This is a genomic window from Methyloparacoccus murrellii, from assembly GCF_054657115.1.
This window is the reverse complement of record NZ_BAAHXD010000019.1, coordinates 1-56716: the sequence shown is the minus strand read 5'-3', so window position 1 is coordinate 56716 and position 56716 is coordinate 1. Positions and strand designations below refer to the sequence as shown.

Sequence of the window (56716 nt, the reverse complement as noted above, 5' to 3'; positions counted from 1 at the left end):
CCTGAATTTGAACTTTCGCAAACTTTCGCTTGCCGACCTGCAGAATGCCGGCGAAACCGGCCGGCAGCCGGAGCTTGCCGTCTTCGATTTTCTCGCCGTCAATTTTCACCCCACCCTGCTGGATCATTCGCAGTGACTCGGAAGTGCTGCCGGTCAGCCCAAGGTCCTTGAGCAGCGCCGCAATCGGGTAGCCATCCACCGGCGCGACCCGGACCTGTTCCTCGAGATCGTCGGGCAACTGCCCCTGCCGGAAACGGGCTTCGAAATTCGCCAGCGCCTGCCCGGCAGCCGCCCGATCATGGAAGCGGGCAACCATCTCCTGGGCAAACCGGACCTTGCAGTCACGCGGATTGGCGCCCGCCTCGCATTCCCGCTTCCAGCCGGCAATGATGCTCATCGGTTCAAAGCTCAGCAACTCCATGTAGCGCCACATCAGCTCATCCGATATCGACATCAACTTGCCGAACATCTCGTCCGGCGACTCGGCAATACCCACGTAGTTACCCAGGGATTTGGACATCTTCTGCACGCCATCCAGCCCCTCGAGGATCGGCATGGTCAGCACCACCTGTGGGATCTGCCCATAGGCCTCCTGCAACTGGCGGCCCACCAGCAGGTTGAATTTCTGGTCAGTGCCGCCGAGCTCGACGTCCGCACGCATGGCCACCGAATCGTAGCCCTGGATCAAGGGGTAGAGAAATTCATGGATGGAAATCGGCTGGCCACCCCGATAGCGATTGCTGAAATCTTCCCGCTCCAGCATGCGTGCCACCGTGTGCTTGGCGGCCAGACCGATCAGATCGGCAGGGCTCATGGCGTTCATCCAGCTGCTGTTGAACATCACCAGCGTTTTCTCCGGATGCAGTATCTTGAAGATCTGCTCCTCGTAGGTTTTTGCATTCTCGATCACCTCGTCACGACTCAATGGCTTGCGAGTGACATTCTTGCCGGTCGGATCACCGATCATGCCGGTGAAATCGCCGATCAGAAACAGCGTCTCATGCCCGAGATCCTGGAACTGCTTGAGCTTGTTGAGCAGGACCGTATGCCCGAGATGCAGATCGGGAGCGGTCGGATCGAACCCGGCCTTGACACGCAACGGCCGTCCCTCGGCCAGCCGCTGGCGCAGCTGGTGCTCGGGAATGAGTTCGGCGGCTCCGCGCCGAAGGATATCCAGCGCTTCATCAATGGTGGCGGCAGTGTTCATAGGGTAGATCCTGATGCTGTCGTTCCGGGCACGCCCGGGGCGGGAAGAAGAACGTTACGAAAAGGCCCGGTCGACCGGAGTCGCCGGGCCTGCCATCGGCTCGGGCGGCCAGGATCAGACCGAGAAGGACGATCCGCAGCCGCAGGTGGTGGAAGCATTGGGATTGCGGATCACGAACTGGGATCCGGACAACCCCTCGGTATAGTCGATCTCGGCGCCCCCGAGGTATTGGACGCTCATGGCATCGATCAGCACGGTCACGCCGTTCTTCTCGATGCGGGTGTCATCATCGTTGACCTCCTCATCGAAGGTGAAGCCGTACTGAAAGCCCGAGCAACCGCCGCCCGTGACATAGACACGGAGCTTGAGATCCTGATTGTCCTCCTCGGCAAGGAGTTCGCTGACCTTGCTGGCCGCGCTGTCGGTGAATCGAATGGTTTCTTCGCTCATGGGTGGCATCCGCTGGTTGACTGTGCAGACCCTCGATTATCGATATTCCGGGTATTTCGATCAAGAATTCTCGATGGGCTCAACGGCAGCCCACTCGACCTCGAACCGGGCATTCAGGGTCGCCACGAGGTTGCGGGCGTAGCCGGTAAACACCTTGGTCCTGAAGGCCCCGGCGATCTGCTGGCCGATGGGGGTGAACCGGCGGTAGGCGATGCCCGCAGGCTCGGATGGCGCGTCCGTCTCGCCAGTGCCCTGCCGGGCCTTAGCCAAGGCCCAGATCCGATCACCATAGCGAATCCTGAGCCCCTGGCCGGCGCCAGCCTGGATACTGCCGCTCTCCTGCGCCAGCAGACCGATGTGAATCCAGTGCGAGGTGAGATCGATTTCCCGCCCATAGGCCCACATTTCCCGGCGGGCAAAATCCTGGTCGAACATGAACCGCCAGCCGCTCTCGAAGGCAAAGGCAAACGCGCAATAATCACGGAACGCATCGACCTCCCAGCCTTCCATTTCCGCCAGGAACCCCAGGGTGCGGCGACCGATGCTGCCAGCCTCGGTGCATTCCGACAGCAGCAGGCCCGACCAGGCCTCGACCTCGCTGTCCGTGGTCGCGCTGCGGGCACCCTCCAGGAAACGGCTCATCCACCCGGCATCGACAGCCGGACCCGTCTGTCGCGAATCCGCGGCTGTCACCGCACGGCGCAGCACCCGCTCGAGGCTGGCCTGGCTCAACAGCTGACGCCGCTGGTCCAGCAGGATCGCCCGGGTGGCGAACCCAGCCTCATCGCTGTCCCCGGAAACCAGTGCCGAGAGCGGGAACCCGAGCTGATCCACCAGCGCCAGCTCCAGCGCATGGGCCCCGCCGCCGCCCGCGAACGATGCCGCTGGCGATTCAATCCCGTCCTGCCGGCCGGCCGTCATCCGATGAACTCCAGACCACCCATGTAGGCACGCAGAACATCCGGCACCCGAATGCGCCCATCGGCCTCCTGACAGTTCTCGACGATGGCGATCAGGGTGCGTCCCACGGCCAGCCCCGAACCATTCAGGGTATGCACCAGCTCCGGCTTGCCAGTCTCGGGATTGCGCCAGCGCGCCTGCAAGCGTCGCGCCTGGAAATCGCGGAAATTGCTGCACGAGGAAATCTCTCGGTAGGCGCCCTGCCCCGGCAGCCAGACCTCCAGATCGTAGGTCTTGGCCGAGGAAAAACCGGTATCGCCCGCGCACAGCAACACGCGCCGGAACGGCAAACCCAGCCGCTGCAACACCGCTTCCGCATGTCCGGTCAGGGCCTCGTGCGCCTCGGCGGAGGTTTCCGGCGGCACGATCTGCACCAGCTCGACCTTCTCGAACTGGTGCTGCCGGATCATGCCCCGCGTGTCCTTGCCATAGGAACCGGCCTCGCTGCGGAAGCAGGGGGTGTGACAGACATACTTGAGCGGCATGGCGCCGGCTTCGACGATGTCGCCGCGCACCAGGTTGGTCACCGGTACCTCGGCCGTCGGAATCAGGTAATAGGGCGGTTCCGTGGCCAGCCGGAAAAGGTCGGTCTCGAACTTGGGCAGCTGGCCGGTGCCGCGAAGACTGTCGGCATTGACCATGAACGGCACGTAGGTCTCCGTATAGCCATGCTCCCCCACATGCAGATCGAGCATGAACTGCACCAGCGCGCGCTGCAACCGACACAGGGGCCCGAACAGGGTCACGAAGCGCGCACCGGCTATCCTGGCCGCCAGCTCGAAATCCATCAGTCCCAGGGTGCCGCCCAACTCGACATGATCCTTGGGCTCGAAATCGAAAACACGCGGTTCGCCCCAGCGATGCACTTCCCGATTGTCCTCCTCGCTGCGCCCGTCGGGCACGTCAGCGTCAAGAAGGTTGGGAACGCCCAGCAGCAGATCCTCGAGCGACGTCTGAATCTCGTCGAGCGCTGCCTCCATGCGCTTCAGCTCATCGCCAAAGCCCTGCATCTCGGCCAGCAGCGGCTCGATGTCCTCGCCGCGCGCCTTGGCCTGACCGATCAGCTTCGACCGGCTGTTGCGTTCGCTCTGCAGGGACTGGGTCTTCTGCTGCACCTCGCGGCGACGCTCCTCGAGCTCGCGGAAAGCGGCGGTATCCAGCCGGAAGCCGCGACGCGCGAGCTGCGCCTCCACCTGCTCCAGCTCCGTGCGGATCAATTTCGAATCTAGCATCTGAGGTCCTGATCAAGTAATGAATGTGGCTGTGACGTGCGCCCCGGCAGATCGGGTCAGGCCGCCGGCGACGGACGCAAGGCCCGCATGCTCTCGATCGATGGCTGGCGGACGATGCCACGTTCGGTGACCAGGACATCGATCAGGCTGGCGGGGGTGACATCGAAAACGGGATTCCAGGCACGGATCACGCTGCCCGGCGCCAGGTAGGTGGGCGGCAACAGCTCCCGGCTGTCGCGCTCCTCGATCTCGATGGCCTCGCCAACCGCCGTGTCCCAGTCGATGGTGGACATCGGCGCCACCACCATGAAGCGGACCCCGTGCTGCCGGGCGGCGACCGCCAGGGCATAGGTTCCGATTTTGTTGGCGGTATCGCCGTTGGCGGCAATCCGGTCGGCTCCGACGATGACCCACTGCACCTTGCCCGAACGCATCAGCAGCGCAGCGGCCAAATCCGCGATCAGCGTGGCGGGAATGCCATCCTGGTTGAGCTCCCAGGCGGTCAGCCGCGCGCCTTGGTTCCAGGGGCGGGTCTCGGTGGCGAAGATGGCCTTGCCGCCTTGTGCCCAAGCGCTGCGGATGACGCCCAATGCCGTGCCGTAGCCGCCCGTCGCCAGCGAGCCGGTATTGCAGTGCGTCAGCAAGCCGGTGGCATCCTGCACTTGCGCCGCGCCCCATGCACCCATGACGCGATTGGCCTCGATATCCGCCTCGTGAATCGCACTCGCCGCATCAAGCAGGGCCTGCAGGGGATCTTGCGTGGGTCGGGACAGGATCTCGCGCATGCGATCCAGCGCCCAGAAAAGATTCACTGCCGTGGGGCGCGACCTTGCCAGCGTGGCCAGATCCGCCTCGATGGCGACGCGCCAGGTCTCGGGGTTCTGCCGCCATCGCGCCCGGGCCGCCAGCACCACGCCATAGGCAGCGGCAATGCCGATGGCGGGGGCGCCGCGCACGGCCATATCCCGGATGGCATCGGCCACCTCGTTTGCCGACCGGCAGATGAGATACGTCAGCGTCTCGGGCAACCGACGCTGATCCAGCACCTGCAGGCTGTCATCGTTCCACCGCAGGGGGCGTACCGTATCGTTGAGAGGCTTGGTCATGGTCTCGGCGTCAAAAACTGTCTGCGGTTGCGGGGGAACCCTGGAGCATGCGCGCCTTCCAAGGGCTCACCTTTGTCAAGGGAAAGGTCATGAACGGGTCAAGGACATAACATCATGCTGCTGGAAATCTATATCTGGAGCTGGATCAATCTGCACCCCCGGCATCTCGCGCGGCGACTCACCCAGCTTGCGGTGATGTCGGCGCTGATATTGCTGCCGCTGCTGGCTCTCAACGTCGTCATGGTCAAGCGGGGCTTCGTGCCGGACAGGCCCGGGCCCGGGCTCGAGATCGATCTCAGCCAGGCCGGACCTGCCGGTGGCTGATGATCCGCCGCCGTCTGGCGAAACCTATTGCCGCCGTTGCCGGACCGCCTCGAACAGCAGGATGCCGGTTGCGACCGAGACATTCAGGCTCTCGACCGTGCCCGACATCGGTATCCGCACCAGCCAATCGCACCGTTCGCGGGTCAGGCGCCGCAGGCCCTTGCCTTCCGCTCCCATGACCAGCACCAGCGGCAGGGCAAGATCCACCTCGTAGACCGTCCGTTCCGCCTCCCCGGCGGCCCCCACCAGCCACAGCCCGGCCTCCCTGAACCAGCCCAGGGTTCTCGCCAGATTCGTCACCCGATAGATCGGCATGGTCTCGGCGGCACCACTGGCGACCTTGGCCACCACTGGCGTGATGCCGGCCGCCTGGTCCCGGGTCAGCACCACACCCTGCACACCGGCCGCATCGGCGGTCCTGAGGCAGGCCCCCAGGTTGTGCGGATCCTGGACATGATCCAGCACCAGGAACAGGGGCGCAGGCCCCGGCGCCTCCAGCGCCGTTTGCAACGCATGCTCGTCCAGTTCCGCGGGCAGGGTCATCTCGATCACCACGCCTTGGTGCGCCTGCCCCTCGGCCAAGGCATCCAGCCGGCCCCTGTGCGCCGCCTGTGGCCGGATGCCCAGCCGCCCCAGTGCATCGGTGACGGCGCTCAGGCGGCGGTCGACCCGGTCGGCGTCGACCCAGGCGGCGAGGATACGCTCGGGATGGCGCAGCAGGGCCGCCTCGACCGCATGCAGCCCGGCGACCCGCCGGCGCGCCTTCATGAACGGGACCGCTTCCGCTTCTTGCGGGGCCCTGCGGCAGACGGCTTCGGCTCGGGCGCCTTGACGATCTCGAGATCGATCTTGCGGTCGTCCAGATTGACGCGCGCCACCACGACCTTGACCACGTCGCCCATGCGATAGGTGATGCCGGTCCGCTCGCCCTTGAGGCTGAGGCCGGCGGGATCATAGTGGAAGAAATCCTTGTCCAGGCTGGCGACATGCACCAGCCCCTCGATGAAGATGTCCTTCAGTTCCACGAACAGCCCGAACGCCGTCACCGACGAGATGACCCCGTCGAATGCCTCGCCCAGCTTGTCGAGCATGTACTCACACTTGAGCCAGGCGACGACGTTGCGCGTCGCCTCGTCGGCCCGCCGCTCGGTGAAGGAGCAGTGCTCGCCCAGCTGGGCCATGTCATTGGTGCCGTAGGGGAACGCGCCGCGCTTCTTGCCCTCGATGGCATGACGGATGGCGCGGTGCACCAGCAGATCCGGATAGCGGCGGATCGGCGAGGTGAAATGGGTGTACATGTCCAGGGCCAGGCCGAAGTGGCCCTTCTGCTCCGGGCTGTAGACGGCCTGCGCCATGGAGCGCAGCAGCACGGTCTGGATCAGGTGCTCGTCCGGGCGTCCGGCGATCTCCTCGATCAGGCGGCAATAATCCCGTGGCTCCGGTTTTTCGGCGCCACCCAGATTCAGGCCCAGCCGCCCCAGCAGCGTGCGCAGATCGGCCAGCCGCTCGGCGCCGGGCCCTTCGTGAATGCGCACCAGATGGGGCAGCTTGTGCCGCTCCAGGAAGCGGGCCGCCGCCGTGTTGGCGGCCAGCATGCATTCCTCGATCAGCTTGTGGGCGTCGTTGCGCACGACCGGAATGATCTTCTCGATCTTCTTGCCCTCGCCGAAGACGATGCGCGACTCCTGGGTCTCGAAGTCGATGGCGGCACGGTCCTCGCGGGCCCGCCGCAGGGCACGGTAGAGCGCGTGCAGCTCCTCGATGTGCGGAATCAGGGTACGGTAGCGGCGGCGCGGCGCTTTCTCGCCGGCCAGGATCGCCGCCACCTCGGTGTAGGTCAGCCGGGCATGGGAATTCATCAGCCCCTGGAAGAAGCGCGAACGCAGCAGGGTGCCGTCGCGGCCGATGCTCATCTCGCAGACCATGCACAACCGGTCGACCTGTGGATTCAGGGAGCACAGGCCATTGGACAGCACCTCCGGCAACATGGGTATCACCCGGTTGGGGAAGTAGACCGATGTGCCCCGCCGCTGGGCTTCCTGATCCAGGGCGGTATCCGGCCTGACGTAATAGGAAACGTCGGCGATCGCCACCAGCAGCTTCCAGCCCTTGGCCGCAGGCTCGCAGTAAACCGCATCGTCGAAATCCCGCGCGTCCTCGCCGTCGATGGTCATCAGCGGCAGGTGCCGGATATCCTCGCGGTCCGCGCGGGCCGCCTCGGGAATTTCCTCGCCCAGGTGCCGAATCTCGGCCTGCACCGGCTCCGGCCACTCGCTGGGCAGATCGTAGCTGTGGATGGCGACCTCGATCTCCATGCCCGGCGCCATATGCTCGCCCAGCACATGGGTGATGCACCCGATGGGGTCGCGCTTGCGACTGGGCTGCTCGATGACCTCGACCACCACGATCTGGCCGGGTACGGCATTCGCCAGCGATTCGGCGGGAATCAGGAAATCGTGGGTAATGTACTTGCTGTCGGGCACCACGAAATAGATGCCACGCTCCTCGTGCAGGCGGCCAACAATGCGGTGGGTCTTGCGCTCCAGCACCTGCAGCACGCTGCCCTCGCGGCGTCCGCGACGATCGACCCCGCGCACGCAGACCAGCGCCCGGTCGTCGTGCATCAGGGCGCGCATTTCCTTGGAGGAAAGGTAGAGGTCCTCGCCGCCATCGTCCGGGCGCAGGAAACCGAAGCCATCGGGGTGGGCGATGACCCGGCCGGCGATGAGATCGGTCTGGTTGACGACGCAGTAGCGGTCGCGCCGGTTGCGGAGCAGCTGACCATCGCGCTCCATCGCATTCAGGCGGCGACGCAGCGATTCCAGATCATCGGGTTCCGTGATCTCCAGGAAACCCGCCACCTCCTCGCCCGCCAGGGGCACGCCCTGCTGTTTCATCACCTCCAGGATCAGCTCCCGACTGGGAATGGGGCGTTCGTACTTGCTGGCCTCGCGTTCGGCGAACGGATCCTTGAGCTTGGCTTTTCCGGGTGTCTTGGCAGTCAAGTTGCGGTTCTCGATGAGGTGGGCGTCAGGCAGGCGGAGCGATCAAGCAGACCGCAGGGCCGGATCGGCCATGGCAAGGGCGGATGAGTCGGCAAAGTGCATCTCGTCCGGGACAGTGGTTGTCGCATCAGGATAAAAACTTGAAGAGTATAACGATTGCCCGCCTTCAACTCTAACCCCAGCCGGCTCAAGCCCTGCAACCGCTGGCCGAACGATGGTCATGCGCCAGGCAGCCCGCTTTTGTTTTATAGTCCCGGGTCTAGCCTACACCGGGCCGAACGCCGCCCGCCCACCGCGCCGGAGGATTCCCTTATGTCGTCCCCCACCGTCGATATCGCCAAACCCATCCGCCTGTCCATCGCCGGCATGCGCTGCGCCGGCTGCGTCGAGGCGGTGGAAACCGCCCTGCGCAACACGCCCGGCGTGGACGCGGCGGATGTCAGTTTCGCCGATCATACCGCGCTGGTGCGTGGCCAGGTCGCGCCGGAAACCCTGAAAAAGGCCCTGCAGGATGCCGGCTATGACGGCGCGGTCATGGAGGGCCTGGAAGACCCGGCGGCGCAGGAGCACCTCGAGATGGACCGTTACCGGGAACTGCTGCACAAGGCCGGCGTCGCCGCCCTGCTCGGCGTCCCGCTGATGGTGGCCGAGCATTTCCACTGGCTGCCGATGCTCGGCGAACCGCTGGCGGGGCTGTTCTGGATCGTGATCTCGGCGCTGACCTTCGCGGTCATGCGCTACTCAGGTGGGCATTTCTTCCGTGGCGCCATCAAGAGCCTGGAACATCGCCAGGCCAACATGGATACCTTGATCGCCCTCGGCACCGGTGCCGCCTGGTTCTACTCCACCGCCGCCATCATCTTCTCCGACAGCCTGCCGCCGATGAGCCGTCACGCCTACTTCGAGGCAGCCGTCACCATCCTGGCGTTCATCAACCTGGGCGGCGCGCTGGAAATGCGCGCCCGGGGTCGCACCTCCTCGGCAATCCGTGCCCTCATCGGCCTGCAGCCGCGCACCGCCCGGGTCATCCGCGACGGGCAGGAAATGGACATCGCCATCGCCGAGGTCGGTCTCGACGAGGTGCTGCGGGTCAGGCCGGGGGAAAAGATTCCCGTCGATGGCGAAGTCATCGAGGGCCATTCCAGCGTCGACGAGTCGATGCTGACCGGCGAGCCGATGCCGGTGGAAAAGAATCCCGGCGACGAGGTTGTCTGCGGCACTCTGAACCAGACCGGTTCGTTCCTCTTCAAGGCCACCCGTATCGGCCGCGACACGGTGCTGGCGCAGATCATCGCCAGTGTCCGCAACGCCCAGGCCAGCAAACCCGAGATCGCGCGGCTGGTCGACCGGATTGCCGCCGTGTTCGTGCCGGTGGTGGTGGCGATTTCCGCGCTGACCTTCCTGGTCTGGTGGAACCTCGGCCCGGCCCCGGCTTCCGGCTACGCCTTCGTGACCGCCATGACCGTCCTGGTCATCGCCTGCCCCTGCGCGCTCGGGCTGGCGACGCCGATCTCCATCATGGTGGCGGTCGGCCGGGCGGCCCAGGCCGGGATCCTGATCCGCCAGGGCGACGCGCTGCAAAGCGCGGGGGGACTGACCACCCTGGTGCTGGACAAGACCGGCACCGTCACCGAAGGCAAGCCGCGGCTGGTGCGCATCGAAGCCAGTGGGGACTGGACCGAGGCAAGCGTCCTGCAATGGGCGGCCAGCCTGGAGCAGGGGTCCGAGCATCCGCTGGCCGCCGCCATCCTGGCCGGCGCCGCAGAGCGCCAGACCACACTGCTGCCGGTGGCCGGCTTTGGCGCGCTGGCGGGACACGGCGTGCGTGGCGAGATCGAGGGCAAGGCCGTGCTGCTCGGCAACCTGCCGCTGATGACGAACGCAGGCATCGCGGGCGGCAGCCTGACAAAGCGGCTCGATGAGCTGGCCGCGGCAGGTCAGACGCCGGTGATGCTGGCAGTCGATGGCCGGGCGGTGGGCCTTTTGTCGGTCGCCGACCCGATCAAGCCGGATTCGCGCGCCGCCATCGCCGCCCTGCGCGAACTGGGCATCCGCCTGCTGATGGTGACCGGCGACAACGAGATCACGGCCAGGGCCATCGCCCGCGAGGCGGGCATCGACGAGGTCCGCGCGCAGGTGCTGCCGCAGGACAAGGCCGCCGTCGTCAAGGCCCTGCAGACGCAGGGCGAGGCCGTGGGCATGGTCGGCGACGGCATCAACGATGCGCCGGCCCTGGCGCAGGCGAACGTCGGTTTCGCCATCGGCACGGGCACCGACATCGCCATCGAAAGCGGCGACGTGGTGCTGATGAGCGGCTCGCTGACCAAAGTGCCGGAAGCCATCCGGCTGTCGCGCGCCACTGTCCGCAACATCAAGCAGAATCTCCTGGGCGCTTTCATCTACAACGTGCTGGCCATTCCGGTCGCCGCCGGGCTGCTGTACCCGCTGTTCGGCCTGCTGCTGAACCCGATGATCGCCGGCGCGGCAATGGCGATGTCATCCGTGACCGTCGTCACCAACGCCAACCGGCTGCGCTTCATCAAGTAGGCGACGCCGCGCCTCCCCGGGCCACCGGCTCAGGCCGGCTTGGTGGCCCGGAACAGGCAATAGCGCACCAAGCCGCCATGGAAAACCTTCCATTGCGCCAGCGCGACCTTGAAGTTGGCGGTCTGCGCCTTCTTGCGCAGGCCCAGCACCTGCATCAGCGTCTGCATCGGGTAGGTCCAGAGCGCCGTCAGATACATGCGGCGGGCCGAGGGCAGGGTTTCCTGGGTTGCCTCGGTAACCTGCACGTCCCGGAATCCGCATTCCTCCAGACCCGCCTGGAATTCCTCGACGCTGGCGAGGTTCGGCACGGCCCAGCCGTTGAGGCAGTCCATGACGGCCTGCCACTCCTCCTCGTCGAAATCCCGCCGCGTGGCGTAGCCATCGCAGGCGATCAGCGTGCCACCCTTCTTCAGCAGCCGGTAGGCCTCGCGAAAGAAGTCGCGCTTGTCCACGGCATAGCAGCTGCTTTCGACGGCCCAGACCACGTCGAATGACTCGTCCGGAAATGGCGTCTTGAGAAAGTCGGCAACCTCGAAGTGCACCCTGTCGGCCACACCATGGCGTTCGGCATTGCGACGCGCGTGGCGCACCTGCTCGGCACTGACGGTGATGCCAGTGGCCCGGCAGCCGATGTGCTTGGCCAGCCAGATGGAGCTGCCGCCGATGCCGCAGCCGGCATCCAGCACATGGTCGGTGGGCTGGATGCCGGCGGTGACAGCCATGATGCGGTTCTTGTTCAGCAGGGCCTGGCTGTGGGTCCTGATGCCTTCTTCCCAGTAGCCGTAATGCAGGGCCAGGTTCTCGTTGTCGAACCAGGCGGTACGGTAGTCCCAGTAGCAGTCGTCGTAATGCTTGGCGGTATCGAGGCGTATCTCCTCCTCGGAGAACGCCGCGCCCTTGCGCAGGCTATCGGTACGGTAATCCCGGTTGGGCTCCAGGAAATAGGTTTTGGCTTTCGCGGATGCAGACATGGTCGATGGCTCGTGAGGTCAAAGGCGATCGGCCGCGCGGGCCGTGCGAGTCGGCGCGAGGGCCGCTGAGGGCTGGGAATAGGCTGGAAACGAAAATTTCCCGCCCCCCTGGCGAGGGACGGGAAATCCGGTGGGCATCCTAGGGATGCCCGGACACCCGGCAAGCCGGCCGCCGGAGGCGCGCGAAGCGCCCCGACGGCCGACCGGGGCTCAGAAGCTGAACCAGCCCGAGCCGAAGGCGGATGCGAACACCAGGCTGACGATGCTCATCAGCTTGATCAGGATGTTCAGCGACGGACCGGAGGTGTCCTTGAAGGGGTCGCCAACGGTATCGCCGACCACGGCCGCCTTGTGGGCGTCGGAGCCCTTGCCGCCATACTCGCCGGTCTCGATCCACTTCTTGGCGTTGTCCCAGGCGCCACCGGCATTGGCCATCATGACCGCCAGCAGGAAGCCGGAAGCGGTGGTGCCGACCAGCAGGCCAGCCAGCGCTTCCTTGCCAAGGATCATGCCCACCGCCAGCGGCACGATGACCGCCAGGGCGCCGGGCAGCATCATCTGCTTCAGGGCGCCCTCGGTGCTGATGCCCACGCAGGCGGCATAGTCGGGCTTGCCGGTGCCTTCCATGATGCCAGGAATTTCCTTGAACTGACGGCGTACCTCGAGAACGATGTCATGCGCGGCCTTGCCCACGGCGGTCATGGTGAGCGCCGAGAAGAAGTACGGCATCATCGCGCCGATCAGGATGCCCGGCAGCATGGTCGGGCTGAGGATATTGAGCGACTCCACCTTGGCGGCGGTGACATAGGCGGCCAGCAGAGCCAGCGCGGTCAGTACCGCGGAACCGATGGCAAAGCCCTTGCCGGTGGCAGCCGTGGTGTTGCCGAGGCTGTCGAGGGCGTCGGTACGCTCGCGGACTTCCTTGGGCAGATGGCTCATCTCGGCGATGCCGCCGGCGTTGTCGGCCACGGGACCATAGGCGTCTGTCGCGAGGGTCACGCCCAGGGTGCTGAGCATGCCGACACCGGCCAGAGCGACGGCATAGAGGCCGGCAGTGATGCTGCCATCGGCCTTCATGCCCAGCCAGATGCTCAGCAGGATGGCGACGGCGGTGATCAAGACCGGAATGGCGGTACTCATCATACCGACGGCGGTGCCCTGGATGATGGTGGTGGCGGCGCCGGTCTGGCAGGCGTTGGAAATCGACTTGACCGGTTTCTCGGTGTAGGAGGTGTAGTACTCGGTCACGTAGGCGATACCGTTGCCCGCCACCAGACCGACCAGGATCACCAGCCAGTAGTTGAAGCTCACGCCGGTCAGCAGCACCGCGGCCAGCGACAGGCCCAGGATCACCACGGATGCACCCCAGACCGAGCGGCGCAGGGCGTGCAGCAGGTCTTCCAGGCTAGCGTTCTCGTCGATCTTGTGGACGTACTTGTCGATGTGCTTGGTCAAGCAGGCCGGCAGCTTGATGGCTTCGTCGCCGCCGATGACCATGTAGATGCCGAACAGCGAAGCGACGACGCCGACCGCGGCAACCAGGAACGGCAGACCGATGAAGGCCATGGCATTGGCGCCCAGGCTCGCGCCTAGGGCGGCGGCGGCGATGATGGAGCCGCTGTAGCTCTCGAACAGGTCGGCGCCCATGCCGGCGACATCGCCAACGTTGTCGCCGACGTTGTCGGCAATGACCGCCGGATTGCGGGGATCATCCTCGGGGATGCCCTGCTCGACCTTGCCCACCAGGTCGGCGCCGACATCGGCGGCCTTGGTGTAGATGCCGCCACCGACACGGGCGAACAGCGCGATGCTGCTGGCGCCGAAGCCGAAGCCGGTGATGTAGGTCATCTGGTTGGGATCGCCGTTAAAGTACAGGAACAGCAGGGTCATGCCCAAGAGGCTGAAGCTGACCACCGACATGCCCATGATGGCGCCGCTGCCGAAAGCCACCCGCAGACCTTCGTGCAGGCCCTTGCTGGCCGCCGCCGCGGTGCGCACGTTGGCGCGTACCGCCACGTACATGCCGAGGTAGCCGGCGCCGGCCGAGGCGATGGCGCCGATGATGAACGACAGCGCGGTCTGCCATTGCAGGAAGACGGTGATGACGATGGCGACGACGGCGACGAACATGCCGAGCACCCGGTATTCCCGGTTCAGGAATGCGGATGCACCCTCCTGGATGGCTAGGGCGATGTTGCGCATGGTGTCGTTGCCTTGGTCGCAACTGAGCACGCGCTTGAATTGCCAGAGCACGTACCATACCCCGGCCAGTCCCATCAGCAATGCGATGGTCACTGATGCATTAGCTTGCAACACGATGTCTACCTCTCTGTAGTTATTTTGAATTTGTCTTGCCGGACGCAGCCCGGTGCTTTGCGGCATGCCAACGGGCGCGCGTCCACCCCCTGCGCGACCCCGCTCAGCGCGCTTGCCAGATGTGTTGAACCTGAGTTAACAGACCGTGCACGACCGCAAAAAACCTCGGCAGGGTACTCAAAAATGACCGGGAGCTCAATAAAAAACCACGCTCGCGTATCCGTTCGACCTGGAAAAGTTCCCACCGGCCGACCCGATCCGCACCTGCCGGGTTGACGCGACCCCCATCGCCTGCCCGAGCCGGTTCAGTCGATCACGCCGTTAGCTCTTGGCGGTGGAGGAATCCTGCAGGCGGATGATCCAGGGCTCGGGCGTGCGCGGGTCGATGTGGAAGGACAGGGAGGCATGCTTGTGCAGCAGGCCCTCCTCCCCGGAGGCGTTCGGGTTGAGTTGCCCCTTCTCGAGAAAATCCACCATGCGGCGAACGTTGTAGACCGCCAGCACGCGGTGCTCGCTCTGGTAGCTGTAGACCTGGTAGCCCACATTGGCCTCGCTCCAGGCCGGAATGCGGGCGATCAGCTCCTGCAGGCGGGCATCGTCGCCGCCGGCCAGGCTGCCGAGGATGGAACCCGGCCGCGTGCGGATCAGCCCTCGCAGGAAGTCGGCCAACCGGCCCTCGCGCTGCGCGTCCTGGAGCGAACGTACCTCCTCGCCGGAGAACGCGAAGGTCTCGGCGACCAGGTAATGGCGGTCCATCTCGCCGTCGTTGGCGAACAGCGACAGTTTGTCCAGCGCCGTGTGCTCCAGCGCATCGAGGAAGGCGCCGGGCGCCCGTATGTGCTTGTCGACCGCGACGACCCAGGGCAGGGCGCGGCCGGTCTTCTCGAAACGGTGCTTGACGCTGCCGATGGCGGCCTCGCGCGGCAGTTCGTCCTCGCGTCCGCGCGGCTTGACGATGAAGGCGTCGACGGCGGCGATCAGGGTCTTGAAGCCGGCCGCCTTGAAGTTGTCGACGATGCCCGAGTAGCGCGGGATGTAGGGAATGCTGGTGCCATCGTAGAGCAGATTGATGCGGTCCTGCCGCGCCTGGCTCGCGACCCAGTCACGCAGGCTGTTGGCAAACGGCTCCACGTAGATGTAGTCGTCGCTGTGATGGTTGGCCGCCGTCAGGACCAGGTAGAGATCGCTCTGCTTGCGAAATTCGTCCAGCGAGGCAACGACGAAATTGTCGCCGCAGCGGGAGCGGGCGATTTCCTCCACGGCCGTCTTGCCGGCACCGGCGCCGCCCATGCAGAGAAACAGGATCGGCGTTTCCGCCGGTGTCTTGCCACTGAAGATGGACGCCTTGACGCGGTCCAGCTTGCTGGCGATGTTGCTGAGCCGCTCGAAGGCGATCTCGACCGTGCGGCGCAGTCGCTCGTCGCCGTCGGCGGCCTCGATCAGGCGGTCGCGCAATCCCGGGTTGTTGGCCAGCGTGAACACCGGGGTCTTCTCGCCAGTGCATTCATGGAGCAGTTCCACGAACTCGGTATGGCTGGGCGAGCGCAGTCCCGTCAGGATGTTGACGTCCAGACAGAACAGCGGCGCCTCGCCGTTGGGCCCGATGGGGATGCCGTCGATCTCGCGCCGGTCGCGCAGGCTTTCGGTGCCCGGCAGATAGCCGATGACCTGCTCGGAGAGGGACAGGGGGTAATCGGCGAAGTGGATGCCGAGAGGGATCAGTTCCTCGCGCAGGCTGGAAAGGGGGACCAGACCACCATTGACCGTGACCAGGCAATCGATGCCATCCGGCGTCCGGTGACGCAGGAAGGGCATGCCGAACACGAAGGCCTTCTGTTCCGGCCACTTGCCATAGCCGTTCGGCGCGTTTTCCAGCGACCGCGCGCGGGTCGGGTCCATGGCATGACGGATGGCCCGGGTCACATCCTCCAGCGGAGTGTTGTAATCGTGCAGGACCGCCGCATCGCGGGCGTCGATGCGGCGAAAATCCAGGCCCTGCTCATAGACGCTGCTGAAGGCCGGCAGGTTGCTGAGCGCGATCATGAAGAAATCCAGCGTCAGCTTGTTGCCATAGCCGAACGGCTTGATGGTGCGCATGGTGTGGTAGAACCGCGCCAGCCGCTCGGCGATGTTGGAGGTGCGGATGACGAAGCCATTGTTGTCGAACAGGGCCGTATCCTTGTTCTCATCCTCGTTCAGCACCAGGCTCTCGATGGCCTCGCGGAAGCGCTTGCGCTTTTCCGCATCGGCCATGGTGCCGGGCCGGTCGCCGGTGATCGCCTGATCCTTCCAGTCCTGGAAGATCTCGCGATGGATGCGCGAAAACAGCTCGGTCAGGTAGGTGACCCGCTTGGCCTGGTCATGGGAAATCGTGCCTTCGGCTTCCTTCTGGAAGGTGGACAGCAGGCGCCGGCAATGCATGATGGCCAGGGCATTGCGCAGCCTCTTGAGCTGGGCGTGTCCGGCGATGGTCGGGTAGGCAGGATTGTTCATGGAATGACATGGCGTTGGCAGGCGGACGCGGGCGTGTCGCTGTACGATTCCCGCAAGAGCAAGTCTGGAAAAATACCATTCAAACCGGTTGCTGAGAACTGCGGCAGTGCCGTCGGCAGCCGGGCCGGCGGGGACTGCCGCCATCGGGCCCGACCGCCACGCCACCCACGCCACCCACGCCACCCAGGATCGCGCAAGCGTCAGCCGGGGATGCCCTCGTCGCCCAGCCGCGCGAGGATATGCGCCACGCAGCAGGTCAGCCGCTTGGCATAGGGAATGTGCAGGCATTCGTTGGGCCCGTGCGCATTGCTGAGCGGGCCGAGAACGCCGGTGATCAGGAACTGCGCCTCGGGAAACCGCTCGCCGAGCAGGCTCATGAAGGGAATGCTGGCGCCCAGCCCCACGTGCACGGCATCCTGCCCGTAAAACTGCCGCGACGCCTCCGCGGTCAGGCTTTCCAGCCAGGGCGCCAGCGGTGGCGCGTTCCAGCCGGTGCTGGACTGCTCGAAGCTCACGGCGACGTGGGCGCCGTAGGGTGGATCGGCCGTCAAGGCGCGTCGCAGGGCCTGCTCGGCCGCATGTGCGTTGACGGTCGGCGGCAGGCGCAGCGACAGCTTGAACGCCGTGTGGGCACGCAAGACATTGCCGGCGGACCGCAGCGGGGGCAGCCCGTCCTGTCCGACCACGCTCAGCGTCGGTCGCCAGGTATTGTTGAGCAGTTGCTCGACCGGGGCCTCGCAGGCGGCCTGTAGCCCCGGCACGATGCTGAAGCTTTGCAGCAACCGGTCCTGCAGGATATCGGCCGCGGCCTGGGCCTGCCGTACCCGCTGCGCCGGAATCGCGGCCCTGAGCTCGGGCAGGCGGATCTCGCCGGTCTGCGGATCCTCGATGCGGTCGAGCAGCCGCCGCAGGATCCGCAGGGAGGACGGCACGATGCCGCTGGCCATGCCGGAATGCGCGCTTTCCGTCAGCACCCGGACATCGACGACAGCGTTGACCATGCCGCGCAGCGAGGTCGTCGACCACAGCCGCTCGTAATCGCCGGCGCCGGAATCGAGGGCAATCACCAGGTCCGGCCGGCCGATCAGGTGGCCATGGGCTTCGAGATAGGCCGGCAGGTCTGGCGAACCGCTTTCCTCGGAGAACTCGATCAGGATGACGACGCGCGGCAGGCGGCAGCCGGCCAGGGCCTGCAGCGCCGCCACCGCCGCGAACAGCGCATAGCCATCGTCGGCGCCGCCACGGCCATACAGCCGTCCCTCGCGAAGAACCGGCTGCCAAGGCCCCAGCCCCGGATGCCAGCCCTCCATTTCCGGCTGCTTGTCGAGATGCCCGTAGATGAGCACCGTTTCCTCGCCGGTACCCGGCACATCGACCAGGATCAGCGGCGTCCGCCCGGGCAGTTCGAGGTCGTGCACGATGGCCCCCGGCAGGGCATGCCGCCGCAGCCACTCGACCGCCAGGCGGCGCGCCGCCTGCAGATGGCCGTTCGTCGCCCAGTCGGGATCGAAATGCACCGACTTGCACGGAATTTTGATGTATTCGGTCAGCGCCGGTAGGATTCCCCGGTCCCAGAAATCCCCGATCTGCGTGGCCAAGTGGTTGAGGTTGCGGTTCATGCGGATCTCCCTGTGCGTACCATGCGAGTGTAGCGCCCGCGCCGCCATCCCGACACCGAACCTGCCACCGCCCCATGATGCGCGATGTTCCCGTTACCACCGTCGAAGCCCTGAGCGATCGCTATCAGGCCCTGCTGTTCGACGCCTATGGCGTGCTGGTCCATGCCGACGGCCCCCTGCCTGGCGCCGTGGAGCTGCTGCGCTGGCTGCGGCAGGCGGGCAAGCCGTTCTACGTGGTCACCAACTCGGCGGCGCGCCTGCCGGAAGTCGCCGCCGAGCGCTACCGGCGCTTCGGCCTCGACCTCCAACCGACCCAGATCATCACCGCCGGTTCCCTGCTGGGACCCTACCTCCGGGCGGCCGGGCTGCTCGGCTGCCGCTGCGCATCCTCGGCCCGGAGGGCACCTTTCGCTACGTCGAGCAGGCCGGCGCCGAACCGGTGCCGCCGACCGCCGATTTCGATGCGCTGGTGATCGGCGACCAGGTCGGCTTCCCCTTCCTCGAGGGCGTCGATGCTGTCCTGTCGCGGCTGATCGAGAAGTTCGACCGCGGCGAATCGCCACCGCTGATCCTTCCCAACCCGGACCTCATCTACCCGAAACCCCGGGGTTTCGGCATTACCTGCGGCGCCCTGGCCCTGATGCTGGAGGCGGCACTGCGGCAGCGCTATCCGGGGCGCCCCGACATCCGCTTCGTGCCACTGGGCAAGCCGGAAACGCCGATCTTCGCCGAGGCCGCCCGGCGGGCCGGCAGCCGCAACCTGGTGATGATCGGCGACCAGATCGAGACCGACATCCGCGGCGCGTGGCACTTCGGCATCGATTCCGCGCTGGTCGCGGGCGGTGTCGCCGAGCTGGCCTTCCACGCCGGGCAGCCCGCCTGGTGGCCGACCTGGCGGCTGGAGACACTGCAACCCGGCCACCGGCCCCGCATCGCGCTTGACCCCGAGGGCAATGCCCAATCTGTGACACTCACAGGCAGTTGTGACAAAATCGCGCACTTTTGACGCGGGAGGCGTTGTCATGCGAGTCATCCTTCTGGGCGCCCCGGGTTCGGGAAAAGGCACCCAGGCCCAGGCCATCACCGAGAAATTCGGCATCCCCCAGATTTCCACCGGCGACATGCTGCGCGCCGCGGTCCGCGCCGGCACGCCGCTGGGCCTGGAAGCCAAGAAGATCATGGACGCCGGGCTCCTGGTATCGGATGACATCATCCTCGGCCTGATCAAGGAACGCATCCAGGCCGACGACTGCCGCAACGGTTTCCTGCTCGACGGCTTCCCGCGCACCATCGCCCAGGCCGATGGTCTTGAGCGCATGGGCATCGCCATCGATCACGTGGTGGAATTCATGGTCGACGACGAAACCATCGTGGCGCGCATGAGCGGCCGGCGGGTACATCCGGCCTCGGGACGGACCTATCATGTGGTCTTCAACCCGCCGCGCGAGGCGGACAGGGACGATGTCACCGGCGAACCTCTGATCCAGCGCGACGACGACAGCGAGGCAACGGTGCGCAAGCGCCTCGCCATCTACCATGAGCAGACCCGGCCGCTGGTCGGTTACTACCAGCAGAAGGCCGCGCAGGGAGCCGTCCGGTTCGCCAGCATCGACGGCATCGGCAACGTGGAAGCCATCACCGAGCGCCTGCTTGCGGCACTGCGCTGAGCCCCCGGATTCCGGGGACAGCCACGCACCGCAATCGACGCCCCATTCACCCAAGACCTGAGACCCAACGCCTATGGCCGGTAAAACGCTATACGACAAACTGTGGGACGCCCATGTGGTCTGCACCGAACCCGATGGCTCGGCGCTCATCTACATCGATCGTCAGCTGCTGCACGAGGTAACCTCGCCGCAGGCCTTCGAATGCCTGCGCCTGAGCGGCCGCAAGCCCTGGCGGGCGGGCGCCAACCTGGCGACGGCGGACCACAACGTGCCGACCAAGGGTCGCGACCAGGGCGTGGCCGATCCGGTAGCGCGCGTGCAGATCGAGGCGCTGGACAGCAACTGCAAGGAATTCGGCATCCTCGAATTCGACATGGCCGACGAGCGCCAGGGCATCGTCCACGTCATGGGGCCGGAACAGGGCGCCACCCTGCCCGGCATGACCATCGTCTGCGGCGACTCGCATACCGCCACCCACGGCGCCTTCGGCGCGCTGGCCTTCGGCATCGGCACCTCCGAGGTCGAACACGCGCTGGCCACCCAGTGCCTGGTGCAGCGCAAGTCCAGGAGCATGCTGGTGCGCATCGACGGGCAGCTGGGTCCCGGCATCACCGCCAAGGACATCATCCTCGCCGTAATCGGCCGCATCGGCACCGCCGGCGGTACCGGCTACACCATCGAGTTTGCCGGCAGCGCCGTCCAGGGCCTGAGCATGGAAGGCCGCATGACCCTCTGCAACATGGCCATCGAGGCCGGTGCCCGCGCAGGTCTGATCGGCGTCGACAGGACCACCATCGACTACCTCAAGGGCCGCCGCTTTGCGCCCACCGGCGCGGCGTGGGACCGGGCGGTCGACCACTGGATGAACCTGCACAGCGACCCCGACGCGACCTTCGACGCGGTGATCGAAATCAACGCCGCCGAGATCCAGCCGCAGGTAACCTGGGGCACATCGCCGGAGATGGTCGTCGCCATCGGCGACAAGGTGCCCGACCCGCAGCAGGAGAAGGACGCCGTCAAGCGCGACAGCATAAGCCGCGCCCTGCACTACATGGGCCTCGAACCCGGCACGCCGATCCGCGAGATCCACATCGACAAGGTCTTCATCGGCTCGTGCACCAACGGCCGCATCGAGGACCTGCGTGCCGCGGCCGAGATTGCCCAGGGGCGCAAGGTGGCCGCGAATGTCAAGCTGGCCATGGTGGTGCCCGGCTCGGGGCCGGTCAAGCGGCAGGCCGAGGCCGAGGGGCTGGACCGCATCTTCGTCGAAGCCGGCTTCGAATGGCGCGATCCGGGCTGCTCCATGTGCCTGGCGATGAACGCGGACCGCCTGGAGGCCGGCGAACGCTGCGCCTCCACCTCCAACCGCAACTTCGAGGGCCGCCAGGGCTACGGCGGACGGACCCACCTGGTGAGTCCCGCCATGGCGGCGGCGGCGGCGGTCAGCGGCCATTTCGTCGATGTCCGCCAGCTGGCAAAGATCGCCGCCGACCGGACCGCGACGGCACACGCGGAAGCCGATCCGGCGCCCGCACCGGCGGTCCAGCCGGCCGCCCCCGCGCGCAAGCCGACCGCGCCCAAACAGACCGGTTCCAATGCCGCCGCCACGCCACGCAAGAGGACACCCAAGTCATGAGATCGTTTCGCTACATCAGCTCCCGTGTCGTACCGCTGGACCGCGCGAATATCGACACCGACGCCATCATCCCGAAACAGTTCCTGAAGTCGATCAAGCGCAGCGGCTTCGGTGTCTACCTGTTCGACGAATGGCGCTACCTGGATCGCGGCGAGCCGGACATGGATTGCAGCAACCGCCCGCTGAATCCGGACTTCATCCTCAACCAGCCCCGCGCCTACCGCGCCCGCATCCTCCTGACGCGGGAGAACTTCGGCTGCGGCTCCTCGCGCGAGCATGCGCCCTGGGCGCTGGAGGATTACGGTTTCCGCGTCATCATCGCGCCGAGCTTCGCCGACATCTTCTACAACAACTGCTTCAAGAACGGCCTCTTGCCCATCGTGCTGCCGGCCGAGACCGTCGATCATCTGTTCCAGGAGGCCAACGGCGTCGGCTATCAGCTGGAAGTCGACCTCGAGAAACAGCTGATCACGACCAAGTACGGGGAGAAGATTCACTTCGACATCGAACCGACCCGCAAGCACCGCCTGCTGAACGGCCTGGACGACATCGGCCTGACCCTGCAGCACGCCGATGCCATCCGCGCCTACGAGGAACGCCGCCGCAAGGAGGCACCGTGGCTGTTCGCCGACGTTGCCTGAACCAGATCACAAGGACTCCAACCCATGACCCACAAAATCGCAGTCTTGCCGGGTGACGGCATCGGCACCGAAATCGTCGCCGAGGCACTCAAGGTACTGGACGCGCTCCGGCAGGACTTCGGCCTGCACGTCGAAACCGAACAGGCCCTGATCGGCGGCGCCGCCTACGACGCCACCGGCACCCCGTTCCCCGAGGCCACGCTGAAGCTCTGCCAGCAGGCCGACTCGGTGCTGCTGGGCGCCGTCGGCGGCCCCAAGTGGGAACCGCTGGATTATTCCGTGCGCCCCGAGCGCGGGCTCCTGGGCCTGCGGGCCGAACTGGCGCTGTTCGCCAACCTGCGCCCGGCCATCCTCTATCCGCAGCTGGTCGCCGCCTCCACGCTGAAGCCGGACGTGGTCGCGGGACTCGATATCCTGATCATCCGCGAACTGACCGGCGGCATCTACTTCGGCCAGCCGCGCGGGCGCCGCACCAACGCGCAGGGCGAGCGCGAGGGCTTCAACACCCTGATCTACAGCGAGTCGGAAATCCGCCGCATCGGCCACATCGCCTTCCAGACCGCGCAGAAGCGCAACCGCAGGCTCTGCTCGGTCGACAAGGCCAACGTGCTGGAATGCACCGAGCTGTGGCGCGAGGTCATGATCGAGGTCGGCATCGATTATCCGGACGTTGAGCTCAGCCACATGTACGTCGACAACGCCGCCATGCAGCTGGTCCGTGCGCCCAAGCAGTTCGACGTCATGGTCACCGAAAACATGTTTGGCGACATTCTCTCGGACTGCGCCGCCATGCTGACCGGGTCCATCGGCATGCTGCCCTCCGCCTCGCTGGACAAGGACGGCAAGGGCATGTACGAGCCCATCCACGGCTCGGCCCCGGACATCGCCGGCAAGGGCCTGGCCAACCCCATCGCCACCATCCTGTCGCTGGCCATGATGTTGCGCTACAGCTTCGGCGACGCCGCCAACGCCGATCGCATCGAACAGGCCGTGACCCGGGCCCTGGATGCCGGCTACCGGACCGCCGACATCCACTCCGAGGGCACGCGCAAGGTCGGCACCCCCGAAATGGGCGATGCCATCGTCGCCGCCCTGCGCGCCTGAGGACCCTGCCATGAGCCAGACCTACAACGTCGCCGTGCTGGGCGCCACCGGCGCCGTCGGCGAGACCATGCTGGAACTGCTGGAGGAGCGCGATTTTCCGGTCGGCGAGGTCTATGCCCTCGCCAGCCAGCGTTCTGCCGGCAAGCGGATCCCGTTCAGGGGCGGCGAGCTGACCGTGCTGGACGTCGAAAGCTTCGACTTCAGCCAGGCCCGGATCGGCCTGTTCTCGGCCGGCGCCTCCGTATCCGAGGTCTACGGCCCCAGGGCCGCCGCTGCCGGCTGTGTGGTGGTCGACAACACCTCGCGCTTCCGCTACGAGGACGACATCCCGCTGGTGGTGCCCGAAGTCAACGCCGCCGACATCGCCCGGTATACCCAACGGGGCATCATCGCCAACCCGAACTGCTCAACCATCCAGATGCTGGTCGCGCTCAAGCCGATCCATGACGCGGTGGGCATCGAGCGCATCAACGTCGCCACCTACCAGGCGGTGTCCGGTACCGGCAAGCAGGCCATCGAGGAACTGCACGAGCAGACCGTGCAGCTGCTCAACGGCAAGCCCGTCACGCCCAAGGTCTACCCCAAGCAGATTGCCTTCAACGTGCTGCCGCAGATCGATGTCTTCATGGACAACGGCTACACCAAGGAGGAGATGAAGATGGTCTGGGAGACCCGCAAGATCATGGGCGACGAATCGATCCAGGTGAACCCCACCACGGTGCGCGTGCCGGTGTTCTACGGTCACTCCGAGGCGGTGCACATCGAGACCCGCGAAAAGCTCACGGCCGAGCGCGCCCTCGAGTTGCTGCGCGCCGCGCCGGGCGTCACCGTGCTGGACGAGCGCAAGCCCGGCGGCTATCCGACGGCGGTCACCGAGAGCGCCGGCAAGGATCCGGTCTTCGTCGGCCGCGTGCGCGAGGACATCTCCCACCCGCGCGGTCTGAATCTCTGGGTCGTCTCCGACAACATCCGCAAGGGCGCCGCGCTCAACAGCCTGCAAATCGCCGAAGTGCTGGTCAGGGACTATCTCTGACAGCGCTGGGGATGTGCCCGGAATGCGGCACATCCCCACCCTCCGGCTCACACCCGGGAATTCCGCCAGTACCCGCGCGGCCGGCAGGTGGTTTCCGGCAAGCCCCGCAGAGTAGCGGTCGCGACCGTTTGCAAATTGCCGGAGTCCTGATACAAAGACGGCCTCTGATGCCTCATTCCGGGCCCGGACGGCATCCCCGGCTGGGTCCGCACTTCGTGGAGATGGCTGGCCCGGCTCGACAGATGCTTATGTCCCGACTGTCCAAGGTTCTCGCGCTGCTCGGCCTGCTGGCGCCGCTGGCTGCCCATGGCCTAGGTATCGGCGACATCCGTGCGCAGTCGGCGCTGAATCAGGCGCTGCGGGCCGACATTCCGCTGGTGCTCTCCGGTTCTGACCGGATCGACGCCATCCAGGTCCGCCTGGCCAGCCCGGCGGCCTTCGAAAAGGCCGGGGTGGAGCGGATCCATGCCCTCAGCGAGCTACGCTTCCAGCCGGTCGCCCTGCCAAACGGCCGCCACGCGATTCAGGTCAGCTCCCGCGCCGCCATCACCGAGCCCTTCCTGGATTTCCTGGTGGAGGTGGCGTCGCCGCTGGGAACGGTCCTGCGCGAATTCACCCTGCTGCTGGACCCGCCGCGCGGCCTGGTGGGCGGTCCGCTGGCGGATGACACGGCGAGGCCTGTCCCGCAACGCCAGCCCCAGGGCGCCAGCCTGGTGCCGGACGCAAGAACCGCGGCGCCGGCCAGCCAGCGCCCGGTCATCGGCAGCGACCAGCTGTCGGGCCAACGCTATGGACCGGTCCAGCGCCACGAAAAGCTGCTGGATATCGCCAACTCGCTGGACCGTCCGGCCTCGGTGAGCCCCGAGCAGATGGCGCTCGGACTCTATCTGGCCAACCCGCGCGCCTTCTCGCGCAGCCTCAACAGCCTGCGGGCCGGCAGCATCCTGCAGATACCCAGCGAGACGGCGCTGGCGCAGATCGATCCGGCCGATGCGGCCGCCATGCTGTTCGGTGGCGCCCCGGGCATGCGCCAACGGGCCTATGCCGCACCGGAGGATACCGGCGGGGTGACCGCCCGGCTGCCGCCTTCCCCGCCGCAGGCCCCTGACAGCGCGGCGACAACGACAGGCGCGGTGGCGGAGGTTTCGGCCCGCATACCGGCCGCCCTCAAGCGGGAAAACGAGGAACTGCGCGAGCAGTTGGTGCGGCTCGAACAGCGGCTGGAGGAAACCCAGCGCATGCTGGCGCTCAAGAACGCCGAACTGACCGCCCTGCAGAGCCATGCCGCCACCCAGGTCGGGGTGCCGCCGGATGGTCAGGAGGAACCCTCCCTCCCGGACAGCCAGCCACCGGCAGCCGGCGCGGAAAGCAGCGAATCCGCCATCGCCGCCGCACCGCCGGTCATGCCCCAGGCACCGGCCATAGTGGCGCAACCGGAGCCCCCGGCGCCATCAGGCAACGCGACCAAGCACACCGCACCGGCTCCGCCGCCCACCCCGATGGCCGAACGGTCTGCGGAACCCGAACCCGTCATTGCGCCCGGCTACTGGCTGGCCAGTACCGGCTTCACCCTGCTGGGTCTCGCCGCCTGGCAGTATCGGCGCCGACGCCGGCACGCGGACGAGACGGGAGCGGAAGTGGCGCAAGCTCTCGCCGAACCCATGGACAGGGCCAGGCCACCCGCCGAAGCCGCGCGCCCGGTGGCGACCCTCGACCCCGCGGCCAGCGGACTGGACGAACCGACGGCCGCGGCGGAGGCCGAACCGCTGGACCCCGTATGGGAGGCCGACGTCTACCTCCGCTATGGCCGCTTTGTGCAGGCCGAATCACTCATCCGCGCCAGCCTGGTGCAGGAACCGGAGCGCCTGGTGCTCAAGCTCAAGCTGCTGGACATCCTGCAGCAGGCCGGCAAGCAACAGGCCTTTACCGACTATGTGCGCGAACTCGAAGCCCAGCAGCCCGGGCTGCCAGCGGAGTTCTGGGCGGCCGTGCGGGCACTGAATCCCGGGCAACCGGTGGGGAACGATGCCGCCGTCGCCCCGGACATGACCGAGGCAACCGACACTGACGATTCGCCGGCCACGGAACTCGACCTCGACGACACCGACTTCATGGCCGAACTGCGAACGCTGGAGGCGCAACTGTCGGCACAGCCCCTTCAGCCCCAGGCGGAGCAGGCCGCGCCGGAACCGGACATCGTCGAGGCAGACCGGCCGGCACCCAGCGATTGGCAGACGACGACCGCGATACCGACCCTGGAGGCGGGCTTGCCCGAACCCGGCGCGGATGACACCGGCGCAAGCCGGCAGGAAACCGCTCACACCGAGTTCCCCCCCATCCCGCAGCACCAGACCGAGGCAGCAGACACGACGGTGGACGAATCACTGCCGGCCGCCGCAGACGTCAGCCGGAACGAACAGCCCCCGGAGACAGCCCACCCGGCGGACAGCACCTACCTCATCGATTTCGTCGCGCCGGACCTCGAGGACTGGAAAACCCCAGCCAAGACGGCAGAAGCGTCGGCGCCGGAAGCCCGCACCGAACCCGGCAACTGGATCGACTACGAGGTGCCGACCACCGGGGATCCCGCCCGCACGAGCGCTGCCGAAACGGCACCACCAGCCGGCCTCGTGGAACTGGACTTCAACACCTTGCCCGCCCTCTCCCGCCCGCGCCCGGACAACCCGCGCTTCGGCATGCTGGATTTCGAACTGGAGTTTCTGGAGGACATCGCCGGGACGGGTACGGGGACAGCGGCGTCAAGCCTGGATCGGGCGCGCGCGCTCATGGCCCGGGGCGACAAGGGCGCGGCCCGCCGGCTCCTGCAGACGGTGCTCCAGGACGGAACCCCCGCGGACAAGGCCGCGGCGGAGACCCTGCTCGACGAATTGCACCGGGTCCGGCTGACGCTGGTTCCCCCGCCGCCTCAGGACACGCCGGCGCCGGACAGCGCCGGCACACGCCCCAAGGCCCGCCCCGCCATCTGACCCCGCCGGTGGCTCAGGCTCAGGCAGCGGACGGACCGCCCTCCACCGCGCTGGCGCCGGCATAGCCCAGCTGGCGCCAGGCCTCGTAGAGAACGATGGCGGCGGCATTCGACAGGTTGAGACTGCGGCTGCCCGGCCGCATGGGAATGGCGAGCCGCTGCGCCTCCGGCAGGCTGTCCAGCAGCGCCGCCGGCAACCCCCGGCTTTCCGGCCCGAACAGCAGCGCATCGCCCGGCTGGAAGCGGATTTCGGCATAGGGGCGCCGCCCCCGCGTCGACAGAGCGAGGATGCGCCCCGGACCGAACGCGGCGCGGAAGGCGCCGAAGTCCGCATGCTCGCGGACCTGCGCATATTCGTGATAGTCCAGACCGGCACGCCGGAGCCGGGCGTCGTCCAGCGAGAAGCCCAGCGGCCGGATTAGGTGCAGGCAGGCGCCGGTGTTGGCGCAGAGCCGGATGATGTTGCCCGTGTTGGGTGGAATCTCCGGCTCGAACAGGACGACGTGCAGCACGCCGTCAGGGCGCAACCGGCGTCAGCTGCCAGATGTCCCGGTTGTATTCCTGAATGGTGCGATCCGAGGAAAACTTGCCGGCAGCCGCGGTATTGAGAATGCTCATGCGGGTCCAGGCGTCGCTGTCGCGGTAGGCGGCGGCGGCCCGCCGCTGGGCCTCGAGATACGCCGGGAAGTCGGCCGCGGTCATCCACGGATCCCAGGCGCCCTGGATGGCGTCGATGACCGGGTCGAAGATGCCGGGCTCCTCGGCGTTGAAATGCCCCGACGCCAGCAGGTCCACCACGCGCCGGAGATCCTCGTTCTCGCGGATGATGCGCTGCGGGTCGTAGTGGGGACGCAGCTGCTCGACTTCCTCGGCCGTCAGCCCGAACAGGAAGAAGTTCTCTGCTCCCACTTCCTCGCGGATCTCGATGTTGGCGCCGTCCAGGGTGCCGATGGTGAGCGCGCCGTTGAGCATGAATTTCATGTTGCCGGTGCCCGAGGCCTCCTTGCCGGCGGTGGAAATCTGCTCGGAGAGATCCGTGCCGGGGCAGATGATCTCCATCGCCGTCACCCGGTAATTGGGCAGGAACACCACCTTGAGGCGGTCGCCGACCAGGGGATCGTGATTGACGACCTGCGCCACGTTGTTGACCAGCTTGATGATGCGTTTGGCCATCTGGTAGCCGGGCGCCGCCTTGCCGCCGAAGAAGACGACGCGCGGGGTCCAGTCGCCGACATCGCCGCGCCGGATGCGGTCATAGAGGTGGATGCAGTGCAGGACGTTGAGCAGCTGGCGCTTGTACTCGTGAATGCGCTTGACCTGGGTGTCGAACAGCGCCGCCGTGTCGAGCTGCACCCCCAGCTCGACACGGGCATAGGTGGCCAGCCTTTGCTTGTTGGCCAGCTTGATTGCCCGCCAGCGCTCGCGGAAGGCCGGCATCTCGGCATAGGGGGCCAGCTTGGACAGCTGGGCAAGGTCGCGCGTCCATTCGTCGCCGATGGCCTCGGTGATCAGCGCCGCCAGGCTCGGGTTGCAGCCCGCCAGCCAGCGCCGCGGCGTGATGCCGTTGGTCTTGTTGTTGAACTTCTCCGGCCACAGCTCGTAGAAATCGCGGAACAGGCCGTGCTTGAGCAGGTCGGAATGCAGCGCGGCGACACCGTTGACCGAGAAGCTCCCGACGATGGCCAGGTAGGCCATGCGGACCTGCTGTTCCCAGCCTTCTTCGATCAGCGACATGCGGGCGACGCGCTCGTGGTCGCCCGGCCAGCGGGCCTCGACCTCGCGCAGGAAGGTGGCGTTGATGTCGAAGATGATCTCCAGCAGCCGCGGCAGCAGCTGCCGGAACATCCGCACCGGCCACTTTTCCAGCGCCTCCGGCAACAGGGTGTGGTTGGTGTAGGCCATGGTCCGGCGGGTGATCGACCAGGCCTCGTCCCAGGGAACGCCGTGCTCGTCCACCAGCAGGCGCATCAGTTCGGCGACGGCGATGGTCGGATGGGTATCGTTGAGCTGGAAGACATTCCTCTCGGCGAACCGGCTGAAATCCTCGCCGTGGCTCTGCACCCAGTAGCGCAACACATCCTGGAGGCTGGCCGAGGCGAGGAAGTACTGCTGCCGCAGGCGCAGTTCCTTGCCGTTCTCGCTGGCGTCGTTGGGATACAGCACCATGGTGATGTTCTCGGCCATGTTCTTCGAACGCACCGCCTCGGTGTAATCGCCGGCATTGAATTCGCTGAGGCTGAATTCATCGCTGGCCGCCGCCTTCCACAGGCGCAGGGTGTTGACCGTGCCGTTCTGGTAGCCGGGAATCGGCACGTCATAGGGCACCGCGAGCACCTCCTGCCCGTGCACCCAGCGCGCGCGGCCCTGCTCGTCCCGCTCCGTGTGCCCGCCGAAGCGGATGGACACGGTCAGCTCCGGGCGCTCCAGTTCCCAGACGTTGCCGTCCCGCAGCCAGTGGTCGGGCTCCTCCAGCTGATGGCCGTTGTCGATCAGCTGGCGGAACATGCCGTATTCGTAGCGGATGCCGTAGCCGGTGACCGGCAATTGCAGGGTGGCGCAGCTGTCGACGAAGCAGGCCGCGAGACGGCCGAGACCGCCGTTGCCGAGCCCGGCGTCGACCTCGATGTCGGCCAGTTCCTCCAGTTCCAGCCCGAGGCCCTGCAGCGCCTTGTGCAGGGGACGATCCAGCCCGAGGTTGAGCATCGCGTTGCTCAGGGCGCGGCCCATGAGGAATTCCAGCGATAGGTAATAGGCTCTCTTGCTGTCCGCTTCGCGGTAGGCCTGCAGGGTATTCTTCCAGCGCTCCATCAGCCGGTCGCGCACGGTCAGAGCCAGCGAGGTATAGGCGTAGTAGGCGGACTTGCAGGATTTGTCGCGCCCCAGCGTGTAGTTAAAGTGCTGGGCGATATCCCGGGCAAGCTCCTTCGGCTTGACGCCCAGCGGCTTGGTCTCGGTCAGTTCGGCGGTCGGGCGGCTCTGGATCAGTTGGCGGGTCAGCATGCGCGTCTTCCTTTTCGTGGAACGGTGAGAGGGGTCCCCGGGGTGGGGATCAAGGCGCCGCGGCAACCTGGCGAAAGCAGATTCCCCGGGTCGGACGCACGCGGTCGGCTGCGCAACCGGGGTTTCACCCGGGCAGGCGCTTCCGTCAGACAGTCATTATCCCATCCCGGCCGCCGCGTATCAGCACTCTGGCCGGTAGCGGCGCATTTCCTCCCGCTGCACGCACGAGCGGGCCCGGGGCCAGCCCCCCCGATCAGACGTCGAGGTGCAGCTCGGCGATCTTGCGCGTCAGGGTATTGCGGCCATAGCCCAGCAGCTTGGCGGCCTCCTGCCGGCGACCGCGGGTGGCGCCCAGGGCGGTGGTGATGAGGATGCTTTCGGCGGACTCGATGGCATCCTTGGCGATATTGACGTGCCCCAGGCGCAGCTGCTCGTCGACCCACTGCCGCAAGGCATCCTGCCAGCCCTCGGCCACGACCGTCGACGACCCTTCGCGGGGCGGTTGCAGCAGCTCCGGCGGCAGATCGTCGAGGTGCACGTCGTTGCCCGCCGCCATCACCGTGATCCAGCGGCAGGTGTTCTCCAGTTGCCGCACGTTGCCGGGCCATTCCAGCGCGCAGAGATAGGCCTCGACGTCGGGCCGCAGGATCTTGGTATCGACCTTCAGCTCCCGGCTGGCCTCCTTGAGGAAATGCCTGAGCAGCAGCGGGATGTCCTGCCGCCGCTCGCGCAGCGGTGGCAGATGGATGCGGATGACGTTGAGGCGGTGGTAGAGATCCTCGCGGAAACGTCCTTCGGCGACCAGGGCATCCAGATTCTGGTGCGTGGCGGCGATGATGCGGACATCGACCTTGACCAGCGCGTGGGCGCCGACCGGAAAGAACTCGCCGTCGGCCAGGACGCGCAGCAGCCGGGTCTGCAACTCGGCCGGCATGTCGCCGATCTCGTCCAGGAACAGGGTCCCGCCATCGGCCTGCTCGAAACGGCCGGCGCGACGCGCCTGGGCGCCGGTGAAGGCGCCGCGCTCATGGCCGAACAGCTCCGACTCGAGCAGGTCGCGCGGTATCGCCGCCATGTTGAGGGCGATGAACGGCTGCTTGGCGCGCGGGCTGTGACGATGCAGGGCCTTGGCAACCAGTTCCTTGCCGGTGCCGGACTCGCCATTGATGAGGACGGTGATGTGCGAGCGCGCCAGACGGGCGATGGCCCTGAATACTTCCTGCATGGACGGCGCGGCGCCGATGATTTCGGGCGTCGCCTCCGTGGCCGGCGCCGGCTCGCGCTCGTGCCGCAGGTTGCGGGCGTGGGCACAGGCGCGACGCACGCGGTCGACCGCCTCGTCCACATCGAATGGCTTGGGCAGGTACTCGAAGGCACCGCCATGAAACGCCGAAACGGCGCTCTCCAGGTCGGAGTGGGCGGTCATGATGATGACGGGCAGTTCGGGATGACGCTCCTGCAGGCGCTTCAGTAGCGACAGGCCATCCATGCCCGGCATGCGGATATCGGTAATGATGGCTTCCGGCTGCTCGGTTTCCAGCGCCTCCAGCGGGCCATTGGCGCTGGCGAAGCTGCGGGTCTTGATACCCGCTTTCTGCAGGGCCTTTTCCAGCACCCAGCGGATGGACCGGTCATCATCGACGATCCAGACCTGATCGGCTTCAGTCATGGCCCGACTCCAGAGGCAAGTAGATGGAAAACACGGTATTGCCGGGCGTGCTGGCGCACTCGATCAGGCCACCGTGCTGATTGATCAGCGATTGAGCGATCGACAGCCCGAGCCCCGTGCCCTCGGCGCGGCCGGTGACCATCGGGTAGAAGATCTGCCCCATCAGCTCGGCCGGAATGCCGGGCCCATCGTCCTGGACATCGATCTTCACCGCCATGCGGTTGCGCTTGTGGCCGATGGTGACCTGGCGGTGGATGCGGGTGCGGATCACGATGCGGCCGCGGGTGCCGACGGCCTGGGCGGCATTGCGGACGATATTGAGGATGGCCTGAATCAGGAGATCGCCATCCCCCTGCACCAGCGGAATGCTGGGGTCATAATCGCGTTCCAGCAGCACGCCGGCACGCGCCTCGACCTGCACCAGCTGGCGGACCCGCTCCAGTACCTTGTGGATGTTGATGGGCTCCATGATCAGGGGCTTGTTCGGCCCCAGCATCCGGTCGACCAGCGATTGCAGCCGGTCGGATTCGTCCATGATGATCTGTGTGTATTCGCGCAGTTCCTCGTCCTGCAACTCGCGCTGCAGCAGCTGCGCCGAGCCGCGGATACCGCCGAGGGGATTCTTGATCTCGTGCGCCAGCCCCCTCAGCAGCATGCGCGCGGCATTCTGCTGGGCCAGGATCTGCTCCTCCATGGAGATGCGCAGATGGCGGTCGACCTGCTCGATCTGCACCAGCACCGCTTCCGCCCGCTCCTTCTCCAGCACCGGCACGATGGTCAGGTTGACGGTTAGCGGATGCGAGGGCGCGCCGAGCACCAGGTTGCGCTTGGTCAGGGTCTCGCCACGCTGGACGGCACGACGAAAATCGGATTCGATGCGCCGGTCGCAAAGCCCGAACATCTCCCGGGCCCGCATGCCGCGCACCTGGCGGGCGCTGACCGCGAACAGCATCTCGCCGGCCAGGTTGATGTAGGACAGCCGGCATTCGGCGTCGAACAGCAGGACCGCGTCCGTCAGGTGATCGAGGATGCGCAGGCTGAGGTCGTCGGTATCCGGAGCATTAGCATTCATGCCCTGTGGCCAAGCAAATAAGGGGCCAAGCCGGTTCACGGAAGCTGACGCAAGGCATCACACCCGCGGCGGCCATCATGCACCATTATTGGGCATCAGTGGCCGACAAAAAAGCCCCAGAACGGGGCATGTCCGGCGTGCGAACCGTGCGGCTCAGGCGCTCGGCCCCACCACGCCGCGTTGATGCAGGGAAACGAGCAACGCCTGGCCGAAGGCCAGCACCGGGTCGGGCTCGGGAGCTTGCAGCTCACGGGCGATTTGCCGCAGATGCACCCTGACGGGAAGCCCAGGGTCATCGCTCAGCAGTTCCAGCAGCCGGTGCGAGACGGCATTGGCCTCCATGAAATGCACGACATCGTCGCGGCCGCGGTAGGCCACGAGGCAGGTCGGGGTCTCCGGCATCACGCTTGGCCGGTGTTGCGGGCCGATCCGGTGCACCGGATAGCGGTATACCAGCGACCAGGCCACCGGCGAACGCAACACGCCGATATCCGGCAGGCTGGCGGCGAAATCGGCGCGCAATTCCGGCGGCTCGTCCTCTGCGACCGCCAGGGCCAGCTCCACCCACTCGTAATGGGCAAGTTCGGCCAAAAACGGTGGCTCGCCGGGTCCGGGCGTCCGCTCGGTTTCCAGATAGCACAGGAACTCCCGGGCGATCTCGCTGAAAAGGGGGGTCTCGCATCGATGCCGGGCGTAGAAATCCCGCACCAGGGCACGCCAGCCATCCTCCGCCAGCAAGCTCCTGAGAACCGGGAACCCGGCCGAGAGGAAGCTTTCGATATTGTTGAAAAACAGCTCCCGGTAGGCTGCCAGCCGTCGCTCGGGAACTCCCGCCGGCCCCGGCGCCGCGGCCGGATTGCGGATATGCGCGGCGAAGACCAGCTGCAGCTGCTGGAAATGCGGTCGCGCCTCAGCCATGGCAGTGCGCAAGCGGCGCATGGGCCAGCTGCAGGCGGCGGATTTCCGCGATCTCCGTCAGCAACTCGGCCAGCGGCGGCAGGTTGAAGTCGCGCTCCAGCAGCGTCGGCAAGACCCCGAACAGGCTGTAGGCCAGATCCAGAAGGCGCCAGACCGGATCGATGACGGCGGCACCGTGGGTATCGATCAGGAAATCCTCGTCCTCCACGTAGTGCCCCGCGATGTGCAGGCCGACGATCCGGTCTGCCGGCAGCGCCCGGATGAAGGTCTCCGGGTCATAGCCATGATTGACGCTGTTGACATGGACATTGTTGACGTCCAGCAGCAGATCGCAGTCAGCCGCCGCCAGGACGGCGCGCAGGAAGTCGGATTCCGGCATTTCCTGCCCGGGCGCGGCATAGTAGGAAATGTTCTCGATGGCGATGCGCCGCTCCAGGATGTCCTGGGTTCTGCGGATGCGGCCGGCCACGTAGTCCACGGCCTCGGCCGTGAAGGGAATGGGCATCAGGTCGTAGAGATGCCCGTCGTCGCCACAGTAGCTGAGATGCTCGCTGTAGGCGGCGATCCGATGCACAGCGAGAAACGCCTTCAGCTCGACGAGGAAATCCTGGTCCAGCGGCGCGGGGCCGCCCAGGGAGAGCGACAGGCCGTGGCAGGAGAAGGGATATCGCTCGGTGAGTCGCCGGAACTGCCGGCCGAGGCGGCCGCCGACCCGCATCCAGTTCTCGGGCGCCACCTCGTAGAAATCGATGCCGGGCGGCGCCTGCTCGACCAGCTGGTCGAGCAGGGCCCGACGCAACCCCAGCCCGGCCCCCCGAATCATGCGGTCGCGCGATGTCGACATGCCGGACCGGGGCTCGGGGGGAGGGTCTGGCCTTACTTGGCCGGCTCGGCAGCCGGCGGATCCATCTTCATGCCCGCGGCGCACTTGCCTTCCATCGCCTTCTTTTCCTGCTCGGGCGTCTTCTTGGACTGCTCCATCATGGCGCCGCAGTTCATCTCGGGGCTCTGCATTTTCTGTCCGCCGCACTTGCCCTCCCCACAGACCATTTCCTTGCTGTCCTTGCCGGCCTCGGCAACCTGCACATAGCCGGAAGCCAGATCCTTGAGGGCAAAAGGATTCTCGCCTGCGCTGACGGCGCCGGCCAGCGATCCGGCGACTGCCGCGCCCAGCACGGTCGAAAAGGTTTTCTTGCTCATGTCGTTCCTCTTGAAGTTTAAGGGGGTGCAGGAAAATCGGCCTGAAGGCTCATCCGCCCGGGGGGTGGGCAGGGCTTGCGCCGGTCTGAGGCCTGGCGCCTCACGAGCCGGGCCGCGGGCCTGCTGACCGCGCCGGGCATTCTCACACATGCCCGAAAATTGTGCACCGGCTCACGCCGGACCGGCCCCGACGCGCCATGCATCGACCACGGGGGCGGGACAGGGTTCCCGCCTGAGGAGCCACGGCCCGCCCATGGCACGCCGGAAAGGCTTAGGCTATGCTCTGCGCGTTGCGAGAGCCCGGGCGTTCGCCGGCGCTCCCCGTTTTCCCGTCTGCCGAGGTCACAGCATGTTTTGCCGTCATTGTGGAACCGAGTTGAAAGACAAGGCTATCGTTTGCAGCCACTGCGGCAACGCCGTCGCCGAGGGCGGCGAGGCACCCGTGCCATCGGCGGCGCCGCGCTGGAGCTGGTTCACCATGCTGGTGACGCTGGGCATCATCCTGGTCCTGCTGCTGGTGGCCATCATCGCCGGACTGTGATCGCAGCGAGGCTCAGATCCTGAACAGGCCCGCCCGGTAATGGCGCAACTCCGCAATCGACTCGCGGATGTCGTCGAGCGCCCGATGGGCGTTGTTTTTCCTGAAGGCGTCCTTGACCTCCGGCGCCCAGCGCGCCGCCAGCTCCTTGAGGGTCGAGACGTCCAGGTTGCGATAGTGGAAGAAGCGCTCCAGACGCGGCATGCTCGCCGCCATGAAGCGGCGATCCTGACAGATGCTGTTGCCGCACATGGGTGAAACGCCGGGTGGCACCCAGGCGGCGAGAAAGTCCAGGGTAGCGGCTTCGGCGGCCGCCTCGTCCAGGGAACTCTCGCGTACCCGCTCCATCAGACCCGAGGCCCCATGATGGGTCTGGTTCCAGTCATCCATGGCGGCGAGAATCGCCTCGTCCTGATGGATCGCCAGCACCGGCCCCTCGGCCAGAATGTTCAGGTCCCTGTCGGTGACCAGGGTCGCGATTTCGAGGATGCGATCACTGAGCGGATCCAGCCCCGTCATTTCCAGATCGACCCAGACCAGATTCTGTGCATTCGACGACATGATGATGAAATATCCGTGTTACGCGACCGACGCCGCAAAGGCTGTCCCGTTCGGCTCCCCGCGATAGACCCCACGAGAACCCCATGAACGATTTTACTGTAGTGTTCCTGATCGCCCTAGCCGCCTCCACCGGCATCGAATACTGGCTGTCCCGGCGCCAGGCCGACCATGTGAGTCGGCATCGGACGGCAGTTCCCGAGGCTTTCCGGGCGAGCGTCAGCCTGGAGGCGCACCAGAAGGCAGCCGCCTACACCCTCGACAAGCTCCGCCTGGCCAATGTCGATCGGGTACTCGGCGTCGCCGTCCTGCTGCTGTTCACGCTCGGCGGCGGAATCGGCTGGCTGCAAGGTCTCTGGGCCGGCCTCGGACTTTCGTCACGCCTGGCCGGCATCGCCCTGATCCTCAGCGTCCTGCTGCTGATGCAGCTTATCGAGCTGCCGATGAGCCTGTACCAGACCTTCGTCATTGAGGAGCGCCACGGCTTCAACCGCAACACCCCGGCCCAGTTCACCAAGGACCTGTTCATGCAGACGCTGCTGAGCCTGGCCATCGGCGCCCCGCTGCTGGCGCTGGTACTGTGGGTGATGGACTCCAGCGGCAGCTACTGGTGGCTGCTGGCCTGGGCCATCCTGATCGGCTTCTCGATCGTCATGAGCTGGGCCTACCCCACCCTCATCGCGCCCCTGTTCAACAAGTTCACGCCACTGCCCGATGCAACCTTGCGCCAGCGGATCGAGGCCCTGCTGAAGCGCTGCGGCTTCCACAGCCAAGGCATCTTCGTCATGGACGGTTCGCGCCGCTCCGGTCACGGCAATGCCTATTTCACCGGCATCGGCGACAGCAAGCGCATCGTGTTCTTCGATACCCTGGTGGATTCCCTGCAACACGATGAACTGGAGGCCGTGCTGGCGCACGAACTGGGCCATTTCAAGCGCCGGCATGTGGTCAAGATGCTGGTTGCCAACTCCACGCTGATGCTGATCGGTTTCGCACTGTTGGGCTGGCTTAGCCAGCAGGCCTGGTTCTACCAGGGACTGGGCGTGCATGAGCCCTCCCCTGCCGCCGCCCTGCTGCTGTTCATGCTGGTCATGCCGGTGTTCACGGTCTTCCTGAAGCCGCTCATGGCCTTCTTCCAGCGGCGCTACGAATTCGAGGCCGACGACTTTGCCGCGGCCCACACCCAGGCCCGGCACCTGGTCAACGCGCTGGTCAAGCTGTACCGCGAGAACGCCAGCACCCTCACGCCCGATCCGCTCTATGCCGCCTTTCATTACAGCCACCCGCCGGCCGCGATCCGCATCGATCATCTCAACGCCAGGCCAGGCTGAGGCGTGAGCGCGGGAGAGCAGTGGGCGGGGGACCGGAGCCGGCCGGAAGCGGAATTGCGCGAGGGCCGGGTTGTCAGCCACCTCGGCCAGGGACTGGCGGTGGAGGACGACCGCGGCGAGGTCGTCATCTGCCATACGCGGCGGCAATTGGGCGCGGTGGCGGTCGGCGACCGGGTCCTGTGGTCGACGGCCGACCGCCAGCAGGGGCGGGTGGAACGCATCCTGCCGCGGCGTAGCGTACTGACCCGGCCGGCGCATGGCGGCCGCATCCGCCCGGTGGCGGCCAACCTGGACCAGATCGTCATCGTCGTGGCGCCGGAACCGGAACCGGACTGGCTGCTGGTGGACCAGTACACCGCCGCTTGCGAACACCGGGGGCTCGGCGTCGTCATCGCGGTCAACAAGCAGGAACGCATCGCCGACCGCGCCCGCGTGGAACAGACCCTGTCGGTGTATCGCCGGATCGGCTATACCTGCCTCTTGCTCAGCGCCCACACCGGAGACGGTCTGCCACACCTTCGCGAGGCGCTGAAACAGCGTTGCAGCATGCTGGCCGGCCAGTCGGGGGTCGGCAAATCCTCCCTGACCAACAGCCTGCTGCCCGGCCGGAACCTGCGCACCCGGGAACTCTCTGACAAGGCCGGACTCGGCCGTCACACCACCACGGCGGCCATGCTCTACCACCTGCCCGAGGGTGGCGACCTGATCGACAGTCCCGGGGTGGCCGTCTTCGGTCTGGCGGAGATGACCGCCGCCGACGTGGCCGGTGGCTACCGTGAATTCCGGGAATGGCTGCCGCAATGCCAGTTCAACGACTGCCGGCACCTTGGCGACAAGGGCTGTGCCATCCTGGCCGCGGTCGAAGCCGGCCGGGTCGACGCCGGCCGCTACGAGCGCTTCCGGAAGCTGCTGGCCAAGATGCACCTGGCCTGAGGAAGGAGACCGGCCCGCCCCGGGCAGCGCCGGAAGCAGGCCAGCGGTGATGCGGGCTTAGCCCTGCTGCAGCAGCGAGCGCAGATCGATGGTGGCCGCGTTGGCGCGGGCGATGTAGTTCGCCAGGGTCAGCGAGTAGTTGGCGAACAGACCGAAGCCGCTGCCATTGAGGATGACGGGGCTCAGGTGGGATTCCTGGCTGTTTTCCAGTTCGCGCACGATCTGCTGCAACGACACCAGCGCCGTCTTGTTGCCGAGGATGTCGCGGAAATCGAACTCGATGGCCTTGAGCACCAGCATCGCCGCCCAGGTGTAGCCGCGCGCCTCGAAGAAGCGGTCGTCCAGCTTCAGCCAGGGCGTGCGTCCCAGCTCGGAATGGCGGACCTCGGAGCCCTCGGGCTGACGATCGGCGGTACTGGCGCTCAGGCGGTTGGAGTAATCGCCCAGACGTTTCTCCAGCACTTCCAGATACTGGCGCAGGTTGTCCGCACGGGCGTAGAAATTGGCGTCGCGCTTCATCAGGCGGGCACGGTAGGCCTCCAGCGATTCGATACCCTTCTCGTACTCGGATTCCGACGAGGGCAGCTGCCAGGAACGATAATCGAAATACAGGAACGGTTCGCCCTTGGACAGATCGGGGTCTTCCTGGGACTGCGTCTGCGAGCGGGCGATGTTGTTGCGCAGGGCCGTGGTGGCGTCGCGCAGGGCTATCAGCGCGCCCAGTTCCCAGTTGGGAATATTGTCAAGCAGGACGCTGGGCGGGAATACGTCGTTCAACAGGAAACCGCCCGGCTTGTGCAACAGGGTCTCGGCGATCGCGATCAGGGTCGTGCTGTAGGTATAGCCCAGCGGCAGTTCCTTGGGATTCTGGACATTGGCAGCCTTGGCGGCTTCCTCCACCACGTCGAAGGGTTCCGGCTCGCGGCTCCAGTACCAGCCAATCGCGTAGAGAAGAATGCACAGCCCCAGCACGCCGCCAACCACCCGGGCTGCGATACGGTTGCCCAGCAGCTTGCGACCGCTGAATCCGGCCTTGCGGGGAGTGGGCTCGGAAGATTCCTGACCGTGCGGATCGGGGACTGACATGCTGAGAATCCTGGTTCGTGCGTCGATCCGGGCAGTATACAACAAGGCAGCCTGGCGACCGGGACGCTGCGCTCGGGACTCCGGAAGCGGCAACCCGGCTCGGTCGGGTCGGTGGGGAACGTCAGGGGGGCGGACAGGGGCAATCCCGAATGGCTTGGGTGGTGGAAGGAGACCGCCACCCGGGACACCCCTGAGTCACGATACTACCCAAAACCACAGCGCATATCAGTATTTTTATCTCACGCCATGACCAAGGCCGCGCGCGGCGGGTTCACTCGCCCTTGCGACCGGAACGTGCGCGTGGATGGGCGCGATCGTACACACTGGCCAGGTGCTGGAAATCCAGGTGCGTGTAAACCTGCGTCGTACTCAGATTGGCGTGCCCCAGCAATTCCTGGACGGCGCGCAGGTCGGCGCTGGATTCCAGCAGATGGCTGGCAAACGAATGCCGCAGACGGTGGGGATGCAGGCCCTCGGACAGGCCCAGCCGGAACTGCCAGCGCTCCAGCCGCGCCTGCACCGTGCGCGGCGCGATGCGCGTACCGCGCCGGCTGAGGAAAACGGCGGTCTCGCCTTCCCGGACCAGACGGTCCCGCACCGCAAACCAGGCCGCCATGGCCTTGCGGGCACAGGCGCCGACGGGAACCTGCCGGGACTTGCGGCCCTTGCCCTGGCGCACCAGCACCATGCCGTCGCGCAGGTCGACATCGAAGATATCCAGCCCGGTCAGCTCGGACAGCCGCAGGCCGGAGGAATAGAACAGCTCCCACATGGCCAGGTCGCGCTGCTCCAGAATGTCATCGACCGGCACCTCCAGCAGGCTGACCACCTGATCCACATCCAGAACCTTCGGCAGCCGGCGTGGCGCCTTGGGAGCACGCAGGCCCACCGTCGGGTCACCCGCCAGCTCACCGCCCCGGATCAGCCAGGCAAAGAAACCCCGCTGAGCCGACAAGGCTCGGTGCAAGCTGCGGCTGCCGAGTTGCTCGCGGTGCCGCTGGGCCAGGTACTGGCGCAGATCGGCGGCCTTCAGCGCCTGCCAGTCAGACAATCCGCGACGCTCGCAGTAGTCGCGTAGCTGCCGGAGATCGCGGCCATAGGCAGCCAGCGTGTGCGGCGAAAGCCGCCGCTGAAATCTCAGGCTGTCGAGATAGGCCTCCAGCTGCTGCAGGGCCGCGGCATCCATGCCCTAGCCGGGCTCATGGACCAGCATCGCCAGCCGCGCGGCCAGAATCTCGCTCATCTGCCCCAGCAGCACGAAGCTCATATCGGGCCGGAAGCGGGCGGCATCGCGGCTGCCGATGGCGAACAACCCTCGAAGCCCCGCATGGCGAAGCCCCATGACCGCCATCGAGGCAACCTCCGCCGCCTGCCGGCCGAACAGGAACGCTGCCGGCTCCGGCTCGGGGCGACCGCACCAGGGCTGCTCGGCGTCGATGACCGTCTCGCACCAGCTGGCCACGGTCGCGCCGCGCGGCACGAAGAGGTTGGCAACCGGGCTGTCGCGCCAGGGCGCAAGTATCCGCACGACCCCGAAGTCGGCCTGAAAATACTGATGCAGGCCCCAATCCAGGCTGGCCAGCACATCCTCGACACTGCGCGCGTCCAGCAGGGCCAGCGTCAGCTGATGCGTGCGCTGGTAGAGCGCATCGTTTTCCCGCGCGATCTGCACCAGTTCATCGAGCTGCTGGGCCAGCCGCCGGTTGCGCTCGCGCAGCACATCGAGCTGGCGCGCCACCAGCGACACCGCGGTACCGCTCTCGTGCGGGATCGTCAGGGTTTCGAGGAGATGCTGATGGTCGCCGAAAAACTCGGGATGACGCTGGAGATAACGTGCGACCTCCGCTCCGCCGATCGACTCCTCGCCGCGACGCGTGGACAGGAACTGCTTCATAACTCGATGACTCCCTCGAAGACGGTGACGGCGGGACCGGTCATGAACACCGGGCAACCCCGCCCCTGCCAGGCGATCGACAGGCGGCCACCCGGCAACTCGACCGATACCGGGCTACGCAACAGGCCCTGCTCGATGCCAACCACGGCCGCCGCGCAGGCGCCACTGCCACAGGCCAGGGTTTCGCCCGAGCCCCGCTCGAACACGCGCAAGCGGATCGCGTGCGCCTCGACGACCTCCATGAAGCCGACATTGACGCGCTCGGGGAACAGCGGATGGCTCTCCAGCTGCGGCCCCAGCACCGCCACCGGCGCGGTATCGACCGTATCGACCAGCAGCACCGCATGCGGATTGCCCATCGACACGGCACCGAAGGACCAGGTCCGCCCTTCCAGTTCCACCGGATAGCGGTAGCGTTCCTCGGCAAAGACCAGCGGAATCTCCGCCGGCGCATGCCGGGGCACCCCCATGTTCACGGTCACCTGGCCGGTCGCCGCAAGCCGCAGCACCAGGCGCCCGGCATCCGTGTCGACCTGGATCTCGTCCTTGTCTGTCAGCCCCTGCTCGCGCACGAAGCGGGCGAAGCAGCGAGCGCCGTTGCCGCACTGCGCCACCTCGCTGCCGTCGGCGTTGAAGATGCGATAGCGGAAATCGGCATGCGCCTGATGCGCCGATTCCACCAGCAGCACCTGATCGCAGCCGACGCCGAAATGCCGGTCGGCCAGAAAGCGGATCTTCTCCGGCGTCAGCTGCACCGCCTGGCGGATGGCGTCGACAACGACAAAGTCATTGCCGAGGCCCTGCATCTTGGTGAACTTGAGCAGCATGGCTCAGCCCGGCAGCACGGCTTCGAGGGCGAACAGCTCCGGCAGCGTCTCGCGACGGCGGGCCAGGAAGGCGCGATCGCCGTCAACCAGCACCTCGGTGACGCGGGGCCGGGCATTATAGTTGGAGCTCATGCAGAAGCCGTAGGCGCCGGCGGAACGCACCGCCAGCAGGTCGCCCTCGCGGATTGCCAGCTCCCGGTCCTTGCCCAGGAAGTCGCCGGTCTCGCAGACCGGCCCGACCACATCGTAGCGTCGCGCCACCTGCCGGTGGTCGACCTCGACCGGCAGGATGGCCTGCCAGGCCTGGTAGAGCGAGGGCCGGATCAGATCGTTCATGGCCGCGTCGACGATGGCGAAGTCCTTGGCGCCGGTGGACTTCAGGTATTCCACGCGCGTCAGGAGCACGCCGGCATTGCCGACGATGGCCCTGCCCGGCTCGATCAGCACCTCGTAGTCCAGCCCGGCCAGCTGCCGGGACAGTATGCCAGCGTACTCGGCCGGCTCCGGCGGCTCCTCGCTCTGATAGCGAATGCCGAGGCCGCCGCCGAGATCGAGATGGCGGATACCGATGCCTTCCTGCTTCAGGCGCTCGACAATCGACAGGACCCGCGCCAGGGCATCGACGAACGGCGCCAGTGACGTCAGCTGCGAGCCGATGTGGCAGTCGATGCCCACCACCTCGACATGGGGCATCGCCGCCGCCCGCCGATACTCGTGCAGCGCGGTCTCGACATCGATGCCGAACTTGTTCTCGCGCAGCCCGGTGGAAATGTAGGGATGGGTACCGGCATCGACATCGGGGTTGACGCGCAGCGATATGGGGGCCTTGCAGCCCAGCTCGCCGGCAATGCGGTTGAGCCGGTCCAGCTCGCCGGCCACCTCGACGTTGAAGCAGCGGATGCCGACCTCCAGCGCCCGCCGCAGCTCGTCCTCGCGCTTGCCGACACCGGAAAACACCACCCGCGCCGGATCGCCGCCGGCCGCCAGCACGCGCTCCAGTTCTCCGACCGAGACGATGTCGAAGCCGGAACCCAGGCGCGCCAGCACATTCAGGACGGCCAGGTTGGAATTGGCCTTGACGGCATAGCAGACCAGATGCGGATGGTTGGCGAAGGCACGGTCGAAGGCGTGCCAGTGGCGCTCCAGCGTGGCCCGGGAATACACATAGCAGGGCGTGCCATATTCCGCGGCGACGCGCGCCAGCGGCACGTCCTCGGCATACAGCGAACTGCCGCGGTAATTGAAATGATCCATCAGTTCGGCGCCGAAGGTTCGAGCTGCGGCGTCGGCTCGGCCGGGGCTTTCCTGACCGGCTGCTTCGCCGTCTTCATGCCGGGCGGCTCGTGGCCCTCCATGTACAGCGGGCCCTTCTGCCCGCAGGCCGAGAGCAGAAGAAGCGTGAGCGACAACAGGGCCGCGGTCGTGCGGTGCATCATGACAGGGGGATGACGTGGTTCCAGGGAGCGCGCATTCTAATGGAATTCCGCCCCACCCACATGCCGGCGCGCCCGCCGCCCGGGCAGTGTCCCGGCAAGCGGCCGGGAGCGGGTGGCGAAATGATAGAATCCGCCCGACCGGCCGATCCCTGCCGACCACAACCGCGGTCCCGCCAGGGCGGCCGCCGGACATACCACTGACGAGTCCCCCGTGCTGGAAATCATCAAACTCGGCGGCTGGGTGATGCTGCCCATCATCGCCTGCTCGGTCGTCGCCCTGGCCATCGTCGGCGAACGGCTGTGGTCGCTGCGCACCGTCCGTGTCATGCCCGCGGAACTCATTCCCCGCGTCGTCGAGCTGCACCGCAACCAGCGGCTGGATGCCATGGAGCTGCGCCGGATCCGGGCCAGCTCGCCACTCGGCGCGATCGTCGCGGCGGCACTCGGCAGCCAGCGCCAGGGACGCGAGACGCTGAAGGAGAACGTCGAGCAGGCTGGCCGGCAGGTCGTGCACGAGCTGGAACGCTACCTCAACACCCTGGGCACGATCGCCTCCATTTCCCCCTATCTGGGGTTGCTCGGCAGCGTGCTCGGCATGATGAAGGTCTTCGCCAACTTCTCCGCCGGCGGCAGCGACATCGCCAATCCGGCGCAGCTGGCCGGCGGCATCTCGGAAATCCTGATGGCGACGGCGGCAGGCCTCGCGCTCGCCATTCCCAGCCTGATCTTCTACCGCTATTTTCAGGGCAAGGTCGCCGAACTGACGGTACGCATGGAGGAAGAGGCTGTGCGACTGCTCGACGCACTGGACCGTGTCGACGCCCCGGGCCAGCCGTCATGAATTTCCGTCCGCGCCAGCGCGAGGAGCCGGAGCTGAACCTGATCCCGATGATCGACGTGCTCATCGTACTGCTGATCTTCCTGGTGCTGACCACCACCTTCAGCCGCGAGGCGCAGCTGCGCATCAGCCTGCCGGATGCGCCGGGCGCCGCGGGCGAGGCCGGCCATGCCCAGGCCGTGCAGATCGTGATCAGCGCCGAAGGCCGCTACCGGATCGGCCAGCAGGAGCTTCCGGACAGCCACCTGGCCACCGTCAAGGCGGCGCTGCAGGCGGCCGCCGGCGGCAATCCCGATCCGCTGATCGTCATCGACGCCGACCGCGCCACCCCCCACCAATCCGTGATCATGGTGCTGGACGCGGCCGGCCTGCTCGGTTACCGGCGCGTGAGCCTCGCGGCCGAGAACCGCGGCGGCGATTGATCCCGGGCGTGAACCGCAAAGCCGCCGTGGCCGCCTGGCTGCAAGCACAGTGGTACGACAATGAGCGTCCGGGCCCCTGGCTGACCGGCGCGGAGACGCTGTTCCGGCGGGCCGTCGCCCTGCGCCGCAAGGCCTACCGCGAGGGGCGCAGGCCGGTCGAGCGACTGCCGGTCCCGGTGGTGGTGGTCGGCAACCTTACCGTGGGCGGCACCGGCAAGACGCCGCTGACGCTCTGGCTGGCCGATTTCCTGCGCCAGGCTGGCTACCGGCCCGGCATCATCAGCCGCGGCTACGGCGGCCGCAGGCTGTCGCACCCGCTGCAGGTGGGCGCCGACACGCCGCCCGGACTGGCCGGCGACGAGCCCGTGCTCATGGCCCGCCGCGCCGGCTGCCCGGTCGGGGTGTTCCCGCGCCGCGCCGAAGCCGCGCGCGCCCTGCTCGCCCAGGGGAACGTCGACCTCATCCTGGCCGATGACGGACTCCAGCATTACGCCCTCGGCCGCGACCTCGAGATCGCCCTGATCGACGGCGCGCGCGGCCTCGGCAACGGCCACTGCCTGCCGGCCGGCCCCCTGCGCGAACCGCCGGAGCGGCTCGACAGCGTCGACTTCGTCGTCTGGACCGGCCGGGGTCCCGCAGGCGCCACCGTCATGACGCTGGCCGGTGATCGTGCCGTGAACCTACTCGATCCCGCGCTCAGCCAGCCGCTCGACCGGTTCGCGGGCCAGACCGTCTGCGCGGTGGCCGGCATCGGCCACCCGCCACGCTTTTTCCGCCATCTCGAAGATCGCGGCCTGACGCTTGTGGCCCGGGCCTTCCCCGACCATCATGTGTTCCGCCCCGGGGATATCGCCTTCGCCGGCGCGGCCCCGCTGCTGATGACCGAGAAGGACGCCGTCAAATGCGCCGGCTTCGCCCGCCCGAACCACTGGTATGTGCCGGTCGCCGCAGAGCTCCCCGCCGATTTCGGCGCCCGATTCCTGACGCAACTGAAGAACCCACGCCATGGACAAGAAACTGCTTGAAATCCTCGTCTGCCCGATCTGCAAGGGCGATCTGGTCTACCGCAAGGACGAACAGGAACTGATCTGCCGGGGCGACCGCCTCGCCTATCCGATCCGCGACGGCATCCCCGTGATGCTGGAAAACGAGGCGCGCCGCATCAGCCTGGAGGAATACGACGCCCTGCCCAAGCGTACCCCGCTGGTCGAGTGAGGGATGCGCACGGCCCCCTCGCCGGCCAAACCGGGGCAGCCGGCAGGCGATCCGGCCACCGGCAACCGCGCCGCTACCGGTTCTCGTAGCGGCTCAGGTCGAACAGCCCGGCGGTCAGCGGGCTCTGGCCCAGGTGGCGGCGGTTGAAGAAATCGGCGTAATTCCAGAAATCGGGGCGCGTCCGCCGCACACCGAAGTCGGCGGCCAGACGGGTGGCGTCCGCGCTCCCGCCCAGCGCCAGCACCCGGCTGACGAAATCCGGCAGCCGGTCGATGGCAACGTCATAGTAGAAATTCGGATAGCTGCCGACAAAGCCGGGCACGATGGTCAGGGTATCCTCCGCGGGCAGGCGCCGGGCGGACTCCCAGAACATGAAGGAGACATTCTCCAGCGCCTTGTTCTGTATCAGGCTGTAGACGGCGCCCTCGCCGATCGGCGCGTCCGCTTCGTGCACGCGCAGGAAGGACAGCTCCGGCAGGTACTGGATGCCGCCGCCGGTCAGAAAGGTCAGCGGCTTCAGCACCCGCTCGGCGCGCCGCTCCAGGGGCGTGGCGCTGTCGCGCTCGCAGGGGGCCCGGGCGCAGCGGTAGAGCGTGGTCGCAGGTCCCGCCAGCGGTCCCAGGCGGGCCTCGATGGCGCCGTACAGCTCGTTGGCGTAATCGCGGGTCCGGTAGTCGACGGCGGTGTCCTTGCCATAGCCGTAATAGGGATTGACCAGCGCCGAGTTGAGCTCGGCCAGAAGCCCGCGGTTCCAGTGCCGATAGATGGCCGGCCGTGCCGAGGCAGGGAACAAGCTGAGGAAATTGTTCTCGGCCTCCAGGCGCAGGTTGTCCATGTACAGCCGTGTCGCGGCCTGATGGGTGACCGAGCCGAACACGTTGAACCCCGCCACCAGCAGGTAGTGGATGCGCTCGAATAGCGGGTAGTCGATGACCCAGGCAGTCGCTGGCCGCGCGCCGACCAGGCCCCACATCAGCGAGGCGCTGTCGAAGTGCCGGAATGCCGTCAGGGCGGCGTTCGGATTGTGCCCGTCCCCCAGCCACAGGGCGTCCAGGCTGTTGCGGACATTGTCCGGCAAATCGGCAAGATAGGCCTGCTTGGATGCGAGATAGCGGGTCTGCGCCCCGGTGTAGCTGACGATCAGGTCCTCCAGGCCGACCGCGTCGCCCTGCTCGCTGGGCAGCCGTAGGCGATTGGCTTCCGAGTGCAGGAAATCCGCGTCGCTGCTGATGCGGTCGTGGTCGGGGTCGTAGAAGAGCACCCAGAACTGGTCACGGATCACGTTGAGCGCCACCTGCCCGCGACAGACCGGCCCCTTCATGAAGCCAGAGATAAAGTAATAGGCATCGTCCAGCAGGAACCGGTAGCGCGCCTTCGCCGGCAGATCGTCGTAGACGCGGAAGGGGTTGGCGGCCACGCCCGGCTGATAGCCCGGCCAGCGGCGGACGGCGTAGTCGGGCTCGAGGAACAGCGCCCTGAGGCGGCGGATACGCGCATCGCCGATCTCGTAGACGCTATGGTTCTTGTCGACGATGGTCTGCTGCAGGAGGGGGCGCAGACGGTACCAGAAGCGCCCGCCCGGATCGTCGTAGGGCCGCACGGTCGGTATCTCGTGCAGCGGTTCGCCGGGTGGCGTGGTCGAGCGCACCAGCCGGAAATAGGTCCCCGGCGGCTGGTCCTGGATGTGCAGGTGCCCCATGAACAGGTGTTCGTAGACATAGCGGGCCACCAGTCGCGACTTCAGCCCGTCGGCATTCATGAAATCCTCCCAGCGCCGCGCCGCCGCCCGGGCCGGCTCCGGCAGCGGCGACGGTTCGGGATAGCGCGCGCCCTGGGCGATCCAGTCGCTCAGCGTCCGGTGCTCGCGCGGCGTCAGTCCCGGAAAACCATATGGCATGCCCCAGCCGGGGTGACGCCGGGCGAAATCGTCGAACTCGCCGGGCCGCGGGCATTCGAGCGAGCGGTTCAGATCGAAGTCGAAGTCATCGGCCAGGCGCCCCGAGGACGGCAGGGGATGTTGCTGCTTGAGCTGGAGGAACCGGGCCAGCAGCGCATTGTCGCGATTGGCCTCGGGCGACTCGCGGCGCTCGTTCAGGACCGGGTAGAAGCCCTTCTCGCGCCACCCGGCCGTGCTGCCGGCATCCACCCGCATGCGCGTGGGCGCCATCGGCGCCAGCCGCGCGCCATCGAACACCACCAGCTTGCTGGCGCCGCGGTCCAGTGCCTGCGGCGACTCCAGCTTCAGCTGGCAGGGCGCATCGTAGCAGCCGTGGCAGACCACACAGCGATGGTCGAGGATGGGCTTGACGTCGCGCGGGTAGGACACCTGCCCCCGGGCAAGGCTGGCGAGATACTGCCCGGCGTCCAGCTCGCGGTCGATCGGCGCGCCGGGGCCGTAGCGCACGGCGACAGGGTCGATGGCCGGCCGGAACAGCGAGCAGGCCGACACCAGCAACAGCAGGCACAGGCATGCCCACCACCCGGGACGCGGGCACATCGGCGGTGACATCGGGCGGCGGCGCGAATCAGCCGAAATCGGCGTCGAGCACGATGCGGTAGCGCGGCTTGCCGGCGCGCAGATGTTCGAAGGCGTCGTTGACCCGGCTCATCGGGAAGTGCTCGACCTGCGGCAACACCTGATGCCGCGCCGCGAACGCCAGCATGGTGGCGATGGCGGTGGGCGAACCGGTGGGCGAACCGGAAACATCCAGCTGCCCCAGCAGCAGGTTCATGGCGGCGACCGGGATCGGCTCCAGCACGGCACCGACGAGGTGCAGGCGGCCCTTGGGCGCCAGCGTCGCCATCAGGGCATCCCAGTCCAGCGGCACATTGACGGTGACGATGATCAGGTCAAGCGACCGGGCCATGGTACGCATGGCGCCGGCATCGCGGCTGGAGACGACCCGGTGGGCGCCGAGCCGGCGGGCTTCCTCGCGCTTGCTTTCGCTGGATGTGAAGGCGGTCACCTCGCAACCCCAGGCCCTGAGGAATTTCAGTGCCATGTGCCCCAGGCCACCGATGCCGACCACGCCGACCCGGGCCGTGGGCCGGATGCCGTACAGCAGCAAGGGCGAGAAAACGGTAATTCCACCGCAGAGCAGCGGGCCGACCGCGCCGGGATCGAGTGCATCGGGTATCGGCACGACCCAGGCCCAGTGGCTGCGCAGGCGCTCGGCAAAGCCGCCGTGATGGCCGACGATGGTTGCCTGGGCCGCGGCGCACAGATGCTGATCGCCACCGAGGCAGCTGTGGCAGTGCATGCAGCTGCCGGCATGCCAGCCGACGCCGACCCGCTGGCCCGGCGCCAGTCCCGCGACCCGCTCGCCCACGGCGACGATACGGCCGACCGCCTCATGCCCGGGCACCAGGGGATAGCGCGAAATGCCCCAGTCGTTCTCCAGCACGGACAGGTCGGAGTGGCAGATGCCGCAGTGCTCGACGGCTATCTCGACCTCGTCCGGTCCCAGTGGTCCCGGATCGTATTCGTAGGGAACGAAGCGGTTACCGGCGGCCAGCGCAGCCCAGGCGCGGATGTTGCTCATGCGGGAACTCCTGCGGACGAAGTGGAAACGGTGGTTGCGGCCAGCATGCTAACCGATTCCGGCCACGCACGCGCCCCGGCAGCCATGACCGGCCCCCGGTGCCATCCTGCCGCCCCAAGCGCCGCCGGCCAGCCGCTACAATAGATACATGCGCACCATCCCGCTGAGCCCTCATCCCGCCACGCCCTGCCCTGCCGTCCACCAGTTGTCGGTCGACTACGGCTGGCAAGCTCCGGGGCACCTGCTCCTGCGCTATCGGCTGCGCGGCGCGCTCGCACAACTCCGGCTGCCGCCCCCTGGCCCCGCGCCGACCCGGCGGGATGAACTCTGGCGCAGCACCTGCTTCGAGGCCTTCCTGCGCCGCGACGGGAACCCCGGCTACTGGGAGGTCAACTTCACCCCCCGCGGCGACTGGGCCATCTACCGCTTCGACGCTTATCGCCAGGGCATGCACGCACCCCAGACGGTTGCCGCACCCGCCATCGCCTGCACGGGCGACGCCGGGACCCACGAACTCACCGCCTGCCTCGACCTGTCCGGCTGGGACCGGGAAACCGGCGGCTGGCAACTGGCGCTGGCCACCGTGCTGGCCACCCCATCCGGCGAGATCAGCTACTGGGCGGCGCACCATCCGCCCGGCACGCCCGATTTCCACGCCGCAGCCGCCTTCCGGCTGACGCTGCCCCCCATACCCCGACCGACCCCATCATCCGGCGAAACCCCATGAAATTCGGCATCGACCGCCTGCTCGAAACCCCGACACTGCGCCGGCCGCTGGCCGGCCGCCGTATCGCCCTGCTGGCGCATCCGGCCTCGATGACCCAGGATTTCCGCCACTCGCTGGATGCGCTGGCCGGCCTGCCGGACATCCGGCTGACGGCCGCCTTCGGCCCCCAGCATGGCCTGCGCGGCGACAAGCAGGACAACATGGTCGAGTCGCCGGATTTCCGCGACCCGGCGCTGGGCATACCGGTGTTCAGCCTGTACGGCGAGGTGCGCCGCCCCACTGCGGCGATGATGGACAGCTTCGACGTGCTGCTGGTCGACCTGCAGGATCTCGGCTGCCGTATCTACACCTTCATCACCACACTGCGCTATGTGCTGGAAGCGGCGGCCCGGCACGGCAAGTCGGTGTGGGTGCTGGACCGCCCCAACCCGGCCGGCCGGCCGGTCGAAGGCCTGAGCCTGCACGAGGGCTGGGAAAGCTTCGTCGGCGCGGGGCCGATGCCGATGCGGCATGGCCTCACCCTGGGCGAGATGGGACGCTGGCTCGTGGCCGCGTTCGATCTGGACCTCGACTATCGGGTGATCGAGATGCAGGGCTGGCAGCCGGAAGCCGCGCCCGGCCACGGCTGGCCACTGGGGGAGCGCAGCTGGATCAACCCCAGCCCCAACGCGGCCAACCTGTGGATGGCGCGCGCCTATGCCGGCACCGTGATGCTGGAGGGCACGACGCTGTCCGAGGGCCGCGGCACCACCCGACCGCTGGAGCTGTTCGGCGCGCCGGATCTGGCCGCCGAGCGGCTACTGGCCGAGATGCAGGCACTGGCGCCGGACTGGCTGCGGGGCTGCCGGCTGCGCCCGTGCTGGTTCGAGCCCACCTTCCACAAGCATGCCGGCCAGCTCTGCGCCGGTGTGCAGATCCACATCGACGATCCCGCCTACGACCATCAGGCCTTTCGCCCCTGGCGTCTGCAGGCGCTGGCCTTCAAGGGCATCCGCCGGCTGTGGCCGGACTACCCGCTATGGCGGGACTTCGCCTACGAATACGAGTTCGATCGTCTGGCCATCGATCTCATCAACGGCAGCCCGCTGCTGCGGGAGTGGGTGGACGACGCCACCGCCCAGCCCGGCGACCTCGACGCGCTGGCCCGTGCCGACGAGGACGACTGGCTAGCCCGGCGCGACGCCTGCCTGCTCTACCGCTAGACGGCGGCACCCGGGGCTACTGCATCCCGGGCGGGCCGTGCCGGCGTCGGCGCCCGGTTTCGCCGGCCCCGCCGCAAGGGCCTTGGGCGGGCCCGGGGACGACGGGGCAGACGCCGCCCGGCGCGGTCTTCCGCCCGCGGACTTCAGAGGAATTTCGCCATCATGAACAGCGCGATGCCGGGCAGGAGGGCCGCCGGCCCCCACCAGGTACCGAGCGCCGTGCCAATGACGGCGACCGCGATGACAACGACGCCGATCAGCGCCAGCTTGCCGCTCAGCTGGCGGATCGGGGCCACGGCCCGCACGGGATTGCCGCAATGGGTGCAGGTGCCGGCCGTGTCGGAGGTCTGGGCGGCGCAGGATGGGCAGGTTATCAGGGCCATGAGGTTTCCTCGCTTGTTGTTATGGATGTCCCGGCACGCGGCCGGAATCGCGGGCGGCGGCCGCCTGATCCCGGCCCGGCCGGCAACATGGCATTGCCGCCCCAGCCTTGTCAATGATTTCCCGACCTCCGGCAAAGCAGCCAAGGACCTTGCCGGCGCTGGTGCCTCCAGTTCCGGACCATGGTGCTGGCACGGTACCCTTTCCGGATATAAACCCTTCATATCGTGGCGTTTCTCATCACTTTTCCAAGCCTTGAGGATTAAGATGCATCATGGATCCCTTTCCGCATGGAGGACGATGAGCGACATGACGATCAACACGGTTCCGCAACTTCAGGTGGACACGGACCGGCCCACCGTGCTCTATGACGAGGATGGGCACCGCATTTACTGGCTGGGCATCACCGAGGTCACCGCCTTCCGCTGCAATGCCTACCTGATCCATGACGGCAGGGAGGCCATCCTGGTCGATCCCGGCAGCAAGGCGTTCTTTGGCCAAGTCAGGGAGCGGGTAGCGCAAATCCTGCCACCCGAGCAGGTGACCGGCATGGTGCTGTGCCATCAGGATCCGGACGTGGCGGCCTCGATGGTCGACTGGCTGGACCTCAACCCGGCCATCCGCGTCTACACCACGCCACGTACCCAGGTGCTGCTGCCACACTATGGCTGCCGCGATTACGACTATTGCGACGTGACGGCGCAACCGTCGCTGGAACTGCCGAGCGGCGCCCGGTTGCGGTTTGTGGAAGCGCCGTTCCTGCACTTCCCCGGCGCCTTCACCACCTACGATGCGCGGGCGCGCTTTCTCTTCTCGGGCGATATCTGGGCCGCCCTGGACCTGGACTGGACACTGCTGGTGGAAAACTTCGAGGAGCACATCGCCAAGATGAACCTGTTCCACCTGGACTACATGGCCTCCAACCTGGCCGCGCGAGGCTTCGTCCAGCGGATCGAGACACTGCCCATCGATGCCATCCTGCCACAGCATGGCTCGATCATCCCCGCCCGCGATGTCGCGGCCGCGCTGGCGTACCTCCGCTCCCTGCGCTGCGGAACCGACATTCTCTACGCCGCGCTGGATGGCTGAGGCATGAACGGGGAAGCCGAGCATCCGGACTGGCGGAGCCAGCTCGAGGCACTGGAACGCAAGAACCGGCTGCTGGCAGAAGGCATCAAGCAGGCGGAGCGGCTGCGCCAGCTGTGGGGCGATGCGGTCCAGGAACTCAAGCACGCCCGGGCGGAGCTGAAGGCGTCGCGGGAATTCCTGGAACAAGTCCTGACCGTGTCTCCCGATCCACTATTGGTGGTGGATCGCCACGGCAGGATCCTGCTGGCCAATCTCGCCGCCAGCCGACTGATGGAGAGCCCGCGGGAGAAGCTGATCGGCCGGCAGGTACTGCGCCTGCTGGACGCCCGGGAACGCCGGCGAATCCTGGCCCTGTTCCGCGGCAATCTGGGCAGCGGCAAAACGGAAGTCATGGTGCGAACCCGGCAAGGCAAGCGCCTGGTCGTGGCGGAATGGTCCCTGGTCCGGCATGCCGGCCACGCAAGCGACATCGAGATCGTGCTGGCCGGCTGCGACATTACCGAACAGCGGCGCAACGAACGTCTGCTGGAACTGGAGAACTCGCTCCTGGCCACGGTCAGCAGCTCCACATCCCTGCCGGTCATCCTGGAAACCCTGTGCCTGGGTATCGAGAGCATCCTGCCGGGCGCGCTCTGCTCCATCCTGTTGCTGGACGACACCGGGCAACTCCGGCTCGGGGCGAGCCCCAGCCTGCCGGACCACTACAACCAGGCGGTGGACGGCTTCAGCCCGGGCCCCACCGCCGGCTCCTGCGGCACCGCGGCCTACCGCAAGCAGACTGTCATTGTCGCGGATATCGCGCAGGACCCGCTCTGGCGGGACTACCGGATGCTGGCCGGGACGCACGGATTGGCCGCCTGCTGGTCGGTGCCAATTCTCACCTCGGCCGACACCCTGCTGGGCACCTTCGCGATCTACCATCGTGCACCCCATGTGCCGGCGCCGCACGAATTGCAGATTGCCACCCGGGCGGCGCATCTGGCCAGCCTGGCGATCCAGCGCAAGCGTGCCGAAGAGGCGCTGTCGAAAAGCGAGGCGCAGCTCAAGGAAATCACCGCAACCCTGGGCGAAGGCGTCTACGTGCTGGATACCGATGGCCGTATCGTCTTTGCCAACCCCGAGATGGAAAAACTGCTGGGCTGGAGCATCGCGGAACTGATCGGCAGGGAGGCGCACGCCATGTTTCACGACATGCGCCCGGATGGCGGCCGCATTCATCCCAGCGCCTGCTGCGTGAACGCAAGCCTGCACACCGGCCAGACCCTGCACGCCGATGACGACTGGCTGGTGCGGAAGGACGGCTCCTGGATCCCGGTTGCGCTCGTCTCCAGCCCCATCCTGCGGAATGGGGAGATCATGGGGGCGGTGGTCGCGGTGCAGGACATCCGCGAACGCAAGCAGGCGCAGGAAGCGCTACGGCGTGCGGCCCACTACGCGCGCAGCCTGCTGGAAGCCAGCCTGGACCCCCTGGTCGTCATCAGTCCCGAGGGCAAGATTACCGACGTCAACAAGGCCTCCGAGGAGGTGACCGGAGTACCGCGCGAGGAGCTGATCGGCACCGATTTCGCCGATTACTTCACCGAGCCGGAACGGGCCCAAGCCGGCTACCGGCGCGTACTGGAACAGGGCTATGTGAGGGATTACGCCCTCACCATCCGCCACCACTCGGGACGCAGGACCGACGTGCTGTACAACGCCACCGTCTTCCGCGGCGAGTCCGGCGAGTTGCGCGGGGTATTCGCGGCAGCGCGCGACATCACCGACCGCAAGAAGACGGAGCAGAAAATCCATCACCTGGCGTACTACGACATCCTGACCAACCTGCCCAACCGGCGCCTGCTGCTGGACCGGCTGCATCACGCCATAGCCCTGGCCAAACGGCACCAGCGCACCCTGGCCGTCCTCTTCCTGGACCTGGACTTCTTCAAGCAGATCAACGACACCCTGGGCCATGACGCCGGCGACGGACTGCTCAAGGAATTCGCCAGGCGCCTGCGCGGTTGCGTGCGCAGGGCGGACACGGTGAGTCGTCAGGGGGGCGACGAGTTCGTCATCGTCCTGACCGAAATCATCCGCGAACGGGACGCGGCAACCGTGGCGGAAAAAATTCTTCGCGCCCTGGCCCAACCCATCCTCATCAAGGGCAACGAACTGCACATCACCACCAGCATCGGCATCGCCGTCTATCCGCGGAACAGCGACGAGGACGCCCACGCGCTGATCAAGTATGCCGATACCGCGATGTACGCAGCCAAGCAGGCGGGGCGCAACTGTTACCGCTTCTACCCGCTGGATCCCTGAGCACGGCCCGGTTGATGCCGCTGCCGCGCCTGCAGGCAGCGAGGCTGTTCAGTTGAGATCGTCGTTGCGCCAATACTTGGCACCCGTGACGCTGAGGCCCACCAGCGCCCCCTTCTCCGTCAGCTGATAGACGTTGATGCCCGGCGCCACGTTGTAACCGAGGTCGCCGGCGGCACCCTGCACGTCATCCTTGGCCGCCGCCGTGGCCCGGCCGCCGAACTCCCAACCGGAAGTGACGAAATCGTTCATCGCCTCGCGCGTGTCAAAGACGAAGACCAAGCGGAAATTGGTATAGCCGAATCCCAGCCCTGGCTGCAGCTCGAACATCTTCATATAGGTACGTCTGCGCGAGCGGTTGTCCACCACCACACCGTTGCCGTGATCCATCCCGCCCCACAGGAACTTGCCGCCACTGGCGTCGAACACGCCGTAGCCGGCTGCCGCCTGGACGTGCCTGCGCGCACCCGGATGCTGACTGTAAAGTTTGCTGAGGGTATCGCTTTCCATCGCCATGACCTGCCGGCGCTGCTCGGCGACCGAGCCTTCCAGCTGCACGCCGCAACCGACCAAGGCCACCATGGCCCACAATGCCCAACTCCATCCCAGCCGCTTCATGTCATGTCCTCCGTCGACGATTAGCCCCTGATCACCGGCGCAATGCCCACCGGGAGACCGCATAGTACGGGGAGCACACCCTTATGGCTATCCCCTGGTGGCATGGGATGGCAACGGTATCCCGCGTTGCCGGCAGACAGAAAAAAAGCCCCGTGGACGGGGCTTGTTAAGACACTGCTCTTGTCATGCCTTGCTACGTGGGACAGGACGTCCTGTCAGTAGTCAGTTGTTCGGCGGCGACGCACTTTCCTGGCTTTCACAGGAATCATCTCAAGCCTGGGGGATCTGCAATTGGGCAAGTCGACGGTTGCCATCGCCAGCACGAGCACAGATGCGAGTATGAGAATTTCCATAACAGCTACCGGTTGTTGAACAGGCGGCTGCTTCGACACGGCAAGGTGCAAAGAAATTCTCGAACAGATTGTTTCGTCTCCATCGCCGCCACCCACGAGAGATTCGGGACGGAATCAACATTGTCTTGGCTATGGAATGGATAGCGGGTCAGCGCTCACCGGGAACTTGATCGGGCGTGCACCGCCATCGCCCGCATGGGGATGCGTGATCTTGCAACCTTATTTGGGACACCGCCTTCATTAAGCAGCCATACGCTTCTCAAACTCCCAGG

General features: G+C 66.8%; 50 protein-coding genes. 21 read left to right on the top strand and 29 right to left on the bottom strand.

All coding sequences use genetic code 11. The features are described from left to right. The 5 genes from tyrS to mtnA all read right to left on the bottom strand — a co-directional run. Nucleotides 1-1207: tyrosine--tRNA ligase (gene tyrS / locus ACYQ1H_RS07375; protein ID WP_460027403.1), on the bottom strand; the 1207-nt coding region annotated here is incomplete at its 3' end. Nucleotides 1208-1321: 114 nt separating this feature from the next. Then, complete coding sequence (gene erpA, locus ACYQ1H_RS07370) at nucleotides 1322-1666, bottom strand: iron-sulfur cluster insertion protein ErpA (RefSeq protein ID WP_460027402.1); 345 nt, start codon at nucleotides 1664-1666, stop codon at nucleotides 1322-1324. A gap of 51 nt (nucleotides 1667-1717) precedes the next feature. After that, a complete protein-coding gene (locus ACYQ1H_RS07365) occupies nucleotides 1718-2578 on the bottom strand; it encodes a DUF2806 domain-containing protein (protein WP_460027401.1) in 861 nt (286 codons plus the stop codon). Then, nucleotides 2575-3849, bottom strand: coding sequence for a serine--tRNA ligase (gene serS / locus ACYQ1H_RS07360; protein ID WP_460027400.1), 1275 nt, complete (start codon nucleotides 3847-3849; stop codon nucleotides 2575-2577). The genes ACYQ1H_RS07365 and serS overlap by 4 nt, the downstream gene beginning before the upstream one ends. Nucleotides 3850-3905: 56 nt before the next feature. Further along, nucleotides 3906-4955 carry an S-methyl-5-thioribose-1-phosphate isomerase gene (mtnA, locus tag ACYQ1H_RS07355; protein ID WP_460027399.1) on the bottom strand — a complete coding sequence of 350 codons (1050 nt, stop codon included), beginning with the start codon at nucleotides 4953-4955 and terminating at the stop codon, nucleotides 3906-3908. A 114-nt stretch (nucleotides 4956-5069) separates the two neighbouring features. Between mtnA and ACYQ1H_RS07350 the strand changes: the two genes are divergently transcribed. Then, complete coding sequence (locus ACYQ1H_RS07350) at nucleotides 5070-5279, top strand: hypothetical protein (RefSeq protein WP_460027398.1); 210 nt, start codon at nucleotides 5070-5072, stop codon at nucleotides 5277-5279. Nucleotides 5280-5303: 24 nt separating this feature from the next. Here ACYQ1H_RS07350 and rlmB read toward each other — a convergent pair whose 3' ends face one another. Continuing rightward, the gene (rlmB, locus tag ACYQ1H_RS07345; RefSeq protein WP_460027397.1) at nucleotides 5304-6047 is read right to left on the bottom strand and encodes a 23S rRNA (guanosine(2251)-2'-O)-methyltransferase RlmB; all 744 of its coding nucleotides are present in this window, start codon (nucleotides 6045-6047) and stop codon (nucleotides 5304-5306) included. Continuing rightward, nucleotides 6044-8284 carry a ribonuclease R gene (gene rnr / locus ACYQ1H_RS07340; RefSeq protein WP_460027396.1) on the bottom strand — a complete coding sequence of 747 codons (2241 nt, stop codon included), beginning with the start codon at nucleotides 8282-8284 and terminating at the stop codon, nucleotides 6044-6046. Before rnr ends, rlmB begins: the two co-directional genes overlap by 4 nt. 312 nt (nucleotides 8285-8596) lie before the next feature. Here rnr and ACYQ1H_RS07335 point away from each other — a divergent pair, with 312 nt between their 5' ends. Continuing rightward, nucleotides 8597-10831 carry a heavy metal translocating P-type ATPase gene (locus ACYQ1H_RS07335; RefSeq protein ID WP_460027395.1) on the top strand — a complete coding sequence of 745 codons (2235 nt, stop codon included), beginning with the start codon at nucleotides 8597-8599 and terminating at the stop codon, nucleotides 10829-10831. 29 nt (nucleotides 10832-10860) lie between these two features. On the opposite strand, the gene ACYQ1H_RS07330 is transcribed toward ACYQ1H_RS07335, so the two are convergent. The 4 genes from ACYQ1H_RS07330 to ACYQ1H_RS07315 form a co-directional block, all read right to left on the bottom strand. After that, nucleotides 10861-11802 (bottom strand): class I SAM-dependent methyltransferase, encoded by a 942-nt coding sequence (locus tag ACYQ1H_RS07330; protein WP_460027394.1) that lies wholly within the window; start codon nucleotides 11800-11802, stop codon nucleotides 10861-10863. Between the two features lie 210 nt (nucleotides 11803-12012). Beyond that, nucleotides 12013-14079, bottom strand: coding sequence for a sodium-translocating pyrophosphatase (locus ACYQ1H_RS07325; protein WP_460027405.1), 2067 nt, complete (start codon nucleotides 14077-14079; stop codon nucleotides 12013-12015). 360 nt (nucleotides 14080-14439) lie between these two features. Continuing rightward, nucleotides 14440-16611: a zeta toxin family protein gene (locus tag ACYQ1H_RS07320; RefSeq protein ID WP_460027393.1), complete on the bottom strand. Its 2172-nt coding sequence runs from the start codon at nucleotides 16609-16611 to the stop codon at nucleotides 14440-14442. A 200-nt stretch (nucleotides 16612-16811) separates the two neighbouring features. Beyond that, on the bottom strand, nucleotides 16812-18230 hold the full coding sequence (locus ACYQ1H_RS07315; RefSeq protein WP_460027392.1) for a M20/M25/M40 family metallo-hydrolase: 1419 nt from the start codon (nucleotides 18228-18230) through the stop codon (nucleotides 16812-16814). Between the two features lie 74 nt (nucleotides 18231-18304). On the opposite strand from ACYQ1H_RS07315, the gene ACYQ1H_RS07310 reads away from it, so the two are divergent. From ACYQ1H_RS07310 to ACYQ1H_RS07275, 8 genes are all read left to right on the top strand, one after another. After that, a complete protein-coding gene (locus ACYQ1H_RS07310; RefSeq protein ID WP_460027391.1) occupies nucleotides 18305-18703 on the top strand; it encodes an HAD family hydrolase in 399 nt (132 codons plus the stop codon). After that, the gene (locus ACYQ1H_RS07305; protein ID WP_460027390.1) at nucleotides 18670-19236 is read left to right on the top strand and encodes an HAD hydrolase-like protein; all 567 of its coding nucleotides are present in this window, start codon (nucleotides 18670-18672) and stop codon (nucleotides 19234-19236) included. Before ACYQ1H_RS07310 ends, ACYQ1H_RS07305 begins: the two co-directional genes overlap by 34 nt. 16 nt (nucleotides 19237-19252) lie before the next feature. Beyond that, nucleotides 19253-19897: an adenylate kinase gene (gene adk, locus ACYQ1H_RS07300; protein WP_460027389.1), complete on the top strand. Its 645-nt coding sequence runs from the start codon at nucleotides 19253-19255 to the stop codon at nucleotides 19895-19897. 73 nt (nucleotides 19898-19970) lie between these two features. Then, on the top strand, nucleotides 19971-21533 hold the full coding sequence (gene leuC / locus ACYQ1H_RS07295) for a 3-isopropylmalate dehydratase large subunit (RefSeq protein ID WP_460027388.1): 1563 nt from the start codon (nucleotides 19971-19973) through the stop codon (nucleotides 21531-21533). Continuing rightward, nucleotides 21530-22174 (top strand): 3-isopropylmalate dehydratase small subunit, encoded by a 645-nt coding sequence (gene leuD, locus ACYQ1H_RS07290; protein ID WP_460027387.1) that lies wholly within the window; start codon nucleotides 21530-21532, stop codon nucleotides 22172-22174. The genes leuC and leuD overlap by 4 nt, the downstream gene beginning before the upstream one ends. A 24-nt stretch (nucleotides 22175-22198) precedes the next feature. Next, nucleotides 22199-23278, top strand: a complete 1080-nt coding sequence (gene leuB / locus ACYQ1H_RS07285) for a 3-isopropylmalate dehydrogenase (RefSeq protein ID WP_460027386.1) — start codon at nucleotides 22199-22201, stop codon at nucleotides 23276-23278. Nucleotides 23279-23288: 10 nt separating this feature from the next. Continuing rightward, a complete protein-coding gene (locus tag ACYQ1H_RS07280; RefSeq protein ID WP_460027385.1) occupies nucleotides 23289-24311 on the top strand; it encodes an aspartate-semialdehyde dehydrogenase in 1023 nt (340 codons plus the stop codon). Nucleotides 24312-24559: 248 nt separating this feature from the next. Next, a complete protein-coding gene (locus ACYQ1H_RS07275) occupies nucleotides 24560-27298 on the top strand; it encodes a FimV/HubP family polar landmark protein (protein WP_460027384.1) in 2739 nt (912 codons plus the stop codon). 19 nt (nucleotides 27299-27317) lie between these two features. On the opposite strand, the gene trmL is transcribed toward ACYQ1H_RS07275, so the two are convergent. From trmL to ACYQ1H_RS07240, 7 genes are all read right to left on the bottom strand, one after another. Then, nucleotides 27318-27809 (bottom strand): tRNA (uridine(34)/cytosine(34)/5-carboxymethylaminomethyluridine(34)-2'-O)-methyltransferase TrmL, encoded by a 492-nt coding sequence (gene trmL, locus ACYQ1H_RS07270; RefSeq protein ID WP_460027383.1) that lies wholly within the window; start codon nucleotides 27807-27809, stop codon nucleotides 27318-27320. 4 nt (nucleotides 27810-27813) lie between these two features. Next, nucleotides 27814-30297 (bottom strand): glycogen/starch/alpha-glucan phosphorylase, encoded by a 2484-nt coding sequence (locus ACYQ1H_RS07265; RefSeq protein WP_460027382.1) that lies wholly within the window; start codon nucleotides 30295-30297, stop codon nucleotides 27814-27816. Nucleotides 30298-30550: 253 nt separating this feature from the next. Further along, entirely contained in the window at nucleotides 30551-31966 is a 1416-nt protein-coding gene (gene ntrC / locus ACYQ1H_RS07260; protein WP_460027381.1) for a nitrogen regulation protein NR(I), read from the bottom strand. Next, the gene (gene glnL, locus ACYQ1H_RS07255; RefSeq protein ID WP_460027380.1) at nucleotides 31959-33038 is read right to left on the bottom strand and encodes a nitrogen regulation protein NR(II); all 1080 of its coding nucleotides are present in this window, start codon (nucleotides 33036-33038) and stop codon (nucleotides 31959-31961) included. Before glnL ends, ntrC begins: the two co-directional genes overlap by 8 nt. A 153-nt stretch (nucleotides 33039-33191) precedes the next feature. Then, nucleotides 33192-33956: an HvfC family RiPP maturation protein gene (locus ACYQ1H_RS07250; RefSeq protein ID WP_460027379.1), complete on the bottom strand. Its 765-nt coding sequence runs from the start codon at nucleotides 33954-33956 to the stop codon at nucleotides 33192-33194. After that, nucleotides 33949-34800, bottom strand: a complete 852-nt coding sequence (locus tag ACYQ1H_RS07245; RefSeq protein ID WP_460027378.1) for an HvfB family MNIO-type RiPP peptide maturase — start codon at nucleotides 34798-34800, stop codon at nucleotides 33949-33951. Before ACYQ1H_RS07245 ends, ACYQ1H_RS07250 begins: the two co-directional genes overlap by 8 nt. Before the next feature lie 32 nt (nucleotides 34801-34832). Next, the gene (locus ACYQ1H_RS07240; RefSeq protein ID WP_460027377.1) at nucleotides 34833-35156 is read right to left on the bottom strand and encodes an HvfA family oxazolone/thioamide-modified RiPP metallophore; all 324 of its coding nucleotides are present in this window, start codon (nucleotides 35154-35156) and stop codon (nucleotides 34833-34835) included. Nucleotides 35157-35304: 148 nt separating this feature from the next. On the opposite strand from ACYQ1H_RS07240, the gene ACYQ1H_RS07235 reads away from it, so the two are divergent. Then, nucleotides 35305-35697 (top strand): zinc ribbon domain-containing protein, encoded by a 393-nt coding sequence (locus ACYQ1H_RS07235; RefSeq protein ID WP_460027376.1) that lies wholly within the window; start codon nucleotides 35305-35307, stop codon nucleotides 35695-35697. 12 nt (nucleotides 35698-35709) lie between these two features. Here ACYQ1H_RS07235 and orn read toward each other — a convergent pair whose 3' ends face one another. Continuing rightward, nucleotides 35710-36255 carry an oligoribonuclease gene (gene orn / locus ACYQ1H_RS07230; RefSeq protein ID WP_460027375.1) on the bottom strand — a complete coding sequence of 182 codons (546 nt, stop codon included), beginning with the start codon at nucleotides 36253-36255 and terminating at the stop codon, nucleotides 35710-35712. 83 nt (nucleotides 36256-36338) lie between these two features. Here orn and ACYQ1H_RS07225 point away from each other — a divergent pair, with 83 nt between their 5' ends. Next, nucleotides 36339-37583, top strand: coding sequence for a M48 family metallopeptidase (locus ACYQ1H_RS07225; protein ID WP_460027374.1), 1245 nt, complete (start codon nucleotides 36339-36341; stop codon nucleotides 37581-37583). A 3-nt stretch (nucleotides 37584-37586) separates the two neighbouring features. Beyond that, on the top strand, nucleotides 37587-38516 hold the full coding sequence (gene rsgA / locus ACYQ1H_RS07220; protein ID WP_460027373.1) for a ribosome small subunit-dependent GTPase A: 930 nt from the start codon (nucleotides 37587-37589) through the stop codon (nucleotides 38514-38516). A gap of 57 nt (nucleotides 38517-38573) precedes the next feature. Here the strand turns inward: rsgA and ACYQ1H_RS07215 are convergent, their stop codons facing one another. The 6 genes from ACYQ1H_RS07215 to lptM form a co-directional block, all read right to left on the bottom strand. Next, nucleotides 38574-39602 carry a DUF2333 family protein gene (locus ACYQ1H_RS07215; RefSeq protein ID WP_460027372.1) on the bottom strand — a complete coding sequence of 343 codons (1029 nt, stop codon included), beginning with the start codon at nucleotides 39600-39602 and terminating at the stop codon, nucleotides 38574-38576. 271 nt (nucleotides 39603-39873) lie between these two features. Next, nucleotides 39874-40788 (bottom strand): tyrosine recombinase XerC, encoded by a 915-nt coding sequence (gene xerC / locus ACYQ1H_RS07210; RefSeq protein ID WP_460027371.1) that lies wholly within the window; start codon nucleotides 40786-40788, stop codon nucleotides 39874-39876. Between the two features lie 3 nt (nucleotides 40789-40791). After that, nucleotides 40792-41496, bottom strand: a complete 705-nt coding sequence (locus ACYQ1H_RS07205; RefSeq protein ID WP_460027370.1) for a DUF484 family protein — start codon at nucleotides 41494-41496, stop codon at nucleotides 40792-40794. After that, complete coding sequence (dapF, locus tag ACYQ1H_RS07200) at nucleotides 41493-42320, bottom strand: diaminopimelate epimerase (protein WP_460027404.1); 828 nt, start codon at nucleotides 42318-42320, stop codon at nucleotides 41493-41495. Before dapF ends, ACYQ1H_RS07205 begins: the two co-directional genes overlap by 4 nt. A gap of 6 nt (nucleotides 42321-42326) precedes the next feature. Beyond that, complete coding sequence (gene lysA, locus ACYQ1H_RS07195; RefSeq protein ID WP_460027369.1) at nucleotides 42327-43577, bottom strand: diaminopimelate decarboxylase; 1251 nt, start codon at nucleotides 43575-43577, stop codon at nucleotides 42327-42329. Continuing rightward, nucleotides 43577-43759 (bottom strand): LPS translocon maturation chaperone LptM, encoded by a 183-nt coding sequence (gene lptM, locus ACYQ1H_RS07190; protein ID WP_460027368.1) that lies wholly within the window; start codon nucleotides 43757-43759, stop codon nucleotides 43577-43579. The genes lysA and lptM overlap by 1 nt, the downstream gene beginning before the upstream one ends. Nucleotides 43760-43970: 211 nt before the next feature. Here lptM and ACYQ1H_RS07185 point away from each other — a divergent pair, with 211 nt between their 5' ends. From ACYQ1H_RS07185 to ACYQ1H_RS07170, 4 genes are read left to right on the top strand one after another with little or no spacing between them, the layout of a single operon-like run. Continuing rightward, on the top strand, nucleotides 43971-44600 hold the full coding sequence (locus ACYQ1H_RS07185; protein WP_460027367.1) for a MotA/TolQ/ExbB proton channel family protein: 630 nt from the start codon (nucleotides 43971-43973) through the stop codon (nucleotides 44598-44600). Further along, the gene (locus tag ACYQ1H_RS07180) at nucleotides 44597-45019 is read left to right on the top strand and encodes an ExbD/TolR family protein (protein WP_460027366.1); all 423 of its coding nucleotides are present in this window, start codon (nucleotides 44597-44599) and stop codon (nucleotides 45017-45019) included. The genes ACYQ1H_RS07185 and ACYQ1H_RS07180 overlap by 4 nt, the downstream gene beginning before the upstream one ends. 8 nt (nucleotides 45020-45027) lie before the next feature. Further along, nucleotides 45028-46044 carry a tetraacyldisaccharide 4'-kinase gene (gene lpxK, locus ACYQ1H_RS07175; protein WP_460027365.1) on the top strand — a complete coding sequence of 339 codons (1017 nt, stop codon included), beginning with the start codon at nucleotides 45028-45030 and terminating at the stop codon, nucleotides 46042-46044. Then, a complete protein-coding gene (locus ACYQ1H_RS07170; protein WP_460027364.1) occupies nucleotides 46025-46234 on the top strand; it encodes a Trm112 family protein in 210 nt (69 codons plus the stop codon). Before lpxK ends, ACYQ1H_RS07170 begins: the two co-directional genes overlap by 20 nt. Nucleotides 46235-46307: 73 nt before the next feature. Here ACYQ1H_RS07170 and ACYQ1H_RS07165 read toward each other — a convergent pair whose 3' ends face one another. Both ACYQ1H_RS07165 and ahr read right to left on the bottom strand, forming a co-directional pair. After that, nucleotides 46308-48731, bottom strand: coding sequence for a fatty acid cis/trans isomerase (locus tag ACYQ1H_RS07165; protein ID WP_460027363.1), 2424 nt, complete (start codon nucleotides 48729-48731; stop codon nucleotides 46308-46310). A 28-nt stretch (nucleotides 48732-48759) separates the two neighbouring features. Then, the gene (gene ahr / locus ACYQ1H_RS07160) at nucleotides 48760-49776 is read right to left on the bottom strand and encodes an NADPH-dependent aldehyde reductase Ahr (RefSeq protein ID WP_460027362.1); all 1017 of its coding nucleotides are present in this window, start codon (nucleotides 49774-49776) and stop codon (nucleotides 48760-48762) included. A 148-nt stretch (nucleotides 49777-49924) separates the two neighbouring features. Between ahr and ACYQ1H_RS07155 the strand changes: the two genes are divergently transcribed. Together ACYQ1H_RS07155 and ACYQ1H_RS07150 are read left to right on the top strand one after the other, a co-directional pair. Then, the gene (locus ACYQ1H_RS07155) at nucleotides 49925-50503 is read left to right on the top strand and encodes a DOMON-like domain-containing protein (protein ID WP_460027361.1); all 579 of its coding nucleotides are present in this window, start codon (nucleotides 49925-49927) and stop codon (nucleotides 50501-50503) included. Next, complete coding sequence (locus tag ACYQ1H_RS07150; RefSeq protein ID WP_460027360.1) at nucleotides 50500-51705, top strand: exo-beta-N-acetylmuramidase NamZ family protein; 1206 nt, start codon at nucleotides 50500-50502, stop codon at nucleotides 51703-51705. The genes ACYQ1H_RS07155 and ACYQ1H_RS07150 overlap by 4 nt, the downstream gene beginning before the upstream one ends. Before the next feature lie 143 nt (nucleotides 51706-51848). Here ACYQ1H_RS07150 and ACYQ1H_RS07145 read toward each other — a convergent pair whose 3' ends face one another. Further along, nucleotides 51849-52088: a hypothetical protein gene (locus ACYQ1H_RS07145; RefSeq protein WP_460027359.1), complete on the bottom strand. Its 240-nt coding sequence runs from the start codon at nucleotides 52086-52088 to the stop codon at nucleotides 51849-51851. A gap of 298 nt (nucleotides 52089-52386) precedes the next feature. On the opposite strand from ACYQ1H_RS07145, the gene ACYQ1H_RS07140 reads away from it, so the two are divergent. Together ACYQ1H_RS07140 and ACYQ1H_RS07135 are read left to right on the top strand one after the other, a co-directional pair. Next, a complete protein-coding gene (locus ACYQ1H_RS07140; protein ID WP_460027358.1) occupies nucleotides 52387-53175 on the top strand; it encodes an oxygen-binding di-iron domain-containing protein in 789 nt (262 codons plus the stop codon). A 3-nt stretch (nucleotides 53176-53178) separates the two neighbouring features. Beyond that, complete coding sequence (locus ACYQ1H_RS07135) at nucleotides 53179-55476, top strand: sensor domain-containing diguanylate cyclase (RefSeq protein WP_460027357.1); 2298 nt, start codon at nucleotides 53179-53181, stop codon at nucleotides 55474-55476. 48 nt (nucleotides 55477-55524) lie between these two features. Here the strand turns inward: ACYQ1H_RS07135 and ACYQ1H_RS07130 are convergent, their stop codons facing one another. Next, complete coding sequence (locus ACYQ1H_RS07130; protein ID WP_460027356.1) at nucleotides 55525-56091, bottom strand: lipid-binding SYLF domain-containing protein; 567 nt, start codon at nucleotides 56089-56091, stop codon at nucleotides 55525-55527. Nucleotides 56092-56716: the final 625 nt, after the last annotated feature.

Excerpts from the sequence above, each read along its gene's own strand:
- erpA (WP_460027402.1), bottom strand. The coding sequence starts at position 1,666 with ATGCCACCCATGAGCGAAGAAACCATTCGATTCACCGACAGCGCGGCC.
- ACYQ1H_RS07365 (WP_460027401.1), bottom strand. The coding sequence starts at position 2,578 with ATGACGGCCGGCCGGCAGGACGGGATTGAATCGCCAGCGGCATCGTTC.
- serS (WP_460027400.1), bottom strand. The coding sequence starts at position 3,849 with ATGCTAGATTCGAAATTGATCCGCACGGAGCTGGAGCAGGTGGAGGCG.
- mtnA (WP_460027399.1), bottom strand. The coding sequence starts at position 4,955 with ATGACCAAGCCTCTCAACGATACGGTACGCCCCCTGCGGTGGAACGAT.
- ACYQ1H_RS07350 (WP_460027398.1), top strand. The coding sequence starts at position 5,070 with ATGCTGCTGGAAATCTATATCTGGAGCTGGATCAATCTGCACCCCCGG.
- rlmB (WP_460027397.1), bottom strand. The coding sequence starts at position 6,047 with ATGAAGGCGCGCCGGCGGGTCGCCGGGCTGCATGCGGTCGAGGCGGCC.
- ACYQ1H_RS07335 (WP_460027395.1), top strand. The coding sequence starts at position 8,597 with ATGTCGTCCCCCACCGTCGATATCGCCAAACCCATCCGCCTGTCCATC.
- ACYQ1H_RS07330 (WP_460027394.1), bottom strand. The coding sequence starts at position 11,802 with ATGTCTGCATCCGCGAAAGCCAAAACCTATTTCCTGGAGCCCAACCGG.
- ACYQ1H_RS07325 (WP_460027405.1), bottom strand. The coding sequence starts at position 14,079 with ATGGGACTGGCCGGGGTATGGTACGTGCTCTGGCAATTCAAGCGCGTG.
- ACYQ1H_RS07320 (WP_460027393.1), bottom strand. The coding sequence starts at position 16,611 with ATGAACAATCCTGCCTACCCGACCATCGCCGGACACGCCCAGCTCAAG.
- ACYQ1H_RS07315 (WP_460027392.1), bottom strand. The coding sequence starts at position 18,230 with ATGAACCGCAACCTCAACCACTTGGCCACGCAGATCGGGGATTTCTGG.
- ACYQ1H_RS07310 (WP_460027391.1), top strand. The coding sequence starts at position 18,305 with ATGATGCGCGATGTTCCCGTTACCACCGTCGAAGCCCTGAGCGATCGC.
- adk (WP_460027389.1), top strand. The coding sequence starts at position 19,253 with ATGCGAGTCATCCTTCTGGGCGCCCCGGGTTCGGGAAAAGGCACCCAG.
- leuC (WP_460027388.1), top strand. The coding sequence starts at position 19,971 with ATGGCCGGTAAAACGCTATACGACAAACTGTGGGACGCCCATGTGGTC.
- leuD (WP_460027387.1), top strand. The coding sequence starts at position 21,530 with ATGAGATCGTTTCGCTACATCAGCTCCCGTGTCGTACCGCTGGACCGC.
- leuB (WP_460027386.1), top strand. The coding sequence starts at position 22,199 with ATGACCCACAAAATCGCAGTCTTGCCGGGTGACGGCATCGGCACCGAA.
- ACYQ1H_RS07280 (WP_460027385.1), top strand. The coding sequence starts at position 23,289 with ATGAGCCAGACCTACAACGTCGCCGTGCTGGGCGCCACCGGCGCCGTC.
- ACYQ1H_RS07275 (WP_460027384.1), top strand. The coding sequence starts at position 24,560 with ATGTCCCGACTGTCCAAGGTTCTCGCGCTGCTCGGCCTGCTGGCGCCG.
- ACYQ1H_RS07265 (WP_460027382.1), bottom strand. The coding sequence starts at position 30,297 with ATGCTGACCCGCCAACTGATCCAGAGCCGCCCGACCGCCGAACTGACC.
- ntrC (WP_460027381.1), bottom strand. The coding sequence starts at position 31,966 with ATGACTGAAGCCGATCAGGTCTGGATCGTCGATGATGACCGGTCCATC.
- glnL (WP_460027380.1), bottom strand. The coding sequence starts at position 33,038 with ATGAATGCTAATGCTCCGGATACCGACGACCTCAGCCTGCGCATCCTC.
- ACYQ1H_RS07250 (WP_460027379.1), bottom strand. The coding sequence starts at position 33,956 with ATGGCTGAGGCGCGACCGCATTTCCAGCAGCTGCAGCTGGTCTTCGCC.
- ACYQ1H_RS07245 (WP_460027378.1), bottom strand. The coding sequence starts at position 34,800 with ATGTCGACATCGCGCGACCGCATGATTCGGGGGGCCGGGCTGGGGTTG.
- ACYQ1H_RS07240 (WP_460027377.1), bottom strand. The coding sequence starts at position 35,156 with ATGAGCAAGAAAACCTTTTCGACCGTGCTGGGCGCGGCAGTCGCCGGA.
- ACYQ1H_RS07235 (WP_460027376.1), top strand. The coding sequence starts at position 35,305 with ATGCCCGAAAATTGTGCACCGGCTCACGCCGGACCGGCCCCGACGCGC.
- orn (WP_460027375.1), bottom strand. The coding sequence starts at position 36,255 with ATGTCGTCGAATGCACAGAATCTGGTCTGGGTCGATCTGGAAATGACG.
- ACYQ1H_RS07225 (WP_460027374.1), top strand. The coding sequence starts at position 36,339 with ATGAACGATTTTACTGTAGTGTTCCTGATCGCCCTAGCCGCCTCCACC.
- ACYQ1H_RS07215 (WP_460027372.1), bottom strand. The coding sequence starts at position 39,602 with ATGTCAGTCCCCGATCCGCACGGTCAGGAATCTTCCGAGCCCACTCCC.
- xerC (WP_460027371.1), bottom strand. The coding sequence starts at position 40,788 with ATGGATGCCGCGGCCCTGCAGCAGCTGGAGGCCTATCTCGACAGCCTG.
- ACYQ1H_RS07205 (WP_460027370.1), bottom strand. The coding sequence starts at position 41,496 with ATGAAGCAGTTCCTGTCCACGCGTCGCGGCGAGGAGTCGATCGGCGGA.
- lysA (WP_460027369.1), bottom strand. The coding sequence starts at position 43,577 with ATGGATCATTTCAATTACCGCGGCAGTTCGCTGTATGCCGAGGACGTG.
- lptM (WP_460027368.1), bottom strand. The coding sequence starts at position 43,759 with ATGATGCACCGCACGACCGCGGCCCTGTTGTCGCTCACGCTTCTTCTG.
- ACYQ1H_RS07180 (WP_460027366.1), top strand. The coding sequence starts at position 44,597 with ATGAATTTCCGTCCGCGCCAGCGCGAGGAGCCGGAGCTGAACCTGATC.
- ACYQ1H_RS07170 (WP_460027364.1), top strand. The coding sequence starts at position 46,025 with ATGGACAAGAAACTGCTTGAAATCCTCGTCTGCCCGATCTGCAAGGGC.
- ACYQ1H_RS07165 (WP_460027363.1), bottom strand. The coding sequence starts at position 48,731 with ATGTGCCCGCGTCCCGGGTGGTGGGCATGCCTGTGCCTGCTGTTGCTG.
- ahr (WP_460027362.1), bottom strand. The coding sequence starts at position 49,776 with ATGAGCAACATCCGCGCCTGGGCTGCGCTGGCCGCCGGTAACCGCTTC.
- ACYQ1H_RS07155 (WP_460027361.1), top strand. The coding sequence starts at position 49,925 with ATGCGCACCATCCCGCTGAGCCCTCATCCCGCCACGCCCTGCCCTGCC.
- ACYQ1H_RS07150 (WP_460027360.1), top strand. The coding sequence starts at position 50,500 with ATGAAATTCGGCATCGACCGCCTGCTCGAAACCCCGACACTGCGCCGG.
- ACYQ1H_RS07145 (WP_460027359.1), bottom strand. The coding sequence starts at position 52,088 with ATGGCCCTGATAACCTGCCCATCCTGCGCCGCCCAGACCTCCGACACG.
- ACYQ1H_RS07140 (WP_460027358.1), top strand. The coding sequence starts at position 52,387 with ATGAGCGACATGACGATCAACACGGTTCCGCAACTTCAGGTGGACACG.
- ACYQ1H_RS07135 (WP_460027357.1), top strand. The coding sequence starts at position 53,179 with ATGAACGGGGAAGCCGAGCATCCGGACTGGCGGAGCCAGCTCGAGGCA.
- ACYQ1H_RS07130 (WP_460027356.1), bottom strand. The coding sequence starts at position 56,091 with ATGAAGCGGCTGGGATGGAGTTGGGCATTGTGGGCCATGGTGGCCTTG.